General features: G+C 57.1%; 56 protein-coding genes, 1 other RNA gene and 1 riboswitch (1 of these 58 running past the window's edge). Of the genes, 29 read left to right on the plus strand and 28 right to left on the minus strand.

Features of this window, described 5'->3' with window-relative positions; translation table 11 throughout:
* From ABLU96_RS18430 to pnuC, 3 genes are all read left to right on the plus strand, one after another.
* Positions 1-150: non-coding RNA, RtT sRNA (locus ABLU96_RS18430), on the plus strand; the annotation flags it as partial.
* A gap of 446 nt (positions 151-596) precedes the next feature.
* Positions 597-1,640 (plus strand): quinolinate synthase NadA, encoded by a 1,044-nt coding sequence (gene nadA / locus ABLU96_RS18435; protein WP_064377839.1) that lies wholly within the window; start codon positions 597-599, stop codon positions 1,638-1,640.
* Positions 1,641-1,675: 35 nt separating this feature from the next.
* The gene (gene pnuC, locus ABLU96_RS18440) at positions 1,676-2,395 is read left to right on the plus strand and encodes a nicotinamide riboside transporter PnuC (RefSeq protein ID WP_049082690.1); all 720 of its coding nucleotides are present in this window, start codon (positions 1,676-1,678) and stop codon (positions 2,393-2,395) included.
* Here the strand turns inward: pnuC and zitB are convergent.
* Together zitB and ABLU96_RS18450 are read right to left on the minus strand one after the other, a co-directional pair.
* Entirely contained in the window at positions 2,392-3,336 is a 945-nt protein-coding gene (gene zitB, locus ABLU96_RS18445; protein ID WP_014228460.1) for a CDF family zinc transporter ZitB, read from the minus strand. The two genes, pnuC and zitB, sit on opposite strands and share 4 nt — an antisense overlap.
* 116 nt (positions 3,337-3,452) lie before the next feature.
* Positions 3,453-3,824 (minus strand): YbgS-like family protein, encoded by a 372-nt coding sequence (locus ABLU96_RS18450; RefSeq protein WP_025108131.1) that lies wholly within the window; start codon positions 3,822-3,824, stop codon positions 3,453-3,455.
* Between the two features lie 314 nt (positions 3,825-4,138).
* Here ABLU96_RS18450 and aroG point away from each other — a divergent pair, with 314 nt between their 5' ends.
* Entirely contained in the window at positions 4,139-5,191 is a 1,053-nt protein-coding gene (gene aroG, locus ABLU96_RS18455; RefSeq protein ID WP_014228462.1) for a 3-deoxy-7-phosphoheptulonate synthase AroG, read from the plus strand.
* 67 nt (positions 5,192-5,258) lie between these two features.
* Here the strand turns inward: aroG and gpmA are convergent, their stop codons facing one another.
* The 7 genes from gpmA to modE all read right to left on the minus strand — a co-directional run bounded on the left by gpmA (position 5,259) and on the right by modE (position 13,065).
* The gene (gpmA, locus tag ABLU96_RS18460; RefSeq protein WP_004100351.1) at positions 5,259-6,011 is read right to left on the minus strand and encodes a 2,3-diphosphoglycerate-dependent phosphoglycerate mutase; all 753 of its coding nucleotides are present in this window, start codon (positions 6,009-6,011) and stop codon (positions 5,259-5,261) included.
* A gap of 256 nt (positions 6,012-6,267) precedes the next feature.
* Positions 6,268-7,311 (minus strand): galactose-1-epimerase, encoded by a 1,044-nt coding sequence (gene galM / locus ABLU96_RS18465; protein ID WP_048261183.1) that lies wholly within the window; start codon positions 7,309-7,311, stop codon positions 6,268-6,270.
* Positions 7,305-8,453, minus strand: coding sequence for a galactokinase (galK, locus tag ABLU96_RS18470; protein WP_004848984.1), 1,149 nt, complete (start codon positions 8,451-8,453; stop codon positions 7,305-7,307). Before galK ends, galM begins: the two co-directional genes overlap by 7 nt.
* A 2-nt stretch (positions 8,454-8,455) precedes the next feature.
* Positions 8,456-9,502 carry a galactose-1-phosphate uridylyltransferase gene (galT, locus tag ABLU96_RS18475; protein WP_064404725.1) on the minus strand — a complete coding sequence of 349 codons (1,047 nt, stop codon included), beginning with the start codon at positions 9,500-9,502 and terminating at the stop codon, positions 8,456-8,458.
* Positions 9,503-9,511: 9 nt separating this feature from the next.
* Positions 9,512-10,528 carry a UDP-glucose 4-epimerase GalE gene (gene galE, locus ABLU96_RS18480; RefSeq protein WP_004130603.1) on the minus strand — a complete coding sequence of 339 codons (1,017 nt, stop codon included), beginning with the start codon at positions 10,526-10,528 and terminating at the stop codon, positions 9,512-9,514.
* A 211-nt stretch (positions 10,529-10,739) separates the two neighbouring features.
* Entirely contained in the window at positions 10,740-12,209 is a 1,470-nt protein-coding gene (modF, locus tag ABLU96_RS18485; RefSeq protein ID WP_014228466.1) for a molybdate ABC transporter ATP-binding protein ModF, read from the minus strand.
* 67 nt (positions 12,210-12,276) lie between these two features.
* On the minus strand, positions 12,277-13,065 hold the full coding sequence (modE, locus tag ABLU96_RS18490; RefSeq protein WP_004848991.1) for a molybdenum-dependent transcriptional regulator: 789 nt from the start codon (positions 13,063-13,065) through the stop codon (positions 12,277-12,279).
* Positions 13,066-13,218: 153 nt separating this feature from the next.
* Here modE and ABLU96_RS18495 point away from each other — a divergent pair, with 153 nt between their 5' ends.
* From ABLU96_RS18495 to modC, 4 genes are all read left to right on the plus strand, one after another.
* A complete protein-coding gene (locus ABLU96_RS18495) occupies positions 13,219-13,368 on the plus strand; it encodes an AcrZ family multidrug efflux pump-associated protein (protein WP_004848993.1) in 150 nt (49 codons plus the stop codon).
* A gap of 145 nt (positions 13,369-13,513) precedes the next feature.
* Positions 13,514-14,287, plus strand: a complete 774-nt coding sequence (gene modA, locus ABLU96_RS18500; protein ID WP_025108128.1) for a molybdate ABC transporter substrate-binding protein — start codon at positions 13,514-13,516, stop codon at positions 14,285-14,287.
* The gene (modB, locus tag ABLU96_RS18505) at positions 14,287-14,976 is read left to right on the plus strand and encodes a molybdate ABC transporter permease subunit (protein ID WP_004848997.1); all 690 of its coding nucleotides are present in this window, start codon (positions 14,287-14,289) and stop codon (positions 14,974-14,976) included. The genes modA and modB overlap by 1 nt, the downstream gene beginning before the upstream one ends.
* Before the next feature lie 2 nt (positions 14,977-14,978).
* Complete coding sequence (modC, locus tag ABLU96_RS18510) at positions 14,979-16,037, plus strand: molybdenum ABC transporter ATP-binding protein ModC (RefSeq protein ID WP_014228468.1); 1,059 nt, start codon at positions 14,979-14,981, stop codon at positions 16,035-16,037.
* Here the strand turns inward: modC and ABLU96_RS18515 are convergent, their stop codons facing one another.
* Entirely contained in the window at positions 16,038-16,856 is an 819-nt protein-coding gene (locus ABLU96_RS18515; protein ID WP_025108127.1) for a pyridoxal phosphatase, read from the minus strand.
* Between the two features lie 221 nt (positions 16,857-17,077).
* Between ABLU96_RS18515 and pgl the strand changes: the two genes are divergently transcribed.
* A complete protein-coding gene (pgl, locus tag ABLU96_RS18520) occupies positions 17,078-18,073 on the plus strand; it encodes a 6-phosphogluconolactonase (protein WP_014228470.1) in 996 nt (331 codons plus the stop codon).
* 58 nt (positions 18,074-18,131) lie between these two features.
* On the opposite strand, the gene ABLU96_RS18525 is transcribed toward pgl, so the two are convergent.
* Positions 18,132-18,608, minus strand: coding sequence for a GNAT family N-acetyltransferase (locus ABLU96_RS18525; protein WP_038424232.1), 477 nt, complete (start codon positions 18,606-18,608; stop codon positions 18,132-18,134).
* Between the two features lie 133 nt (positions 18,609-18,741).
* Between ABLU96_RS18525 and ABLU96_RS18530 the strand changes: the two genes are divergently transcribed.
* The gene (locus ABLU96_RS18530) at positions 18,742-20,211 is read left to right on the plus strand and encodes a PLP-dependent aminotransferase family protein (protein WP_049069251.1); all 1,470 of its coding nucleotides are present in this window, start codon (positions 18,742-18,744) and stop codon (positions 20,209-20,211) included.
* Positions 20,212-20,454: 243 nt separating this feature from the next.
* On the opposite strand, the gene ABLU96_RS18535 is transcribed toward ABLU96_RS18530, so the two are convergent.
* The 3 genes from ABLU96_RS18535 to ycgZ form a co-directional block, all read right to left on the minus strand.
* Positions 20,455-20,721: a biofilm development regulator YmgB/AriR family protein gene (locus tag ABLU96_RS18535; protein WP_004849010.1), complete on the minus strand. Its 267-nt coding sequence runs from the start codon at positions 20,719-20,721 to the stop codon at positions 20,455-20,457.
* A 54-nt stretch (positions 20,722-20,775) separates the two neighbouring features.
* The gene (locus tag ABLU96_RS18540) at positions 20,776-21,099 is read right to left on the minus strand and encodes a hypothetical protein (protein WP_025108124.1); all 324 of its coding nucleotides are present in this window, start codon (positions 21,097-21,099) and stop codon (positions 20,776-20,778) included.
* Between the two features lie 121 nt (positions 21,100-21,220).
* Complete coding sequence (ycgZ, locus tag ABLU96_RS18545) at positions 21,221-21,463, minus strand: regulatory protein YcgZ (protein ID WP_004849015.1); 243 nt, start codon at positions 21,461-21,463, stop codon at positions 21,221-21,223.
* 335 nt (positions 21,464-21,798) lie between these two features.
* On the opposite strand from ycgZ, the gene ABLU96_RS18550 reads away from it, so the two are divergent.
* Together ABLU96_RS18550 and ABLU96_RS18555 are read left to right on the plus strand one after the other, a co-directional pair.
* A complete protein-coding gene (locus tag ABLU96_RS18550; RefSeq protein ID WP_048261173.1) occupies positions 21,799-23,022 on the plus strand; it encodes a diguanylate phosphodiesterase in 1,224 nt (407 codons plus the stop codon).
* 189 nt (positions 23,023-23,211) lie between these two features.
* A complete protein-coding gene (locus ABLU96_RS18555; RefSeq protein ID WP_064404724.1) occupies positions 23,212-23,943 on the plus strand; it encodes a MerR family transcriptional regulator in 732 nt (243 codons plus the stop codon).
* A 94-nt stretch (positions 23,944-24,037) separates the two neighbouring features.
* Here the strand turns inward: ABLU96_RS18555 and ABLU96_RS18560 are convergent, their stop codons facing one another.
* From ABLU96_RS18560 to ABLU96_RS18570, 3 genes are all read right to left on the minus strand, one after another.
* A complete protein-coding gene (locus ABLU96_RS18560; RefSeq protein ID WP_004849021.1) occupies positions 24,038-24,592 on the minus strand; it encodes a LuxR C-terminal-related transcriptional regulator in 555 nt (184 codons plus the stop codon).
* A 58-nt stretch (positions 24,593-24,650) separates the two neighbouring features.
* Entirely contained in the window at positions 24,651-24,869 is a 219-nt protein-coding gene (locus ABLU96_RS18565) for a hypothetical protein (RefSeq protein ID WP_014228477.1), read from the minus strand.
* 413 nt (positions 24,870-25,282) lie between these two features.
* Positions 25,283-26,566: a putative acyl-CoA thioester hydrolase gene (locus ABLU96_RS18570; RefSeq protein WP_048252225.1), complete on the minus strand. Its 1,284-nt coding sequence runs from the start codon at positions 26,564-26,566 to the stop codon at positions 25,283-25,285.
* Between the two features lie 301 nt (positions 26,567-26,867).
* Here ABLU96_RS18570 and hutI point away from each other — a divergent pair, with 301 nt between their 5' ends.
* The 5 genes from hutI to ABLU96_RS18595 all read left to right on the plus strand — a co-directional run bounded on the left by hutI (position 26,868) and on the right by ABLU96_RS18595 (position 33,852).
* Positions 26,868-28,139, plus strand: a complete 1,272-nt coding sequence (gene hutI, locus ABLU96_RS18575) for an imidazolonepropionase (protein ID WP_224243698.1) — start codon at positions 26,868-26,870, stop codon at positions 28,137-28,139.
* 140 nt (positions 28,140-28,279) lie between these two features.
* Positions 28,280-29,005, plus strand: a complete 726-nt coding sequence (locus tag ABLU96_RS18580) for a histidine utilization repressor (protein ID WP_025108120.1) — start codon at positions 28,280-28,282, stop codon at positions 29,003-29,005.
* A 143-nt stretch (positions 29,006-29,148) separates the two neighbouring features.
* On the plus strand, positions 29,149-30,837 hold the full coding sequence (hutU, locus tag ABLU96_RS18585) for a urocanate hydratase (RefSeq protein ID WP_064358405.1): 1,689 nt from the start codon (positions 29,149-29,151) through the stop codon (positions 30,835-30,837).
* Entirely contained in the window at positions 30,834-32,357 is a 1,524-nt protein-coding gene (hutH, locus tag ABLU96_RS18590; RefSeq protein ID WP_025108118.1) for a histidine ammonia-lyase, read from the plus strand. The genes hutU and hutH overlap by 4 nt, the downstream gene beginning before the upstream one ends.
* Before the next feature lie 112 nt (positions 32,358-32,469).
* Positions 32,470-33,852, plus strand: coding sequence for an amino acid permease (locus ABLU96_RS18595; protein ID WP_004849033.1), 1,383 nt, complete (start codon positions 32,470-32,472; stop codon positions 33,850-33,852).
* A 99-nt stretch (positions 33,853-33,951) separates the two neighbouring features.
* On the opposite strand, the gene ABLU96_RS18600 is transcribed toward ABLU96_RS18595, so the two are convergent.
* Positions 33,952-34,428 (minus strand): kinase inhibitor, encoded by a 477-nt coding sequence (locus tag ABLU96_RS18600; protein ID WP_009653774.1) that lies wholly within the window; start codon positions 34,426-34,428, stop codon positions 33,952-33,954.
* A gap of 69 nt (positions 34,429-34,497) precedes the next feature.
* A complete protein-coding gene (gene bioA, locus ABLU96_RS18605; RefSeq protein ID WP_064404791.1) occupies positions 34,498-35,787 on the minus strand; it encodes an adenosylmethionine--8-amino-7-oxononanoate transaminase in 1,290 nt (429 codons plus the stop codon).
* An 85-nt stretch (positions 35,788-35,872) separates the two neighbouring features.
* Between bioA and bioB the strand changes: the two genes are divergently transcribed.
* The 4 genes from bioB to bioD are packed head-to-tail and all read left to right on the plus strand — an operon-like array spanning position 35,873 to position 39,521.
* Positions 35,873-36,913 carry a biotin synthase BioB gene (gene bioB / locus ABLU96_RS18610; protein WP_014228484.1) on the plus strand — a complete coding sequence of 347 codons (1,041 nt, stop codon included), beginning with the start codon at positions 35,873-35,875 and terminating at the stop codon, positions 36,911-36,913.
* Positions 36,910-38,067 (plus strand): 8-amino-7-oxononanoate synthase, encoded by a 1,158-nt coding sequence (bioF, locus tag ABLU96_RS18615; RefSeq protein ID WP_025108115.1) that lies wholly within the window; start codon positions 36,910-36,912, stop codon positions 38,065-38,067. Before bioB ends, bioF begins: the two co-directional genes overlap by 4 nt.
* Positions 38,051-38,806, plus strand: a complete 756-nt coding sequence (gene bioC, locus ABLU96_RS18620; protein WP_048261161.1) for a malonyl-ACP O-methyltransferase BioC — start codon at positions 38,051-38,053, stop codon at positions 38,804-38,806. Before bioF ends, bioC begins: the two co-directional genes overlap by 17 nt.
* Positions 38,799-39,521, plus strand: a complete 723-nt coding sequence (bioD, locus tag ABLU96_RS18625) for a dethiobiotin synthase (RefSeq protein WP_048261159.1) — start codon at positions 38,799-38,801, stop codon at positions 39,519-39,521. The genes bioC and bioD overlap by 8 nt, the downstream gene beginning before the upstream one ends.
* Here bioD and ABLU96_RS18630 read toward each other — a convergent pair.
* The gene (locus tag ABLU96_RS18630; protein ID WP_014228488.1) at positions 39,463-40,185 is read right to left on the minus strand and encodes an ATP-binding cassette domain-containing protein; all 723 of its coding nucleotides are present in this window, start codon (positions 40,183-40,185) and stop codon (positions 39,463-39,465) included. The genes bioD and ABLU96_RS18630 overlap by 59 nt on opposite strands.
* A 711-nt stretch (positions 40,186-40,896) precedes the next feature.
* Here ABLU96_RS18630 and uvrB point away from each other — a divergent pair.
* The gene (uvrB, locus tag ABLU96_RS18635) at positions 40,897-42,912 is read left to right on the plus strand and encodes an excinuclease ABC subunit UvrB (RefSeq protein WP_004849041.1); all 2,016 of its coding nucleotides are present in this window, start codon (positions 40,897-40,899) and stop codon (positions 42,910-42,912) included.
* A gap of 300 nt (positions 42,913-43,212) precedes the next feature.
* On the opposite strand, the gene pmrB is transcribed toward uvrB, so the two are convergent.
* The 4 genes from pmrB to yvcK form a co-directional block, all read right to left on the minus strand.
* The gene (gene pmrB, locus ABLU96_RS18640; protein WP_014228490.1) at positions 43,213-44,310 is read right to left on the minus strand and encodes a two-component system sensor histidine kinase PmrB; all 1,098 of its coding nucleotides are present in this window, start codon (positions 44,308-44,310) and stop codon (positions 43,213-43,215) included.
* Positions 44,311-44,314: 4 nt separating this feature from the next.
* Positions 44,315-44,986, minus strand: a complete 672-nt coding sequence (gene pmrA / locus ABLU96_RS18645; RefSeq protein WP_004849045.1) for a two-component system response regulator PmrA — start codon at positions 44,984-44,986, stop codon at positions 44,315-44,317.
* A complete protein-coding gene (gene eptA / locus ABLU96_RS18650) occupies positions 44,983-46,626 on the minus strand; it encodes a phosphoethanolamine transferase EptA (protein WP_048261157.1) in 1,644 nt (547 codons plus the stop codon). The genes pmrA and eptA overlap by 4 nt, the downstream gene beginning before the upstream one ends.
* 110 nt (positions 46,627-46,736) lie before the next feature.
* Positions 46,737-47,642, minus strand: coding sequence for a uridine diphosphate-N-acetylglucosamine-binding protein YvcK (gene yvcK / locus ABLU96_RS18655; protein WP_004849048.1), 906 nt, complete (start codon positions 47,640-47,642; stop codon positions 46,737-46,739).
* Between the two features lie 209 nt (positions 47,643-47,851).
* Positions 47,852-47,990, plus strand: a riboswitch (molybdenum cofactor riboswitch).
* On the opposite strand from yvcK, the gene moaA reads away from it, so the two are divergent.
* The 6 genes from moaA (at position 47,978) to ABLU96_RS18685 (ending at position 51,437) form a co-directional block, all read left to right on the plus strand.
* Positions 47,978-48,967 carry a GTP 3',8-cyclase MoaA gene (moaA, locus tag ABLU96_RS18660; RefSeq protein WP_064377843.1) on the plus strand — a complete coding sequence of 330 codons (990 nt, stop codon included), beginning with the start codon at positions 47,978-47,980 and terminating at the stop codon, positions 48,965-48,967. It overlaps the preceding riboswitch by 13 nt.
* 21 nt (positions 48,968-48,988) lie before the next feature.
* The gene (gene moaB, locus ABLU96_RS18665; RefSeq protein ID WP_009653795.1) at positions 48,989-49,501 is read left to right on the plus strand and encodes a molybdenum cofactor biosynthesis protein B; all 513 of its coding nucleotides are present in this window, start codon (positions 48,989-48,991) and stop codon (positions 49,499-49,501) included.
* A 3-nt stretch (positions 49,502-49,504) separates the two neighbouring features.
* Complete coding sequence (moaC, locus tag ABLU96_RS18670; protein WP_014228494.1) at positions 49,505-49,993, plus strand: cyclic pyranopterin monophosphate synthase MoaC; 489 nt, start codon at positions 49,505-49,507, stop codon at positions 49,991-49,993.
* On the plus strand, positions 49,986-50,234 hold the full coding sequence (gene moaD / locus ABLU96_RS18675) for a molybdopterin synthase sulfur carrier subunit (protein ID WP_004849056.1): 249 nt from the start codon (positions 49,986-49,988) through the stop codon (positions 50,232-50,234). Before moaC ends, moaD begins: the two co-directional genes overlap by 8 nt.
* 1 nt (position 50,235) lies before the next feature.
* A complete protein-coding gene (moaE, locus tag ABLU96_RS18680; protein WP_004849058.1) occupies positions 50,236-50,688 on the plus strand; it encodes a molybdopterin synthase catalytic subunit MoaE in 453 nt (150 codons plus the stop codon).
* Between the two features lie 44 nt (positions 50,689-50,732).
* Entirely contained in the window at positions 50,733-51,437 is a 705-nt protein-coding gene (locus tag ABLU96_RS18685; protein ID WP_025108111.1) for a Bax inhibitor-1/YccA family protein, read from the plus strand.
* 104 nt (positions 51,438-51,541) lie between these two features.
* On the opposite strand, the gene ABLU96_RS18690 is transcribed toward ABLU96_RS18685, so the two are convergent.
* The 3 genes from ABLU96_RS18690 to ABLU96_RS18700 are packed head-to-tail and all read right to left on the minus strand — an operon-like array spanning position 51,542 to position 54,497.
* A complete protein-coding gene (locus ABLU96_RS18690; protein WP_025108110.1) occupies positions 51,542-52,507 on the minus strand; it encodes a YbhN family protein in 966 nt (321 codons plus the stop codon).
* Positions 52,507-53,751, minus strand: coding sequence for a cardiolipin synthase ClsB (clsB, locus tag ABLU96_RS18695; RefSeq protein WP_014837867.1), 1,245 nt, complete (start codon positions 53,749-53,751; stop codon positions 52,507-52,509). Before clsB ends, ABLU96_RS18690 begins: the two co-directional genes overlap by 1 nt.
* Complete coding sequence (locus ABLU96_RS18700; RefSeq protein WP_077267780.1) at positions 53,748-54,497, minus strand: endonuclease/exonuclease/phosphatase family protein; 750 nt, start codon at positions 54,495-54,497, stop codon at positions 53,748-53,750. The genes clsB and ABLU96_RS18700 overlap by 4 nt, the downstream gene beginning before the upstream one ends.
* A gap of 143 nt (positions 54,498-54,640) precedes the next feature.
* On the opposite strand from ABLU96_RS18700, the gene ABLU96_RS18705 reads away from it, so the two are divergent.
* Positions 54,641-55,078: a YbhQ family protein gene (locus ABLU96_RS18705; protein ID WP_004130686.1), complete on the plus strand. Its 438-nt coding sequence runs from the start codon at positions 54,641-54,643 to the stop codon at positions 55,076-55,078.
* A gap of 60 nt (positions 55,079-55,138) precedes the next feature.
* Here the strand turns inward: ABLU96_RS18705 and ABLU96_RS18710 are convergent, their stop codons facing one another.
* Positions 55,139-56,087 carry the 3' portion of an ABC transporter permease gene (locus tag ABLU96_RS18710; protein WP_004849064.1) on the minus strand. It continues 158 nt past the right edge of the window, so 949 of the gene's 1,107 nt are visible here — the last part of the coding sequence; its start codon lies beyond the right edge, outside the window; it ends in the stop codon at positions 55,139-55,141.

Below are 56,087 nucleotides of genomic sequence, written 5' to 3' on the forward strand. Positions count from 1 at the left end.
GCAGTTGACTTTTAATCAATTGGTCGCAGGTTCGAATCCTGCACGACCCACCAATTTAACATCAAACTCAGATGTTAAGCGTGAAGGATAACGTTGCGTCAGCAACGGCCCGTAGGGCGAGCGAAGCGAGTCATCCTGCACGACCCACCAATGTAAAAAAGCGCCCTAAAGGCGCTTTTTTGCTATCTGCCATTTCCTCGAAAATCACAACAATCCGCAATACTTTAATGCTGCGTTATTCTACCGTCGCGCTGTGTTTACCGTGGCTACAATTGGCACAGGCCAGTAGCCCGGACAGATGCGCAGCATCGCCTCCGGGAAATGTGCCGGGCCTGATGCTTTTGCGTGGCTTCATCCCGGGGGCGGCGCTTGACGCGCCTTGCCCGGGCTACAGATTCGTGCGTTCTGCAGGTTTGGCAGCCTGGACAGATGCGCGGCATCGCCTCCGGGAAATGCTTCCTGAGGGAAAAATTCCTCACGACATTTTCTGCACAATCGGCTATCTTGTTTAGCATATAAAACACCATGACCGGTTAATACCTTTCTTCAGGCATTATTACGGTCTGAAAGTTAAGCCAGTGAAACGAGACTGCAAGATGAGCGTAATGTTTGACCCGGAAGCGGCGATTTATCCTTTTCCTCCGAAGCCCATGCCGTTAAACCGCGATGAGAAGCACTTTTATCGCGAAAAAATTAAACGCCTGCTGCGCGAGCGCGATGCGGTGATGGTGGCCCATTACTATACCGACCCCGAAATCCAGCAGTTGGCCGAAGAGACCGGCGGCTGTATCTCCGATTCTCTGGAGATGGCGCGCTTCGGCGCCCGACATTCTGCTTCGACGCTGTTGGTCGCCGGCGTGCGCTTTATGGGAGAAACGGCGAAAATCCTCAGCCCGGAAAAAAACATCCTGATGCCCACGCTCCACGCGGAGTGCTCGCTCGATTTGGGCTGCCCGATCGAGGAGTTTAGCGCTTTCTGCGATGCGCATCCGGATCGTACGGTCGTGGTCTACGCCAATACTTCAGCGGCGGTAAAGGCGCGCGCCGACTGGGTTGTGACGTCGAGCATCGCCGTGGAACTCATTGAGCATCTTGATAGCATGGGTGAAAAAATCATCTGGGCGCCGGACCGCCATTTAGGTAGCTATGTGCAGAAACAGACCGGCGCCGACGTACTGTGCTGGCAGGGTGCCTGCATCGTTCATGATGAATTCAAAACCCAAGCGCTGGCGAGAATGCGGGCGCTTTATCCGCAGGCCGCGGTGCTGGTTCACCCGGAATCACCGCAGGCGATTGTCGATATGGCTGACGCGGTGGGGTCAACCAGCCAGTTGATCAATGCCGCTAAGACGCTGCCGCACAAGCAGCTCATCGTCGCCACCGACCGCGGCATTTTCTACAAAATGCAGCAGGCGGTACCGGAAAAAGAGCTGCTGGAAGCGCCTACGGCAGGCGAAGGGGCAACCTGTCGCAGCTGCGCCCACTGTCCGTGGATGGCGATGAACGGCCTGCAGGCGATTGCGGAAGGGCTGGAAAAGGGAGGCGTTGAACATGAAATTCACGTTGATGAACAGCTGCGAACCGGGGCGCTGGTTCCGCTAAACAGAATGCTCGATTTTGCGGCTACACTTCGGGGATAGCTCATTACTGCGTCACAGAACGCTCTGGGGATAAGATGGATTTTTTTAGTACGCAGAACATATTAGTGCATATACCCATTGGCGCCGGAGGATATGACCTGTCGTGGATTGAAGCGGTAGGCACCGTCGCAGGATTGCTGTGCATCTGGCTGGCGAGCCTGGAGAAGATTGCCAATTATGTCTTTGGGCTGATCAACGTCACGCTGTTTGCCATTATCTTCTTTCAGATCCAGCTCTACGCCAGCCTTCTGCTGCAGATCTTTTTCTTCGCGGCCAACGTCTACGGCTGGTACGCCTGGTCACGACAAACCAGCGATAACCAGGCGGAACTGCAAATCCGCTGGCTGCCGCTGCCGAAAGCGTTAGGCTGGCTGGCGGCCTGCGTGGTGGCGATTGGCCTGATGACGGTATTTATCGATCCGGTTTTTGCGTTTCTGACCAGGATTGCCGTCGCGCTGATGCACACCCTGGGCCTGCAGGTTGCTATGCCGGCGCTGCAGCCAGACGCGTTCCCGTTCTGGGACTCCTGCATGATGGTTCTCTCGGTTGCGGCGATGATCCTGATGACGCGCAAATACGTCGAAAACTGGCTGCTGTGGGTGATTATCAACGTCATCAGCGTGGTTATTTTCGCCCTGCAGGGCGTTTATGCGATGTCGCTCGAATATCTGCTGCTGACCTTCATCGCCCTCAACGGCAGCCGTATGTGGATTAACAGCGCGCGTGAGCGCGGCTCTCACGCGTTTTCCCGCTAATGGTGATGATGATGTCCATGCCCGGCGTGCGTCATGTTCAGACGGCACTCCGGGCCGCTGCAGGGCTGATACTCCATCTGAACCGTAATGTGTTCAATTTCATACTTATGCTGTAAGAAGCCCTGGATTCGTTCAAGCAGGCCGTCGTGATCGTGCGGCGGTACCACCTGCACGTGCAGCGTCATCACCGTTTTTTCTCCAACCAGCCACGCATGAACGTGGTGTACGTCGCGAACTTCAGGTATCGAGCGGCGCAAATCGCGCTTTAAGGCGTCGACGTCAAGCGAACGCGGCGCGCCCTCCAGCAGCTCATTAACGCTCTCCTGCAGCAAACGCCATGCGCTGCGCAGAACCAGGCACGATACCAGCACGGACAGAATAGGATCGATAGGCGTCCAGCCGGTGGTGATGATCACGATTGCGGCAATAATGGCCCCAACCGAACCGAGTAGATCCCCCAGCACATGCAGAGCGGCGGCCCGCACGTTGAGGTTACGCTCTTCACTGCCGCGATGGAGGATCCAGAAGGCCAGAATATTGGCCAGCAGGCCGGCAACGGCGATGATCATCATGGTTTTACCGGCTACCGGTTGCGGATGATGAAAACGCTGAATGGCCTCCCAGACGATTAATATCGTAATGACCACTAAGGCGATAGCATTGAGAAAGGCCGCCAGCGTGGTCAGCCGCAGCCAGCCAAAGGTGTGTTGAGCATTAGGCGGGCGACTGGCGAAACGCACGGCCAGAAAGGCGAACAGCAGCGCTGCGGCGTCCGTCAGCATATGCCCGGCATCGGCCAGCAGCGCCAGCGAACCTGAAATGAGTCCGCCTGCAACCTCAACCAACATGAATCCGGCCGTGACGCAGAACGCCAGCAGCAGCCGACGGGCATTATTATCTTCGGTGGATTGCGGAGAATTATGCGAGTGTGATTGCCCCATGGTGCCATCCCTACATTATTATTTTGATGATTACTTTATGACATGATTCACCTCTTGGGGTGAAAAAATGAAAAAAGGAGAGCCTTAGCTCTCCTTCCGGGCGGATACCGCGCAGATTATTGGGTGGTACCGTCGGTTTTCGTCGCCTCGTCCTGGCCGACCTTTTTATCGGTATCCGGGCAGCGGCCATCTTTGCACATTGAGTTCTTGTGGACTTCATCGCTCGACATCCCGTCGTGGTTCATGGTGGAGCCGTTGGGGTGGAGCATGGTGCCGCCGGTATCGGTGGAACCGGCGTTAATTTTACCGTTGTCCACGTTGTTTGGCGCCACGTTTTCACGCGCGTCGGGGGCAACCTGACCCGCGTCGGCTGCCGAATTGGCCTGCCCGTTGTTCGACTGCGCGCCGGTATCGGCGGCCAGCGCCGCGCCGCTGGCCAGGCCCAGGGTTGCTGCGAGGAGAAGACTGGTTAGCTTGTTCATTTTCATTGGATGCTCCTGTTATATCGATTTACCGAATTACCTCTTCCAACAGTGCATTGCCGGAGGTTCTACTCGTTGTGGTTAAAGCTTCGCTGTTAGCGAGCGGCATTAATATATAATGCTGAATGCTAAAGAAAATTAAGTTCTAACAGTTAAAAATTATAGCTTGTGGCCACTATTCCGCGACTTTATGGCGTTTTTTAGCCTATTTCCAGGAATATTCTGCCGCTAGTGTAAAATCACGTTTACACTTTTTGAGTGAAGAGATAGATTGGAGGGATTGCATTTAACTAGATAAGTATGGCAACGCTGGAAATAAGATGAATTATCAGAACGACGATTTACGCATTAAAGAGATCAACGAATTATTACCTCCCGTTGCGCTCCTGGAAAAATTCCCCGCTACCGAAAACGCCGCCAACACCGTTGCGCATGCGCGCAAAGCGATCCACCAGATCCTTAAAGGTCATGACGATCGGCTGCTGGTCGTGATCGGTCCATGCTCCATTCACGATCCGGCGGCGGCAAAAGAGTATGCCGAGCGTCTGCTCGCGCTTCGCGAAGAGCTTAAAGGCGAGCTGGAAATCGTGATGCGCGTGTATTTTGAAAAACCGCGCACCACCGTGGGCTGGAAAGGGCTGATCAACGATCCGCATATGGATAACAGCTTCCGCATCAACGATGGTCTGCGGATTGCGCGCAAGCTGCTGCTTGATATTAACGACAGCGGACTGCCAGCGGCCGGGGAGTTCCTCGATATGATCACCCCGCAGTATCTTGCCGACCTGATGAGCTGGGGCGCGATTGGCGCGCGTACCACCGAGTCACAGGTGCACCGCGAACTCTCTTCCGGCCTCTCCTGCCCGGTAGGCTTTAAAAACGGCACAGATGGCACCATTAAAGTCGCTATCGACGCCATCAATGCCGCCGGCGCGCCGCACTGTTTCCTGTCGGTGACCAAATGGGGACATTCGGCGATTGTGAACACCAGCGGCAATAGCGATTGCCATATTATCCTGCGCGGCGGTAAAGAGCCGAACTACAGCGCGCAGCACGTGGCAGAAGTGAAGGTGGGTCTGGCGAAAGCAGGCCTGCCCGCTCAGATCATGATCGATTTCAGCCATGCCAACTCCAGCAAACAGTTTAAAAAGCAGATGGATGTCGGCACAGACGTATGCCAGCAGGTTGCCGGCGGCGAGCGGGCGATTATGGGCGTGATGATCGAAAGCCATCTGGTGGAAGGCAATCAGAGCCTCGACAGCGGTGAGCCGCTGGCCTACGGTAAAAGCATTACTGATGCCTGTATCGGATGGGAAGATACCGATACGCTGCTTCGTCAGCTGGCGAATGCGGTAAAAGCGCGCCGCGGTTAGGTTTTACGGCGAGTCTCAAAATAAAAAAGCGTGGAGTGCTCCACGCTTTTTTTACATCCCGCGAAAATTACTTCGCTTTACCCTGGTTCGCTACGGCAGCGGCTTTCGCGGCGATCTCGTCGGCGTTACCCAGATAGTAATGTTTAATAGGCTTGAAGTTCTCGTCGAACTCATACACCAGCGGTACGCCGGTCGGGATGTTCAGTTCGAGGATCTCTGCTTCGCCCATATTGTCGAGGTATTTCACCAGCGCGCGCAGGGAGTTACCGTGAGCGGCGATAATCACGCGCTCACCGCTTTTCAGACGCGGCAGAATGGTTTCATTCCAGTACGGTACGACGCGGTCGATGGTCAGCGCCAGGCTCTCGGTGGTAGGCAGCTCAGCGTCGGTCAGTTTTGCATAGCGCGGATCGTGACCCGGGTAGCGCTCGTCGTCTTTGGTCAGCTCCGGCGGCGTTACCGCAAAGCCGCGACGCCACTGCTTAACCTGCTCGTCACCGTATTTTTCAGCGGTTTCCGCTTTATTGAGGCCCTGCAGCGCACCGTAGTGACGCTCGTTCAGTTTCCAGGACTTTTCTACCGGCAGCCAGGCCTGATCCAGTTCGTCCAGCACGTTCCACAGGGTGTGGATGGCACGTTTCAGCACAGAGGTATAAGCAAAGTCGAAGCTGAAGCCTTCTTCTTTCAGCAGCTTACCGGCCGCTTTTGCTTCACCCACGCCTTTTTCAGACAGGTCAACGTCATACCAACCGGTGAAACGGTTTTCGTTGTTCCATTGGCTTTCGCCGTGACGAACGAGTACCAGCTTAGTTACAGCCATACACTTACTCCTCAATACACGTCATCTTTCGCGCCGCCTTGATGCGACCCGAAATCTGTAGTGTGTATATTTATTGATTGATAACTATTCTCATTATATTGCCGCGACTTACCTCACGGCAATGCTTATCCCTAACCATAGCGAAAATAGTCGCTCAGTGTAAGGTGCTTGTAAAACAGAGGTTATGTTTTTGTCTGTAAGTGGCGTATTTTTCAGCGAAAGGATAAAAAAAGCCCTCCATCAGGAGGGCTGGGTATTATTTCGCAATAAACTGATATTCCGTCAGGCTGACGTACTCTTCGCCGGGGCGCAGTACGCAGTCCGGCTGCGGCCATTCCGGATGGTTCGGTGAATCCGGCAGGAACTCGCTCTCCAGAGCCAGACCTTGCCAGTCAGCGTAAGGCTGCGCCGTGCGCGACGGCGTGCCGGCCAAATAGTTGCCGGAGTAGAACTGCAGCGCCGGAGCGGAGGTATAGACCGTCATCTGCAGCTTTTCGTCCTGCGACCAGACGTGAGCCGCAGGGCTTTTGGCATTGCCCAGCGCCTGGAGCAGAAAGGCGTGGTCGTAACCTTTGACCTTTTGCTGGTCTTCATCGCGCAGGAAATCGTCCGCCAGCATCTTCGGCGTGCGGAAATCGAAGCTGGTCAGGGTGACGTTTTGCAAATCGCCTCCCGGAATACCGTCGCTCTCAACGGGCAGATACGCATCGGCAAAGATTTGCAGCTTATGGCTACGCACGTCGCTCTGCACGCCATCAAGGTTGAAATAGACGTGGTTGGTCAGGTTTACCGGGCAGGGCTGATCAACGGTGGCGCGATACTCGATGGCGATACGATTATCGTCGGTCAGGCGGTAGTGCGCCGTAGCCGTCAGATTGCCGGGGAACCCCTGATCGCCATCGTGGGAGGAGAGTGAAAACAGCGCGTGACGATCGTCGGCGCTGACAATCTGCCAGCGGCGCTTATCAAAACCTTCAGGACCGCCGTGCAGCTGATGGCCGGCCTCGTTGGAGGGCGTCAGATTAACGCTACGGCCATCAAGGGAAAAGCGGCTGTTGGCGATACGGTTCGCGTAACGGCCTACGGAAGCGCCGAGATAGGCGGCCTGGCGCGTATAGTCGCCAGGGGTCGCGCAGCCGAGCAGCGCTTCGCGTACGCTGCCGTCGGCCAGCGTCACGCGCGCGGAGAGCAGCGTCGCGCCCCAGTCCATTACGGTGACCGTCATGCCTGCGTCGTTACGCAGGGTGAGGAGATTCCACGGCTGGCCGTCCGGCGCCAGCTCCGTTGTTGGGTTTAGCATTGTCCAGCTCCCTGCGACGGTTTGCAGACGTAAAAGGTCTCTTTGATACCAGTTTTCGCTTCATACTCTTTGGCAACGGCCTGCTGTACGGTCTCGACCAGATCTTCCGGCACCAGGGCGACGATACAGCCGCCGAAACCGCCGCCGGTCATGCGAACGCCGCCTTTATCGCCGATGGTCGCCTTGACGATGTCCACCAGGGTATCAATCTGCGGGACGGTGATTTCAAAATCATCGCGCATGGAGGCGTGGGATTCCGCCATCAGCTCGCCCATCCGCAGCAGGTCGCCTTTTTCCAGCGCCGCTGCGGCTTCTACGGTGCGGGCGTTTTCAGTCAGCACGTGGCGAACGCGTTTGGCGACCACCGGGTCAAGCTCGTGGGCGACGGCGTTGAACTCTTGCAACGTGACGTCGCGCAGGGCCGGCTGCTGGAAGAAACGTGCGCCGGTTTCACACTGTTCGCGGCGAGTGTTGTATTCGCTGCCGACCAGAGTGCGCTTAAAGTTACTGTTAATAATCACCACCGCGACGCCTTTCGGCATCGAGACCGCTTTGGTCCCCAAGGAGCGGCAGTCGATCAGCAGCGCGTGATCTTTTTTACCGAGCGCGGAGATCAGCTGGTCCATAATGCCGCAGTTGCAGCCGACGAACTGGTTTTCCGCTTCCTGGCCGTTCAGCGCGATTTGCGCGCCGTCTAGCGGCAGATGGTACAGCTGCTGGAACACGGTGCCGACGGCGACTTCCAGCGAAGCCGAAGAGCTTAACCCCGCGCCCTGCGGCACGTTGCCGCTGATGACCAGATCCGCGCCGCCGAAAGCGTTATTCCGCTGCTGGAGATGCTTCACCACGCCGCGGACATAGTTTGACCACTGCTGGGTATCGTGGCTGGTAATCGGCGAGTCGAGAGAGAATTCATCGGTCTGATTGTCGTAATCGGCGGCAATCACCCGCACGGTACGATCGTCGCGCGGCGCACAGGCGATGACCGTCTGGTAATCAATAGCGCAGGGCAGCACGAACCCATCGTTATAGTCGGTATGCTCGCCGATCAGGTTAACGCGGCCAGGGGCCTGGATAACATGGCTGGCCGGATAGCCAAATTTCTCAGCAAACAGGGCTTGGGTTTTCTCTTTCAGACTCATGGTTATACTCCGGATTCGCGAAAATGGACGTCGCTCACAGCGCGCAGACGTTCGGCGGCCTGCTCGGCCGTCAGGTCACGCTGGGTTTCAGCCAGCATTTCATAGCCGACCATAAATTTACGCACCGTCGCGGAGCGCAGCAGCGGCGGATAAAAATGCGCGTGCAGCTGCCAGTGATTATTCTCTTCATCGTTAAACGGCGCGCCGTGCCAGCCCATAGAGTAGGGGAATGAGCACTGGAACAGGTTGTCGTAACGGCTGGTCAGCTTTTTCAGCGCCAGCGCGAGGTCGCTGCGCTGGTCATCGGTTAAATCAGTCAGGCGCTGTACGTGCGCTTTCGGCAACAGCAGCGTCTCGAAGGGCCACGCTGCCCAGTAAGGGACCACCGCGAGCCAGTGTTCGGTCTCGACGACGGTGCGGCTACCGTCGGCTAATTCTCGCTGCGCGTAATCCACCAGCATCGGCGCGCCGTGCCCGGTGAAGTACGCTTTTTGCAGACGATCTTCGCGTTCCGCCTCGTTAGGCAGAAAGCTGTTTGCCCACACCTGGCCATGCGGATGTGGGTTGGAGCAGCCCATTGCCGAGCCTTTATTTTCAAAGACCTGCACCCACGGGTAGGTTTTTCCGAGGTCGGCGGTCTGCTCCTGCCACGTTTTAACCACGCCTTCCAGCGCCTCCACGCTCAGTTCCGGCAGCGTTTTGCTGTGGTCTGGCGAGAAGCAGATGACCCGGCTGGTACCGCGGGCGCTCTGACAGCGCATAAGCGTGTCGTCGCTTTCCGGGGCGTCAGGGGTATCGGTCATCAAAGCCGCAAAGTCATTGGTAAAAACAAACGTACCGGTGTAGTTCGGGTTTTTGTCGCCGGTGACGCGGGTATTACCCGGGCACAGGAAACAGTCCGGGTCGTGCGCGGGCAAGGTCTGTTTTGCCGGCGTTTCCTGCGCCCCCTGCCAGGGGCGCTTGGCGCGATGCGGAGAAACCAGAATCCACTGCCCGGTTAACGGGTTATAACGACGATGTGGATGGTCGACGGGGTTAAATACGCTCATGAAGGTTCCTTAGTCGGGATAACCCTGCGGATGACGGGACTGCCAGTGCCAGGTGTCCTGCGCCATTTCGTCAAGGTTGCGCGTCACGCGCCAGTTCAGCTCGCGATCGGCCTTTTCAGCGTCCGCCCAGTAGGCCGGGAGGTCGCCTTCGCGGCGCGGTGCGAAGTGGTAGTTAATCGGTTTGCCGCAGGCTTTGCTAAATGCGTTGACCACGTCGAGCACGCTGCTGCCGACGCCTGCGCCAAGGTTATAGATATGCACGCCGGCTTTATCGGCCAGTTTTTCCATCGCCGCGACGTGGCCGTCTGCCAGGTCCATCACGTGAATGTAGTCGCGTACGCCGGTGCCATCTTCGGTTGGGTAGTCGTTGCCGAATACCGCCAGCGATTCACGGCGGCCAACCGCGACCTGCGCGATATACGGCATCAGGTTGTTCGGAATACCCTGCGGATCTTCCCCCATATCGCCCGACGGATGCGCGCCGACCGGATTGAAGTAGCGCAGCAGCGCGATGCTCCAGTCCGGCTGCGCTTTTTGCAGGTCGGTCAGGATCTGCTCAACCATCAGCTTGCTTTTACCGTAAGGGCTCTGAGGCGTACCGGTCGGGAAGCTTTCGACGTAAGGGATTTTGGGCTGGTCGCCGTAGACGGTCGCGGAGGAGCTGAAAATAAAGTTTTTCACGCCCGCGGCGCGCATGGCGGAAACGAGTTTCAGTGTGCCGGTTACGTTGTTGTCGTAGTACTCCAGCGGCTTAGCGACGGATTCCCCGACGGCTTTCAGGCCGGCGAAATGGATCACCGCTTCAATGGCGTGATCGTGGAGAATTTCCGTCATCAGCGCTTCGTTACGAATGTCGCCTTCGACAAAGGTGGCGCTTTTCCCGCCGAGACGTTCAATGATTGGCAATACGCTGCGCTTACTGTTGCAGAGATTATCGAGAATAATCACTTCGTGTCCCTGCAGTAGCAGTTGAACGCAGGTGTGACTTCCAATGTAACCGCTACCACCTGTAACCAGTACTTTCATGATTCGCTCCAATAGGCTTATCGTGTGAGAAGAAGATAGCATACCAAAGAAGCCAAAAGTGTGACACAGGCCAAATTGGTGGAATCGTTTACACTAAAGTTTTTAAACAGCCCATTTGAGTTTTTTTGTTTTAAAAACAGGGTGATGTTATGTCTGGTAGCTATTATTCTGAAAAAAACAGGGATCAGCAGACCCCTGTACAGGCTTAATTTTACAGCGGATCCAACTGGTAAGTGTAACCGTCTCCACTACTCACAAAGGCCAGTCGGTGGGTGATACAGTCCGGGGCGTCTTCGGCGTGATGAGAGACAAACAGCAGCTGCGTCGCCCCTTCGCCAATCAGCACATCAACGAAGCGGCGCACCAGCTGGCGGTTGAGCGGGTCCAGCCCCTGCAGCGGTTCGTCAAGGATCAGCAGAGTGGGATGTTTGACCAGGGCGCGGACGATCAGCGCCAGCCGCTGCTGCCCCCAGGAGAGGCTATGGAACGGCGCATCGGCGGTGCGTTTGTCGATACCCAGAATATCCAGCCAGTTCTGCACCAGCTTATGCTGCTTGTCAGATACGGCCTGATAGATGCCGATTGAGTCGAAGTAGCCGGAGAGAATCACGTTACGCACGTTGGTGCTGACGCGGTATTCAAGGTGCAGGCTGCTGCTGACGTAGCCAATATGTTTTTTGATATCCCAGATGGTTTCACCGCTGCCGCGGCGGCGGCCAAACAGGGTCAGGTCGTTGCTGTATCCCTGAGGATGGTCGCCGGCGATCAGGCTGAGCAGCGTGGATTTACCGGCGCCATTGGGGCCGACTATCTGCCAGTGTTCGCCAGGGTTCACCGTCCAGCTCAGGCGGTTAATAATCGGACGATCGTTGTACGAAACTATGCCGTCGTTCAGCACGATGAGCGGCGCTTCGGCGTCCAGCGCAAGACGCGCTGCTGGTGCGTCCGGCTCCGGCAGCGTCATGCCGTCAAGCTTTTCGCTATGCGCGAGCTGGGCAATAAGCGCCTGCTGCAGCAGGGCCTGCTTTTCGCCGGTTTCGCTCAGCACGCAGTCCGCCAGCACCCCGGCATACTGAACGAACGCCGGGATCTCGTCAAAACGATTGAGGACCAGCACCAGGGTGATACCTTCGCCGTTCAGCGCGGCCAACATCCCGGCGAGCTGCTGGCGCGAGGCGACATCAAGACCGTCGAACGGCTCATCAAGAATAAGCAGGTCGGGATCGCCCATCAGCGCCTGGCACAGCAGGGTCTTGCGCGTTTCGCCGGTTGAGAGATATTTAAAACGGCGTTCGAGCAGGTGGCTAATTGCAAACTGTTCAGCAAGGCGAGCGCAGCGGGAGGGGTCTTTAAACTCATCCTGGATAATTTCCGCCGTCGTGCGGCCGGTGTCTTCTTCTCCCGGGCTGAGCAAATCGGTGTTATTGCGCTGCCACTCATCGCTGACCAGCTTTTGCAGCTGCTCAAAAGAGAGACGGGTGATGCGCGAGAAGGTGCACTCACGCTGCCCGCTTAGCAGGGTCAGCTCGCCGGAGAGCGCCCGCGCAAGCGCCGATTTCCCGCTGCCGTTGCTGCCGACGAAAGCCCAGCTCTCGCCAGCCTGCACGCGGAGGTGTTCAATATTTAACGTTTTTGTATCGCTAAGACGAAACGTGCCTTGCGAAATTTGCAACAATGACATTGTGTATCCCACTTTTTGCAGCGATTTGCTTCAGGGATACGTCTTCGCGAGCGCAATGTCAATGCCGTTAGCACAACGTGGCAAGAATGATGCGATCGGCATTAAAATATGCTATCACCTCCGCCCCTTCCGCCAGATCGCGCGTCTGTTCCACCGGCAGGGTGGCGCAAAGGCTCTGCCCATCCGGGAGCGCCATCAGCACTTCACACTGTTCCGGCCCGCGTTCGATGTGGTTGATACGTCCGGCCAGCTGGTTGTCGGCCCGTTCCGCCTGTGCGGCATCCTGAGTAATGCCAACCCACGGCGCTTTCAGCAGCACCAGTACCTCCTGGCCTTCCTCAAGGCCCAGACGATCGGCGCTTTGGGCGGTAATCGCGACCTTAAAGCGGGTTTGGCCGTCGGCCAGCAGAACGTCAACGTGCTGCTGGACCTGCTGATGGTCGCGGCCGGTAATGGTGCCAAACCACTGGTTGCGCGCGCTGGTCTGCAGAGAGAATCGCGAAATGGCAGCCAGCAGGCTGTCGAGGGGAAGGGCGTCATCATCGCTCAGGACATCGAATGCTTTCTGCTGAATCTGCGCCAGCAGGTCGTAGAGCTGAATCAGCCGCTGCCCGTAGCGGGTGAGGACCGCGCCGCCGCCGCCTTTGCCACCGGTCGCCCGGTCAACCAGGGTCTGCTCGCTGAGCTGATTCATTTCATTAATCGCATCCCAGGCGCTTTTATAGCTAATGCCCGCGTTTTTTGCCCCCTGGCTAATCGAGCCGGTCTGTTCAATCTGTTTCAGCAGGGCGATACGGCGAGGATCGGCGAACAGGCGCTGCTGTAATTTGAGGGTAAGAAGAATTTCAGCCTGCATAATCATATCCTGATGAAAAAGGATATTGTGACCGATAGCGGTCATCTTGCAAGATGCATCTCTCACGGTGGCCTGCGGGGCACCGCACAAATGGGGCGTGTTTTTCCGGCTGAATTGGTTACAATAAACTATTCGTACTTTCTGGAGCCAACCATGTTAGAGCTATTGAAAAGTCTGGTTTTTGCCGTAGTCATGGTCCCTGTGGTGATGGCGGTCATTCTGGGCCTGATTTACGGGCTGGGCGAAGTGTTTAACCTCTTCTCCGGAGCCGGTCATAAAGACAGCAGACCGCAAAATCACTGATTTCCCCCGCGCCCGGTTCTGCCGGGCGTCCTTATTTCTTCCCCCCCTCCATTTTTCGAACGCTGATTACCCCTAATTTTCGCTGGGAAAAACCTGGCGCTATCGTTATATTGTCTATTACATAACGAACCGACGGGAGATTCAGATGACAGGTCAATGGTTACGCTTTTTTGCCGGAGCAACATTAACGCTCTCCGTTGCGGGCCACGCGCTGGCGGAAGAGGGCAAAGTGACGGTTTTTGCCGCGGCATCGCTCACCAACGCCATGCAGGATATCGCCAAAGAGTATAAAAAAGAGAAGGGCGTGGAGGTGGTTTCTTCATTTGCCTCTTCATCGACCCTGGCACGGCAGATTGAAGCGGGGGCGCCGGCGGATCTGTTTATCTCCGCCGATCAAAAATGGATGGATTACGCGGTCGAGAAAAAGAGCATTGATACCGCCTCGCGCGCGACCCTTCTCGGTAACAGCCTGGTTGTCGTGGCGCCAAAAGCCAGCGCGCAGGGCGAGATAAACATCAGTGATAAAACCGACTGGACCAGCCTGCTGAAAGGCGGCCGCCTGGCCGTAGGTGACCCGGAACACGTGCCTGCTGGCATCTATGCGAAAGAGGCGCTGCAAAAGCTGGGAGCCTGGGAAACCCTGTCGCCGAAGCTGGCGCCGGCAGAAGACGTGCGCGGCGCGCTGGCCCTGGTTGAACGCAGCGAAGCGCCGCTGGGGATCGTTTACGGCTCCGATGCGGTCGCCAGCAAGGGGGTAAAAGTTGTCGGTACCTTCCCGGAAGATTCGCATAAGAAAGTGGAATATCCGCTGGCAATCGTCGACGGCCATAAAAATGCCACGGTCAGCGCGTTTTATGACTATTTAAAAGGGCCGGAAGCGTCCGCCATCTTTACACGTTACGGATTTACTACCCACTAATGTTCTTAAGCGATCCTGAATGGCAGGCGGTACTGCTGAGCCTGAAAGTCTCCTCCCTGGCGGTGGTACTGAGCTTGCCTTTTGGCATCTTTTTCTCCTGGCTGCTGGTGCGACGAGATTTTCCCGGTAAAGCGCTGCTCGATAGCATTCTCCACCTGCCGCTGGTATTGCCACCGGTGGTGGTAGGGTATCTCTTGCTGATCGCGATGGGGCGACGCGGTTTTATCGGCAGCTGGCTGTATGACTGGTTTGGTCTGAGCTTTGCGTTTAGCTGGCGCGGCGCGGTACTGGCGGCGGCGGTGATGTCCTTTCCGCTGATGGTGCGGGCTATTCGCCTCGCGCTGGAAGGGGTGGACATCAAGCTCGAGCAGGCGGCGCGTACCCTCGGCGCTGGCCGCTGGCGGGTGTTTTTCACTATTACGTTACCGTTGACGCTACCCGGCATTATCGTTGGCACCGTGCTGGCTTTCGCCCGCTCGCTGGGCGAGTTCGGCGCCACCATCACGTTTGTTTCCAATATTCCCGGCGAAACGCGCACCATCCCTTCGGCCATGTATACCCTGATCCAGACCCCCGGGGGAGAAGGCGCGGCCGCGCGTTTATGCTTGATTTCGATTGCGCTGGCGCTGGTATCGCTGCTGATTTCCGAATGGCTGGCCCGCCTCAGCCGTCAGCGGATGGGGAAATAAACATGCTTGAGCTCGATTTTACCCAGACGCTGGGTACCCACTGTCTGCAAATTTGCGAGACGCTTCCCGCCAGCGGCATTACGGCAGTGTTCGGCGTCTCCGGCGCGGGTAAAACCTCGCTGATTAACGCCATTAGCGGCCTGACGCGCCCGCAGCAGGGGCGCATCGTCCTCAACGGCAGAGTGCTGAACGACGTTGATAAAGGTATTTGCCTGGCGCCGGAAAAGCGCCGCATTGGCTACGTTTTTCAGGACGCGCGCCTGTTTCCGCACTATAAAGTGCGCGGCAATTTGCAATATGGCATGGCGAAGTCTATGGCGGCGCAGTTTGACAAGCTGGTGGCGCTGCTCGGCATTGCGCCGCTGCTTGACCGCCTGCCGGGCGGCCTCTCCGGTGGGGAGAAGCAGCGGGTGGCGATTGGCCGGGCGCTGCTTACCGCGCCGGAGCTGCTGCTGCTGGATGAGCCGCTGGCATCGCTGGATATTCCGCGCAAGCGCGAGCTGTTGCCCTATCTGCAGCGTCTGGCGCGCGAAATCAAGATCCCGATGCTGTACGTCAGCCACTCTCTGGATGAAATCCAGCATCTGGCGGATAACGTGCTGGTGCTGGAAGAGGGGAAAGTGAAAGCCTTTGGCTGTCTGGAAGAGGTGTGGAGCAGCAGCGTGATGCACCCCTGGCTTCCCCAGGAGCAGCAAAGCACGATCCTGAACGTGACCGTTGCCGCTCAGCATCCGCAGTATGCCATGACCGCGCTGGCGCTGGGGGATCGGCAGATATGGGTTAACCGTCTTGACAGGCCGCAGGGCGAAAGCGCGCGGATCCGCATTCAGGCCTCGGACGTTTCTCTGGTACTGCAGCCCGCTCAGCAAACCAGCATCCGCAATATTTTACCCGCGCAGGTCATGCAGTGTATTGAAAGTCATGGGCAGGTTGAGGTCAGGCTGGAGATAAGCGGCCGTACCCTGTGGGCGCGCATCAGCCCCTGGGCTCGCGATGAGCTGGGGGTGACCCCGGGCCAGCGGCTGTATGCGCAGATAAAAAGCGTGTCGATAGCCGCCTGATTACAGCAGGTGGCGATAGATGTAGTCGGCGATGCTGGTGGTTTCGTTTTCACCGATCACCACGTTGGCGCGCGCTTTGACCTCTTCCACCGCGTTGCCCATCGCCACGCCGGTACCGGCGGCTTCCAGCATGCTGAGGTCGTTATAGTTGTCGCCGAAGGCGATAACATCCTGCATCGACAGGCCCTGCGACGCGACCCACTGCGCCAGGCGTTTGCCTTTGCTGTTGCCTTCCCGGGCAATGTCCACCTGATCGTGCCACGACCATTCGCACTCCAGACCCAGCGTCTGGCCAACGTGTTGGGCAAAGCGCTGCAGTTTGGCGGTATCTTCATCGGTCAGGGCGAATTTCCACACGGCGTTAACTTTGCGGGCCGCCTGCGCCAGAGAATCGACCTGAGTGAATACCGGACGCTGCTCGACGGGGAGCGATTGCGCCCAGCTGGCGGTGCGGATAACGTGCCCGGTCGGCTGCTCGTACAGCATGGCGTCATCGACGTACATCAGGCCGTGAATATCATGCTCGTTCAGCATTTCCGTCAGGCTCAGGGCTTTATCTACCGGCATCGGGTCGGATTCAAGCACCTTTTTTGCATGATAATCATACAAATAAGTGCCATTGCAGCAAATTGCAGGTGTATCCAGCGCCAGCGCCTGATAAAAAGGATGGATAGCGACGTGATGTCGGCCGGTGACGACGATGATCTGATATCCCGCGTCTTTGGCGCGAGCCAGCGCATCGAGCGAGGCGGGGAGGATGGTCTTTTTGCCGGTTAAGAGCGTGCCGTCTAAATCGAGGGCAATCACGCGTGAGGTCATGGGTTGTTTCCGGTTAATGATGAAAAGTTAGCAGGCTATGATGGTACACCGCTGTGCCATTCCGGCAAACTTTTCAGCATCTACCGCTAAAGAGCCGATACACTTGATCTTTCAGGCTGCCAGGAGGCAACCTGAAGAGCGTTGTGTATGCATATTGTGTTTTTCAGGGTGTCGTTAGTCTGAAAAATGAAATTTCCACGTGCAGTGAGGAAGGAGTATTCATGAAACAAACCGTTTATACCGCCAGCCCGGAAAGCCAGCAGATTCACGTCTGGGATCTGGATCTTGAGGGGAAACTGACCCTGGTGCAGGTTGTTGATGCCCCGGGCCAGGTGCAGCCGATGGTGGTGAGCCCGAACAAAGAGTTTCTCTACGTCGGCGTGCGTCCGGAGTTTCGCGTACTGGCCTACCGCATTGCGCCCGATAATGGCGCCCTGACTTTCGCCGGCGAAGCCGCGCTGCCGGGTAGCCCAACGCATATTTCTACCGATCGTCAGGGGCGCTTTGTGTTCAGCGCTTCCTATAACGCGGGCTGCGTGAGCGTTACGCCGCTGGTGGACGGCCTGCCGCGAGAAGCGGTGGCGGTGGTTGAAGGTCTGGAAGGCTGCCACTCGGCAAATATCTCTCCCGATAATCGCACCCTGTGGGTACCGGCGCTGAAGCAGGATCGTATCTGCCTGTTTACCCTGAGCGACGACGGTTTCCTCGCAGAGCAGGAGCCGGCTGAAGTGACCACCGTTGAAGGCGCGGGCCCGCGTCACATGGTGTTCCATCCGAATCAGCAATACGGCTACTGCGTCAACGAACTGAACAGCTCCGTTGACGTCTGGGAGCTGAAAGATCCGTACGGAAAAATTGAATGCGTGCAGACGCTGGACATGATGCCGCCTGATTTTGCCGGCGTGCGCTGGGCGGCGGATATCCATCTGACCCCGGATGGCCGTCATCTCTACGCCTGCGATCGTACCGCCAGCATTATCACTATCTTCAGCGTCTCGGAAGACGGCAGCGTGCTGTCCATCGAAGGCTATCAGAATACCGAGACCCAGCCGCGCGGCTTTAACCTCGATCATAGCGGCAAATATCTGATCGCCGCCGGTCAGAAATCGCATCATATCGCGGTGTATGAAATCAAAGGCGAGCAGGGGCTGCTCCAGGAAAAAGGGCGCTATGCCGTAGGCCAGGGCCCGATGTGGGTCGTGGTCAACGCTCGCTAAGTTCTCTGTCAGTGACGAAACCTCGCCGCGGCGAGGTTTTTTTACGCCTGCGCAGGGGCTACTTCACCCGCATACGATACTCAATCATGCCGCTTTTCTCCGCGACCCAGTTATACAGACGCTGGCCCCGAAGGTTGGTCTCATGCGTGTGCCAGTACAGGCTGGCTGCGTGACGTTTGCGCGCCTGCAGCTGAACATACTCAATCAGCTGCTTGCCGATATGCTGACCGCGAACGGCCGGGTCAACGAAGAGGTCCTCCAGATAGCAGTAGTCGCTTTCGGCCCAGGTGGAGCGGTGGAAGAGATAATGTACGAAACCCACTATCCTGCCTTCCTGTTTTGCCACTGCGCAGAACATCGGCTCGGTGGGATGAAAAAAGCGCTTCCAGGTGAGCTGCGTGATGCTTTCCGGGATGTCGACGCGATAAAACGTCTGGTAGCTTTTCCACAGCGGCAGCCACTGGGCAAAGTCGCTTTCAGCCGCGGGGTGGAGGGTTACCTGCGCGAGGTTAACGTCGGTTTTGTTGCTATTCATGGCTGTTCCTTATTTTTATCAACCGGGTGATTTGACCTGGCGCTATGGTAGGTGCTGTTCTGGTTCCTAAAAAGTGACACTTTCTGTATATTTATAGGATCCACTTTTATGCCGTCGATGCCCGCTGCCGCTCATGCCAAAACCCATTGCCCCTCTGTTTCAGGAACTGTTATTAGCCCGCGGCGTGATTAAAGATCAGGTCTACCACGCCCTGCGTCAGGCGATTCTGGATGGCCGATTGTCGGCGGGTTCAAAAATCCCCTCCAGCCGGGCGCTGGCTGAGATGATGGCGATCTCGCGAAACTCGGTTATTGCCGGTTTTGACCGCCTGATGGATGAGGGGTACCTGGTCACGCGCAAGGGGGCTGGCACCTTTGTCTGCGAGCATATCCCGGATAACCTCATTAGCGAGTATGACGCGTCGACGCCGCCCGAAACGGCAATAGCCGCCGCAGGGCCGCTTAATCCTGATGTCGCCGCTCTGGTGTCATCATGGTCAGAAAGAGAGGACAGCGGCGAAATGCGTCAGGTTTTTGCCGTCGGTATCGGCTGTACCGATCTCTTCCCTCATGCTTTATGGGGGCGGCTGCTGGGGCGCGTCTGGCGGCAATCGCGTCGTGAGCTGGGAGCGCACGCCACGCCCTATGGATATCAACCTCTACGCCAGGCGATTAGTCGCTATATTCAGGCGACGCGCGGCGTCAATTGCCACGAAGATCGGGTGATCATTGTCAACGGTATTCAGCAAGCGCTTTCCATCACCGCTCAGGCTTTACTGGAAAAGGGCGATGAAGTCTGGCTCGACGATCCCGGATACAACGGCGCCCGCGGCGCATTCGCCGCCAGGGGAGCGGTGGTCCGGCCCGTTCGGGTTGACGAGGAGGGCATGGATATTCAGGATGGCATTCGCCATTACCCGCAAGCTAAGCTGGTCTATACCGCGCCGTCGCACCAGTTCCCGCTCAGTGGAACGCTTAGCCTGCCCAGAAGGCTCGCCTTACTGGAATGGGCGGAAGCCCATCGGGCGTGGATATTTGAAGACGATTACAATAGCGAATTCCGCTATGCCGCCCGCTCTCTGCAGGCGTTGCAGGGGTTAGATAATCATCAGCGGGTCATCTACGCGGGCACATTTTCTAAGATGATGTATCCGGAGTTCCGGCTGGGCTTTTTAGTGGTCCCCGAGCATTTGCGTGAACAGTTTGCCATGACGAAATATTACACCGATCTCTGTAGTGGGTATCTCGAACAGGCCGTCCTGGCCCGTTTCATCAGCGAGGGGCACTATGCCAGCCACGTCCGTCGTATTCGCAAAGCCTGTTTTGAGCGAAAAAGCGCGCTGGAGGCGGCTATTGCACGCTACTTTGCCGGGCGCATGGTCGTACATCCAACGGATTCGGGTATTCACATAGTCTGCTGGCTATCAGCGGGTTTAAAGGCAGAAGAGGTCGTCGCTAAGGCGCGCCAGCAAGGTTTCGGCGTGCAGACGTTTGAGCGCTATTGTCAGCGGCCGATGTCGCGCGAGGGCGTTTTATTCGGTTTTGCAAACCATACCCCAGCGGTGTTGACCGAGGGAATTCGCCGCCTGGCTGCGATGTTTTAGCTCAGCAATACGGGAAATATTTTGCAGGGGATTAATGGCATTCATTGCCGGATTATATTGCAGACAATGATTATCTTTTTGGAAAACCTGCCCCGTCCTGATTATTCATCTGACAACAGGGGCAGAGTTTTAAAAAGAGAGATACCGCGCCTGGATTTAACGTATATCCACGGCTTCTGTAATAATATAACCATTCGCTTAGCGATATGTGACTTCCCTGTTTAATTACAGCCGGTTAATAAATCAGATATCATCCATGGTGTAGCTGACGACGATTTCCAGGGTTTTGCGGATAACGTCTGCAGTTACGACATCGCTGGTGGTTTCCAGCGCCGTAATTAACCACAAAATAATCGCCTTGTTGCTGAGGTGACCCTCAGACTCAAGGATGCTGCTGATAGCCAGCGACATCACCGCTGATTCATCGATCAGTCTGTCGCCTGCGTTGCGGAAATATTCAGAGAGTGCGGTATCGTTCAGGCCTGCGTAAATATCCGGTTGCTGATGCATAGTCTGTCTCATCATATTCTCTACTTTGTAAGTTAAACATTAGACCAGTAGTGGTCAGTGTATTTTATTCGTACCTGGCTGCTGAGGAGAGCCTAATAACGAATTCGGCTCATCCCAATTATGCTTAGCGCCTGAAGTACCCACGGTATTGTTTTTTCCACGGCGAGCTACCATATTACTGATTTCATCGATAATACGCCCAAGTGCATTCCGCCGTTTTTTATCCTGTTCCCCAGCCTGCATGGCCTGGAGTTTCCCGATCAGTGCTTGTTTACTAATAGGCCCCTTATTTTTGAGTAGAGAGAGGACAGCCTCTCCAATCAATAAATCGGTTAGTGGATCATAATCATTGCGATTCATAACGGTATCTCTGATCATTGTCATCTCCTTGACTGGGAATTTAGTAGCAAGCCGGTAATCCGTGTCAGATACTGGCCCATCCCTTATATTTCCTCATTCAGTAACGACTTAAATCACCAGATAGCTGAAGCCACTTTTATCACTGATGCTCAAACAAGAGACCAATCAACGTTTGATAATGGTTTTCTTCTTCAGGTTCTGAAGCCACTTCAAGGCGACCCAGCAGTTTCGTACACAGGGATTTGCGATTCAGGTTGCGTCCTTCATTCAGGATATCCATTACAATCTGCCCTAACGTCTCCTGCTGCGAAGGTAACGACGCTTTATTGAAGTAGTGGGCAATAGCGTTAGCCGTGTCAGGAATGTAACCGTTCTGCTGCATATGTGCTCCTGTAAGTTCAATTATCAGTGAAGTTGCGATTAAAGTTATACAATGTTTATCAACTTGTACATAGGAAATGGAAAAAATATGTTAATTTTCTTAATGTTTTTTATAACGTGTTGATTTATATGGTTTTAAAATTGTACAAATCTTAAGGTAAACATCGAGTGGAGATGTACGAATTGTACAGGTATACAGGAAGGCAAGAACGCCAGCGAAAAGAGGGTGTTAATGTGATTTATTTGTTAATGACTCGGGCGCTTTTACAGGACTTATGCGGGTAGACCTGCTACTGTAATATCTTATTAGCTTTCATCTCTTCTGTCGGAAACTTCATGCTCACTACCATTATTTATCGCAGCCATATCTGCGACAACGTGTCAATTAAATCGCTCGAAAGCATGGTTGCTGAAGCAAATGTCAAAAATAGTCAGGAAAACGTGTCGGGTATTCTGCTTTTTAACGGCACCCACTTTTTTCAGCTATTAGAAGGACCTGAAGAGAAGGTTGAGGAAATTTACCGCCTTATCTGCGCAGACCCGCGGCACCATAACCTCGTGGAGCTGCTCAGGGATCATGGACCGATGCGGCGCTTTGGTAAAATTGGCATGGAACTCTTTGATTTACGAGAGTTTGACCGCGATGAAGTGCTGCAGGCTGTGCTGGATAAAGGGACCACAAAATATCAGCTCACCTATGACGACAGAGCGCTCCATTTTTTCCGTACCTTCGTCGAAGCCACGGAAAAGGAAAACTATTACGAAATTCCTGCGGCTGAAAGCTGGGAGTTTGTGATAGAAGAGGCTGCCTGCTACCCTGAAACTCCGCTGCAAGAGGCCGAATGCAGCTTTGCTTTTCAGCCGGTCATCGATCCGTTTGCCAAAGAGGTCGTCTCCTACGAAGCGCTGCTGCGCACGACTTCCGGTGATTCGCCAGCGGTCTATTTTGACGGACTTTCGCGAGAGGAAATCTACTGGACGGATCTCCACAGCAAGCGCATTGCCTTCGCCATGGCGGGACTTTTGCACCTCCGTGGACGCACGTTGTCGATTAATCTGCTGCCCATGACGCTGGTGAATGTTCCCAACGCTGTCGAATTTCTGTTAGCGGAAATTGAAGCCAGCGGTTTGATCCCTGAGCAAATTATTGTGGAATTTACCGAAAGCGAAGCCATTTCCCGTCTTGATGAATTCACCGATTCCGTACGTAAGCTCAAGTCTGCGGGAATTCGCGTGGCTATCGATCATTTTGGCGCCGGGTTTGCCGGGCTACTGCTGCTGGCTCAGTTTCAGCCGGACCGCATCAAGATTAATCGCCAGCTGGTCAAAGATATCCATAAGCACGGCCCAAAACAGGCAATCGTTCAGGCGATTATTAAATGCTGTCATTCCCTGGAAATCGCCATTTCTGCGGTGGGTATCGAGCAGGCGGAGGAGTGGATGTGGCTGGAGTCAGCGGGGATTACGCATTTCCAGGGAAATTTATTTGCCAGTCCGTGTCTGGGAGGCATTCCGCCGGTAGCATGGCCAGAGAAAAAAGTAGCGTGTGAGCTTCTTTAAATTTTGACCCCGGCTCAGCGCAGCGTGTCGGTTAAAAAGCGATGTATAACGGTAAAATAAGCCCTGTTTTTTTGCCCAGTATATCGGCGCCCGACCTGTTTATTTTAGCTGTACAAGAAAAGTTAATTGTACAACCCGGCTAAATTCGTTAATTTAGTCGGTAAAGTATTATCAGGTTAGAGGGCGCTAATGGCATATTACAGCATCGGTGAAGTTGCCGAACGTTGCGGAATCAACCCCGTGACTTTGCGTGCATGGCAGCGAAGATATGGTTTGCTAAAGCCGCAGAGAAGCGAGGGAGGACACCGCCAGTTTGACGAGGAGGACGTTCAGCGCATTGAGGAAATCAAACGCTGGATCGATCGCGGGGTCTCCGTGGGCAAGGTTAAGGCGCTTCTGGAAGGCCATCAGCCTGAAACGCAAGACGCTGCCGTCCTGCTCCAGGAAGAGATGATGACGCTTCTGCGAGGCGTCCAGCCCTCAAAATTACGCACCCGCATCATGTCCCTCAGCCATGAATATCCCGTAGATAAACTGATTGACCGGCTCTTTGTCCCCGTCCGCAGTAAGCTCAATCTCGATCCGAACACCTCCATGGCGATTATCAGTATGCTGGACGGTATCCTGATTGATTGCGTAGCGTCCATTCTTGCGGAATCGCGCAAAAAGGTGGGGAAAGAGACGCTGTTGGTGGGGTGGGGTAATGAAGACCGTACCCGTCTGTGGCTGGAAGCGTGGCGTTTATCGCAGCGCGCCTGGCACGTCAACGTGCTGGCGGAGCCGCTGGATTCTCCTCGCCCGGAACTGTTTCCTGGTCAGCACATTTTTGTCTGGACCGGCCGCGCGCTGACCTCCTTGCAGGCAGAATTACTTAGCCACTGGCAAAGCCAGGGCTTCACCATTGAGTTTCACGGAGAGTAAGCGTCTTAGAGGGTTAGCAGCGGAACATTTTTAGAGATGTTATTCCGCCGCTTGTCTTCCTGAAGCATGGCAACATGCGCTGGCAGGTAAATTATCAGAAATTGAGCTGGGTCCAGGCTTTAAACGTTTCGCTGCGGCTAATATTAAAAAAATCTGTCCGACCCGAGCAGCCGAGCTTTTTGATTAAGGTCAGGCGAATTTGATAAATTGTTTTAATATGTAAATTCAGCGACTTCCCTATATTTGCCATCGCTTCACCATCGTTCATCAGGCGAATCACTTCTTTTTCGCGATTGGTAAAAACGATACTTTCAGATTCCCGGTCAGGCTTCTTACCGAACAAGGTGGGGCGGAGAATAAACGATTTTATCTCAGCGGGCGTTGAGCGCGCCGGGATTCTGTACATTGGTATTTCGCTCAGGAAGTTCAAATCATTACCGTCGGTGAGCAGGACAAAACGAACTCTTTTGCGATCGTAATGATGATTAAGCACCGCATAATAGTTATCGCTGGTGAAAAAGACATATTTTCCATGAAAACAGCCTGGTGATAATGAATCGAGTACAAGCTGTAATCCTTGACGAAGAAGGTTATTGTTAATCCAAAGATCGTAATGATTAAAAAAGTGACCTTGCTTGTCGTTATTCATTTGTCCTCCGAGGTAGAAGTGTTAATAATGGCTTAATTTAACAAATCACATATCATGCTTAGTGATGGTTTTTACCACGTAGCACATGCAGCGTTTGGATATATAAATCGGCGAGTATTTCATTTTTCTCGAGATTCAGGCGCCGCTGAACCTCAACGATTAAACGCTCATGGCTAACGGCTTCGCTCTCCGTCTGGGTCTGCACCATGTGTTCGATATTTTTCAGCAAAGCAGAGTTAGAAATAAACTCTGCAGGAATAGTATTTTTAATCTGCATGGTATATCTCGGGTTATGTTAGACAATAAATCAACAAACAAAGATGCGGGATAAAAATCATCTTTGCTCTACGGTTCTTCACCATTTCAAAGGAAATGGTGTGCATTTTTTTAAATCATAAGAATGCTGTAATGCAGAATTTAAAACTTACGTAATAACTATAGTCACGATCTTCAGGATGTACAATTTTTCCGAATTAATTTTGTACATTTAGTTGGTTTTTTTAACATTGACTCATAAGTTATTGTTTTGTAGAGTTATTTTTTGTAAAGATAATGTGAAAAACTTGTACATAACGGCGTCTGTACAGGGATAACCTACAGGATGAGGGGATAGCGGTGAAGAAGCGGGAAGGGCACAGCGGGAAGAGAAAGAGACAAAGGGGGAATAGCTTCCCCCTTTTGGCGTAAGCGTTACTGCTTCGGTTCAGCGACGACAAAGCTTCCCACGCCGCGGTTGTTGTATTCCCACATGCGGTTGAAGTTAGCGTCATTCAGGTTACGCTGCGGGTTGCCTTTGGCATCCGCAGTACCGGTGTTGCCGCTAAACGGACGGTTTGAACCGACGGCATCAGCCCACGGTTTGGCAATATTAAAGCCTTCATTAATGACGCTATCGCGAATAACGACTTGGCCATTGGTGTTGCCGTCAACGTCCAGAGAGCGGCCCAGCTGCGCGACGTTATCGCCGGAAGCGGTAAAGCGGCTGTTAATCGCCAGGAAGCCGTAGGTCACGCTTTTCAGGGTTGCGGGGGCGAAAACGTAAGCCTCTTTCTGGGTGCGCGAGTTGACTACGCGGAAGTCGGTATTGTCGAACACGACCGCCCCACGACCGGAAACGATATCCACGTCGCCTTCAATATAGCTGTTGCTGACCAGGGTTCGGGTCTGACGGTTATCCTGCAGGCGGTTTTGTACGCCGCTGTTGGTCACGAAAAAGGTGTTCTGGCGACCGAGGATATTCACCTTGTTAATCTGCACCCGATCGCCATCGCTACGCAGCGCCACGGCCTGATGGGTGCCCGCGTCTACGCTGTCGCCGAGGTTGTTGGCGATAGTCAGGTTCTGTAGCTGGAGATCGTTATTCTGCGACCAGAATACCGCTGAGCACATCACGCCAACGGTGGCGGCACGTCTGCTCTGGCAGCTGTCGTACATATACCAGGCCGGTTTGCCCGGCATATATTTGCCGCCCGGATTAACCTGGTGACGCCAGGAGACCGGATCCATTTCTGAATCAATCGCTGCGCTGATTTTTACATCAATCGGCTTCTCACCGGTGCCGTACAGGGTCAGCGCGCCAGGCGCCGCCGGAACGTATACGGTGCCCGCATATTCACCCGGCATGATGGCGATAAACTGACGACGATTGGAGTGGCGGGTAATCGCTGCATCCACCGCGGCCTGAATCGTGGTGTGGGTTACCCCCTGGGTACCCGCAGGACCCACGACAAAATCCGGCTGCGCCGGGAGGCTGATGGCGGACGGGCTCCACGCCGCGGCGTTAGGATCGAGAGACTGGAAATAGCTCGCCGGTAAGAAGTTTTTCGCCTCATCGGCGGTTAAAACTGGACGAGAGGCCGTGCCCGGCGCTGTTTGCGTTGAGGGCTGTTGATCGGCAGGCGTCGAACTACAGGCGGACAACGTCACGCCAAAGGCCAGCGCCAGCGCCAGGTGGGAAACGGAATATGTGTTCATGTTGCTCCGGGCAAGAATAAATTAAGGGTATATACACTTCATCCTTCAAGCTGCCTCGGCGTTGGCTGCGTTCGCTCACCCCAGTCACGTATTTATATACGCTCCTGGGGACTCGTTCTCTTGCCGCCTTGATGCAACTCGAATGATTTTGTGTATAGGTCCTTTAAAGCCTGCTGTTTTATACCAACTTAAGCGAAACGGGAAGACGTAGCGCAAAAAAGTTGTTTCTTTACATAATAAGAGCCGGAAACGAGCCGCTTTTGTTCACAAATAAATAACATTTTCCGGGGGCTGAGTTGACATCTCTCGCGGAATCAAAATAAATGTCTATACAACCCATGACAAGTTGACCGCTATGACACACACACCTTCCGAACGCCTAATCTGGCGCAACGTCCGTCTGGCCACGCTCGATCCACGTTTCTCTCAGCCGTATGGACTCGTGGAGCATCATGCGCTGCTGGTGCGCGATGGACGCATTGAAGCCATTGTGCCCGAAAGCGAGGCGCCCGCAGGGCAGAGTATTGACCTCGGCGGTAGGCTGCTCACGCCGGGGCTGATTGATTGCCACACGCACCTGGTCTTCGGCGGCAGCCGGGCGCAGGAGTGGGAGCAGCGCCTCAACGGCGTCTCCTACCAGACCATTAGCGCCAACGGCGGCGGCATTAACGCGACCGTGCGCGCCACCCGGGAAAGCAGCGAGACGGAGCTGCTGGCGCTGGCCCGGCAGCGGCTGGCTCGTCTGCTGCGCGAAGGGGTCACCACCCTGGAGATCAAGTCCGGCTACGGGCTGGATCTCGCAAACGAACGTAAAATGCTGCGGGTTGTACAACAGCTTGCCGCAACGCATACCGTTGAGATTTCCCCCACGCTACTCTCCGCCCACGCCACGCCGCCGGAATATAAAGGCGACCCGGACGGCTATATCAATCTGGTATGCGAAATCATTCTGCCCACGCTGTGGGAAGAGGGGCTATTTGAAAGCGTCGATGCCTTCTGCGAAAACGTCGGCTTTACCCCCGCGCAGACTGAACGGGTTTACAGTACGGCCCAGGCATTAGGTATCCCGGTAAAAGGTCACGTTGAGCAGCTCTCTTCGCTGGGCGGCGCCGAATTAGTGAGCCGCTATAAAGGCCTGTCCGCCGACCATATTGAATACCTGACCCCAGAGGGCGTGGCGGCGATGAGCCGCAACGGCACCGTGGCGGTGCTCCTGCCCGGCGCGTTCTATTTCCTTAACGAAACCCGCAGGCCGCCGGTTGAACTGCTGCGCGAATATCAGGTTCCGATGGCGGTGGCGACGGACTACAACCCCGGCACCAGCCCCTTCGCCAGCCTGCATCTGGCGATGAATATGGCCTGCGTGAAATTTGGCTTAACGCCGGAGGAGGCGTGGGCAGGCGTAACCCGTCATGCGGCTCAGGCGTTGGGCCGCCAGGCGAGCCACGGCCGGCTGGCGCCGGGCTTCGTTGCTGATTTTGCTATCTGGGACGCGGAGCATCCGGTTGAGATGGTTTACGAGCCGGGGCGCAGCCCGCTCTGGCAGCGCGTGGTGCGAGGAGAAATCGCGTGAAGCTATGACAACCGACGACCGCCGGGATTTGTCAGGGGCGCGACCACAGCGCGGAGGCGCGGCAAATCGCCCATTGGTGGCAGTAGCGATTCAGTATATTCTGGACGTTTCGCCGCCCATTCGCACAAGGAAGCCCGGCCATGTTCTCATCGCAACCTCGTTCCGCGCCTGCGCCTTTCTATGAAAAGGTGAAACAGGCTATTAGCGAAAAGATCCACAGCGGCGTCTGGCGTCCGCACGATCGCATTCCTTCGGAGGCGGAGCTGGTGGCGCAGTTTGGCTTTAGCCGGATGACCATCAATCGGGCGCTGCGCGAGCTGACCGATGAAGGCCGGCTGGTGCGATTACAGGGGGTGGGGACGTTTGTCGCGGAGCCGAAAGGGCAGTCGGCGCTGTTTGAAGTGCGCAGCATCGCGGAGGAAATTACCTCTCGTCATCATCAGCACCGCTGCGAGGTGGTGCTGCTGGAGGAAACGCAGGCGGATCTGATTCAGGCCGCGGCGCTCAACGTGGCCGCCGGTACGCGGATTTTCCATTCGCTGATGGTGCATTTTGAAAATGAGGTCCCGGTACAGATTGAGGACCGCTGCGTCAACGCCTCCGTGGTGCCGGACTATCTGCGTCAGGACTATACCGCGACCACGCCCCACGACTATCTGTCGCTGATCGCCCCTCTGACCGAAGGGGAGCACATTGTTGAGGCGGTGCAGGCAACGGCGGAGGAGTGCGCGCTGCTGCATATTCACGCGCACGACCCGTGTCTGCTGATCCGCCGCCGCACCTGGTCCACCACCCATATCGTTTCCCACGCGCGCCTGATTTTCCCCGGCAGCCGCTACCGTCTGCAGGGCCATTTTGGTTCCTGATCTTCCTGCGCGTCGGCAAAACGTGATTGCTGACGCAATATAACAAAAATGTATCTTTTGTGTTAAATCCTGGCTTGCGTATGCTTGTATAGACAAGTATATGTATCTACGTACACAACGTTAATTGTCAGGAGAAACCCCCGATGTCGCAAAGCAAATACCGCCAGCAGGACGTACGTGCACCGCGTGGCACAACGTTAAATGCGAAGAGCTGGCTGACCGAAGCTCCGCTGCGTATGCTCATGAATAACCTCGACCCGGATGTCGCCGAAAACCCGCATGAGCTGGTGGTGTATGGCGGCATCGGACGCGCGGCGCGCAACTGGGAATGCTATGACGCTATCGTGAAGGCGCTGAAAAACCTGGAGAGCGACGAAACGCTGCTGGTGCAGTCCGGTAAGCCGGTGGGTGTATTCAAAACCCATGAAAACTCGCCGCGGGTGCTGATCGCCAACTCCAACCTGGTGCCGCACTGGGCAACCTGGGAACACTTTAACGAGCTGGATGCCAAAGGGCTGGCGATGTACGGCCAGATGACCGCCGGCAGCTGGATCTACATTGGCAGCCAGGGCATCGTGCAGGGCACCTATGAAACCTTCGTTGAGGCAGGCCGCCAGCACTACCAGGGCAGCCTGAAGGGGCGCTGGGTGTTGACCGCCGGTCTGGGCGGCATGGGCGGCGCGCAGCCGCTGGCCGCGACCTTAGCGGGCGCCTGCTCGTTGAATATCGAATGCCAGCAGAGCCGCATCGATTTCCGCCTGCGTACCCGCTACGTTGACGAACAGGCGACGTCGCTGGATGATGCGCTGGCGCGCATCAAAAAATATACTGCCGAGGGCCGGGCGATCTCTATCGCACTGTGCGGCAACGCGGCAGAGATCGTGCCGGAAATGGTCAAACGCGGCGTGCGCCCGGATATGGTGACCGATCAGACCAGCGCCCACGACCCGCTGCACGGCTATCTGCCGAAAGGCTGGAACTGGGAAGAGTACCAGGCTAAGGCCGAGTCGGACCCGCAGGGCACTATCCTGGCGGCGAAACGCGCAATGGCCGACCACGTGCAGGCGATGCTGGCATTCCACGAAATGGGCGTGCCGACGTTTGACTACGGCAACAACATTCGCCAGATGGCCCAGGAGATGGGCGTTGGCAACGCGTTTGCTTTCCCAGGCTTCGTTCCCGCCTATATCCGCCCGCTATTCTGCCGCGGCATCGGCCCGTTCCGCTGGGTTGCCCTGTCCGGCGACCCGCAGGACATCTATAAAACCGACGCGAAAGTGAAAGAGATCGTTAAAGACGATAAGCACCTGCATCACTGGCTGGATATGGCCCGCGAGCGTATCAGTTTCCAGGGGCTACCGGCGCGTATCTGCTGGGTAGGCCTCGAATGGCGGCAGAAGCTGGGGCTGGCGTTTAACGAAATGGTCCGCAGCGGCGAAGTCTCCGCGCCGATCGTCATTGGCCGCGACCATCTGGACTCCGGCTCCGTCGCCAGCCCGAACCGCGAGACGGAAGCGATGCGTGATGGTTCCGACGCCGTCTCCGACTGGCCGCTGCTCAACGCCTTACTGAATACCGCCAGCGGGGCGACCTGGGTGTCGCTGCATCACGGCGGCGGCGTCGGGATGGGCTTTTCGCAGCACTCCGGCATGGTTATCGTCTGCGACGGTACCGATGAAGCGGCGGCGCGCATTGCCCGCGTCCTGCACAACGACCCGGCGACCGGCGTGATGCGTCATGCCGACGCGGGCTACGATATCGCGATTGAGTGCGCGACAGAACAAGGTTTGAATCTTCCGATGGTGGCAGCAACGCAGGGGCACGCTAAATGAACGCTTTAACACTGATTCCGGGTCAACTCAGCCTGTCGCAGCTGCGCGACGTCTACAGCCAGCCGCTGAACATTACGCTAGACGAAAGCGCGTTCGCGGCGATTGATGACAGCGTTGCCTGCGTCAACGCGATTCTGGCGGAAGGCCGCACCGCCTACGGTATCAACACCGGTTTTGGCCTGCTGGCGCAGACGCGCATCTCAACCGAAGATCTGGAAAACCTTCAGCGATCGCTGGTGCTGTCGCACGCGGCGGGGATTGGCGAACCGCTGGATGATGACCTCGCGCGTCTGATTATGGTGCTGAAAATTAACAGCCTGTCGCGCGGCTTTTCCGGCATTCGCCTGAGCGTGATTCAGGCGCTGATTGGCCTGGTCAACGCGGGCGTGACGCCGTGGATCCCGGCGAAGGGATCGGTCGGCGCCTCCGGCGACCTCGCGCCGCTGGCGCATATGTCTTTGACCCTGCTTGGCGAAGGGAAAGCGCGCGTGCGCGGCGGGGAGTGGCTGCCGGCGACGGAAGCGCTGCGTCAGGCGGGGCTTGAGCCGATTACTCTGGCGGCGAAAGAGGGGCTGGCGCTGCTCAACGGCACGCAGGCGTCGACGGCGTTTGCCCTGCGCGGCCTGTTCGAAGCCGAAGACCTGTTCGCTTCCGCGGTAGTTTGCGGGTCGTTAACCACCGAAGCGGCGCTCGGTTCGCGTCGTCCGTTTGATCCGCGCATTCACGAAGCGCGCGGTCAGCGCGGGCAGATTGACGCCGCGGCGCTCTATCGCCATCTGCTGACCGACGACAGCGCGATTTCCCAGTCGCACCATAACTGCACCAAGGTGCAGGACCCGTACTCTCTGCGCTGCCAGCCGCAGGTGATGGGTGCCTGCCTGACCCAGCTTCGCCAGGCGGCGGAAGTGCTGCTGGTTGAAGCCAACGCGGTATCCGATAACCCGCTGGTGTTCGCCAGCGAGAACGACGTGATTTCCGGCGGTAACTTCCACGCCGAACCGGTGGCGATGGCGGCGGATAATATCGCGCTGGCGATTGCCGAAATCGGATCGCTGTCGGAGCGCCGTATCGCGCTGATGATGGACAGCCATATGTCGCAGCTGCCCCCTTTCCTGGTCAAAAACGGCGGCGTCAACTCCGGGTTTATGATTGCCCAGGTGACGGCGGCGGCGCTGGCCAGCGAGAACAAAGCGCTGTCGCACCCGCACAGCGTGGACAGTCTGCCAACCTCCGCTAACCAGGAAGACCACGTCTCGATGGCCCCGGCCGCCGGCCGCCGCCTGTGGGCGATGGCGGAAAATACCCGCGGCGTACTGGCCGTTGAGTGGCTGGCCGCCGTGCAGGGTCTGGATATGCGCGAAGGCCTGAGCAGCAGCCCGCTGCTGGAAGAGGCGCGCCACCTGCTGCGCGAACGGGTGACCCATTACACCGAGGACCGCTTCTTCGCCCCGGACATCGAAAACGCCATTGCGCTCCTGGCGGCGCGTCATCTGACGCGGCTGCTGCCTGCCGTGCTCTGAGACCAACGCTAAACCATCGCTGTTCTCTGTACCTGCGCCGGGAGGATCTCTTCCTCCCGGCCACCCTACACGCATATTTGTCGTCGTATAAAAACTATCAGGACACTTGCATATGCAACAACAAAACAAGCCACACCTGCTGCGCGGGCTGAATGCCCGGCACATTCGTTTTATCGCCCTCGGCTCCGCCATCGGTACCGGGCTGTTCTACGGCTCGGCATCGGCGATCAAGGCCGCGGGCCCGGCGGTACTGCTGGCCTATCTGATCGGCGGCGCGGCGGTGTTTATCGTGATGCGGGCGCTGGGGGAAATGGCGGTACGCAACCCCGTTTCCGGCTCCTTCAGCAGCTACGCGCGCCAGTATCTTGGCCCGCTGGCGGGTTTTATTACCGGCTGGACCTACACCTTTGAGATGGTGATCGTCGCCCTCGCGGACGTTACCGCGTTCGGCATCTATATGGGGCTGTGGTATCCCGATGTTCCCCGCTGGATCTGGGTGCTGAGCATTATCTTTTTTATCGGCGCCATGAACCTGTGCAGCGTGCGCGTTTTCGGCGAGATGGAGTTCTGGCTGTCGCTGATCAAAGTGGTGGCGATTATTGCCATGATTGTGGCGGGCGGCAGCATCATTTTCTTTGGATTCGGTAACGCCTTTCCGGCAACCGGGCTGGAGAATTTGTGGAGCCACGGCGGCTTTGCCCCTAACGGCTGGGAGGGCATTATAGCCTCGCTCGGTATCGTGATGTTTGCCTTTGGCGGCGTCGAGATTATCGGCGTGACCGCGGCGGAAGCGAAGAATCCGCAGAAGGTGATCCCGCAGGCGATCAATACTATCCCGCTGCGAATCGTGCTGTTCTATGTCTGCACCCTGGCGATTCTGATGGCGATTTTCCCGTGGAACAGCTTCGGCGAGCGGGGCAGTCCGTTCGTGCTGATTTTTGATGGTCTGGGGATTCCGGCGGCGGCCACCATCCTGAATATCATCGTGATCAGCGCCAGTATTTCGGCGATTAACAGCGATATTTTTGGCGCGGGGCGCATGATGTACGGCATGGCGAAAGAGGGGCTGGCGCCGAAGAGCTTCCAGCGCATCGCCAGCAACGGGGTGCCGTGGATGACGGTGGTGGTGATGGGCGTGGCGCTGCTGGCGGCGGTGGTGCTGAACTACCTGATGCCGGAGCAGGTGTTTGTGCTGATTGCCTCGCTGGCGGCCTTCGCGACGGTGTGGGTCTGGCTGATGATCCTGCTGGCCCACTTTGCGATGCGTCGCGGCCTGTCCGCTGAAGAGCGCGGCAATATCGCGTTCCCGGTACCGTTCTGGCCGGTGGCGCCGCTGCTGACGCTGCTGTTTATGGGACTGGTCATCGCGGTGCTGGGGATGGTGGAGGAGACGCGGATTGCGCTTATCGCCGGTCTGGTATGGCTCGGGCTGCTGACGGCGGTGTGGTTTGCGCGGGTGCGCAAAAACGCCGTGCAGGCGGTGACGGAGTCGTGATTGTTTTGGTTTACCCGGGTTGCGGCTGACGCCTTACCCGGGCTACCCAATCGCACTCACCTGTAGCCCGGATAAGGCGTTTACGCCGCCATCCGGGGATTAGCTAAACAGGGCGGTAATCGACGCGCTGCCGAGGCTGTGGAAATGGACGTTAAAGCCGACCATCGCGCCGCTCGCGCCCTCATCGACCGCAATTTTTTCGACGTCCAGCGCGTGGACGGTAAAGATATAGCGATGGGTCTCGCCTTTTGGCGGCGCCGCGCCGCCGTATCCGGCCTGGCCAAAATCGGTACGGGTCTGAATCGCTTCTTCGGGCAGTTCCGCCTGTCCGGAGCCGGCTCCCTGCGGTAACACGCGGGTATCGGCCGGAAGATTGGCCACCAGCCAGTGCCACCAGCCGGAGCCGGTGGGCGCATCGGGATCGAAGCAGGTCACCACAAAGCTTTTGGTTCCGGCCGGCACATCGTCCCACGCCAGATGCGGCGAGATATTATCGCCATCGTAGCCCATGCCGTTAAAGACATGACGATTGGGCAGCTTCTCACCATCCTGTAAATCATGACTGATTAATTTCATCGTCTCTCCTCGTAGTCATCCGCTGATTAGCCAGAAAGTGTAGCGCGAGAGAGGCGCCATTACCGTCGCTTATTCGCTAAAAAATGTTTCTTCCTGAACCGCGGCGTTTACCGCCCGCGTCAGGCGGCTCAGCTGCTCCGGCGTAATGATGTACGGCGGCATCAGGTAAATCAGGCGACCGAACGGGCGGATCCACACGCCTTGTTCGACGAAAAAGCGCTGCAGGGCGGCCATATTCACCGGCCGATGCGTCTCGATAACGCCAATCGCTCCCAGCACCCGCACATCGGCAACCTGCGCGGATTCGTGCGCCGGCGCCAGCTCGGCGCTGAGCTGCGCTTCAATGGCTGCCACCTGCTGCTGCCATTCGCCGCTTTCCAGCAGGCGCAGACTCTCGGTCGCCGCCGCGCAGGCCAGCGGATTGCCCATAAAGGTCGGGCCGTGCATAAAGCAGCCGGCTTCCCCGTCGCTGATAGTTTCTGCCACCTGACGGGTGGTGAGGGTGGCGGAGAGGGTCATGGTGCCGCCGGTCAGCGCTTTGCCGAGGCACAGAATATCCGCCGCAATCCCCGCGTGCTCGCAGGCGAACAGCTTACCGGTTCGACCAAAGCCGGTGGCGATCTCATCGGCGATCAGCAGGATGCCCTCGCGATCGCACATCCTGCGGATCCGCCTGAGCCACTCGGGGTGGTACATCCGCATTCCGCCCGCGCCCTGAACAATCGGCTCGAGGATCACCGCGGCGATTTCATGGCGGTGGGCGGCCATCAGCCGGGCGAACGGCACCATATCCCGTTCATCCCAGTCGCCGTCGAAGCGGCTCTGCGGCGCCGGGGCGAAGAGGTTATCCGGCAGATAGCCCTGCCACAGGCTGTGCATTGAGTTCGTCGGATCGCAGACCGACATCGCGCCGAAGGTATCGCCGTGATAGCCGTTGCGGAAGGTGAGAAAGCGCTGGCGCGGGTCACCTTTCGCCTGCCAGTACTGCAGCGCCATTTTCATCGCCACTTCGACGGCGACGGAGCCGGAATCGGCGAGGAACACGCATTCGAGGCTTTCCGGGGTCATCGCCACCAGCTGGCGGCACAGGGCGACCGCGGAAGGGTGGGTAATCCCACCGAACATGACGTGCGACATCTGGTCAATTTGCGCTTTCATCGCCGCGTTCAGGCGCGGGTGATTGTAGCCATGAATGGCCGCCCACCAGGACGACATGCCGTCAACCAGCTGCCCGCCGTCGGCGAGGGTCAGCTCACAGCCGTGGGCGGCCACGACCGGATAGACCGGCAGCGGCGAAGTCATTGAAGTGTAAGGGTGCCAGATGTGGCGCCGATCGAAAGCGAGATCGTCCGTTGTCATAATCGACTTGTAAACCATTTTGAAAACATTTAGGTTTACGAGTATAAACCGAACCAACAATTAACAAAACCCTTTGGAGAGGCTAATGGCTCACCACCCCCGCTGGACAATGTCGCAAGTTACTGAGTTATTTAATAAACCCTTTCTGGATCTGCTGTTTGAAGCGCAACAGATCCATCGCCAGCACTTCGACCCGCGCCAGGTTCAGGTCAGCACGCTGCTGTCGATTAAGACCGGCGCCTGCCCGGAAGACTGCAAATACTGCCCGCAAAGCGCGCGCTATAAAACCGGTCTGGAATCCGAACGCCTGATGGAGGTTGAACAGGTGCTTGAGTCGGCGCGACAGGCGAAACAAGCCGGTTCAACCCGCTTCTGTATGGGGGCGGCGTGGAAGAATCCGAACGATCGCGATATGCCGTATCTTGAGCAGATGGTGAAAGGGGTAAAAGCGCTGGGGCTGGAAGCGTGCATGACCCTTGGCACGCTCAACGATAGCCAGGCCCAGCGTCTGGCCGGCGCCGGTCTGGATTACTACAACCACAACCTCGATACCTCGCCGGAATTCTACGGCAATATCATCACCACCCGCACCTATCAGGAGCGCCTCGATACCCTCGATAAAGTGCGCGATGCCGGAATTAAAGTGTGCTCCGGCGGTATTGTCGGGCTGGGGGAAACGGTCAAAGACCGCGCCGGGCTGCTGCTACAGCTGGCCAATCTGCCGACGCCGCCGGAAAGCGTGCCGATTAACATGCTGGTGAAGGTCAAAGGCACGCCGCTGGCGGATAACGACGACGTGGACGCCTTTGATTTTATTCGTACTATCGCCATCGCGCGCATCATGATGCCGACCTCGCACGTGCGCCTCTCCGCCGGTCGTGAACAGATGAACGAACAGACCCAGGCAATGTGCTTTATGGCCGGGGCGAACTCGATTTTCTACGGCTGCAAGCTGCTGACCACGCCAAACCCGGAAGAGGACAAAGACCTGCAGCTGTTCCGCAAGCTGGGGATTAATCCGCAGCAGACCGAGGTACTGGAAGGCGATAACGCCCAGCAGCAGCGGCTGGAGCAGGCGTTGATGAACCCGGATACCGAGGAATATTACAACGCGGCGGCGCTATGAGCTGGCAGCACCGCATCGAGCTGGCGCTGGCGGAACGGCAGGCGGCGGATGCCTTGCGCAGTCGCCTGCCGGTGACGCTGGGCGCAGGACGCTGGCTCAGCCGCGAAGGGCGGCGCTGGCTCAATTTTTCCAGCAACGATTATCTTGGCCTCAGCCAGCATCCGGCTATCGTCAAGGCCTGGCAGCAGGGCGCGGATCGCTATGGCGTCGGCAGCGGCGGCTCCGGCCACGTCAGCGGCTATAGCGAGGCGCACCGCGCGCTGGAGGAGCAGCTGGCCGACTGGCTGGGCTATCCGCGCGCGCTGCTGTTTATTTCCGGCTTTGCCGCGAATCAGGCGGTGATTGCCGCGCTGGCGGGCAAAGAGGATCGGATTGTCGCCGACCGTCTCAGCCACGCTTCGCTGCTGGAAGCCGCCAGCCTGAGCCCGGCGCAGCTGCGGCGTTTTCAGCACAACGACAGCCGCCATCTTGACGATTTGCTGGCGAAACCGCTATCCGGCCAGCAGCTGGTGGTGACCGAAGGCATTTTTAGCATGGACGGCGATAGCGCGCCGCTGGCTGAGGTTTCTCAGGCGGCGCGGGCGGCCGGCGCGCTTCTGCTGGTTGACGACGCGCACGGTATCGGCGCGCTCGGCGAAGAGGGGCGCGGCAGCTGCTACGCGCAGCAGGTACGCCCGGATCTGCTTATCGTCACCTTCGGTAAAGCGTTTGGCGTCAGCGGCGCGGCGGTGCTGTGCAGCGAGGCGCTGGCGGATTATCTGCTGCAGTTTGCCCGCCATCTGATTTACAGCACCGCCATGCCGCCGGCGCAGGCGGTGGCGCTGAGCGCCGCGCTGGCCGTGATTCGCAGCGACGAGGGTCAACAGCGGCGGGAAACGCTGGCCGGCCATATCGCCGACTTTCGCCGGGGAATGTCCCACTATCCCGGCGAGCTCACTGATTCCGGCAGCGCGATCCAACCGCTGATCGTCGGCGACAATGCCCGCGCGCTGCGGCTGGCGGCGCGTCTGCGTGAGGAAGGCTGCTGGGCGACGGCCATTCGCCCGCCGACGGTTCCCGTCGGCAGCGCGCGGCTGCGCCTGACGCTGACCGCCGCGCACGAGTCTGCCGATATCGCCCGCCTGCTGGAGGTGCTGCATGACGGCGGTGAATAAGCGCGCCGTCGCGGCGGCGTTTGGCCGCGCGGCGGGACATTACGCTCAGCACGACGAATTACAGCGCCTTAGCGCCTCTCTGCTGCTGGAACAGCTCGATATCAAGACCTTTCCTGAGGTGCTGGACGCGGGCTGCGGTCCCGGCAGCATAAGCCGCTTCTGGCGCGATGCAGGGAGCCGGGTGACGGCGCTGGATCTTTCCGTCGACATGCTGGCGGAGGCCCGCCGCGGAACCTGCGCGCACCGCTACGTCGAGGGCGACATCGAAGCGCTGCCGCTGGCGGACGGCTGCGTTGATCTGGCATGGAGCAACCTTGCGGTTCAGTGGTGCGACAATCTCGCGACCGCCATTGATGAGCTGTCCCGGGTAGTGCGGCCCGGCGGCCGCGTGGCGTTTAGTACGCTGCTGTCAGGTTCGTTACCTGAGCTCAATCAGGCCTGGCGAGCCATCGATGAGCGGCCGCACGCCAACCGTTTTCTCAGCGAGCAGGCGGTGCGTCAGGCGCTGGCCGAACGCCGCGCCAGCGGCCACGTCCACGCCATCACGCTGCCGTTTCCCGACGCGCTCAGCGCGATGCGCTCGCTTAAAGGCATTGGCGCGACCCATCTGCACCACGGACGCAGCCCTGCGCCGCTCAGCCGCGGCAAGCTGCGGCAGCTCCAGCTCGCCTGGCCGCAGCAGCAGGGCCAGTGCCCGCTGACGTATCATCTTTTTACAGGAGTTATCGAACGTGACTAAACGTTTCTTCGTTACCGGCACCGACACCGAGGTGGGGAAAACCGTCGCCAGCTGCGCGCTGCTGCAGGCGGCCAATCGCGAGGGATTTAAAAGCGCTGGCTACAAACCGGTGGCTTCCGGCAGCGACTATACGGCCCAGGGATTACGTAATGAGGATGCGCTGGCTTTACAGCGCAATAGCCGCGTGGCGCTGCGCTACGAGCAGGTCAATCCGTTCACCTTTGCTGAACCGACGTCACCGCATATTATCAGCGCCGATGAAGGGAGACCGATTGACGCCGCCGCGATTTCTGCTGGACTGCGCGAGCTGGAAGCGCTGTCCGACTGGCTACTGGTGGAAGGGGCGGGGGGCTGGTTTACGCCGCTGTCAGAAACGCTGACCTTTGCCGATTGGGTAGAGGAAGAGCGGCTGCCGGTGATTTTAGTGGTCGGCGTTAAGCTGGGGTGCATCAACCATGCCATGCTCACCGCTCAGGCGGTGCTGCAGGCCGGACTGCCGCTGGCGGGCTGGATAGCCAACGATATCCAGCCGCCCGCCAGGCGCCACCCTGAATATCTGGCAACGCTGAAACGCGTGCTGCCCGCGCCGTTTCTTGGCGAGATCCCGTGGCTGGCGGAGGCGGCTCAGCGCGAGGATCTCGGTCAGTATCTCGACCTCAGCGCGCTGGATCGGGCGTCATCCACTTCGCCAGCAGCGGGGCATCCAGCTGGATAACGTCTCCCTGGGCTACGCTGCGTCCACAGTGCAGCAGACAGAAACGATCCGCCACCCGACGAATAAACGGCAGGTGCTGTTCGGCGATCAGCACCGTCAGGCCAATATCGCGGTTCAGGCGCATCAGTAAATCCCCGAGCTTGTGCAGGAAGCGCTGGCCGCCGCCGCGCGAAGGTTCGTCGAGGATCAGCAGGCGCGGACGGGTTATCAGCGCCCTGGCCAGCGCCAGCTGGTACTGATCGTCGGCGCTCAGGGTAATCCCTTTACTTTGGCGCAGAGCGTACAGCTCGGGGAACAGATCGTAAATCTCTCCGGCGACCGCTGACGCCGGTTCGCCGCCCGCCGCAAGGGCAATGTGCAAATTTTCCTCCACGCTCAGCTGCGAAAAAATCCGTTTATCCTGCGGTACATAGCCAATGCCGATGGCGCTGCGCGACTGCGCGGAGAGCGGCATCAGGTCATAGGGCGCCGATCCTCCGTCCTGCCAGGTGATAGTGCCGCTGGCCACCGGCAGATGACCGGTAATACAGTTGACGAGCGTGGTTTTCCCCATTCCCTGGCGCCCCATGACGCAAGTGCATTTACCGGGTTTGAGCTCAAGGTCAACATTCCACAGCGTGTGCTGGCTTCCGTAATAGTGGTTCACGGCGCGTAGACTCAACATAGACGTTTTCTCCTTTCCTGGGATAGCAGGCGACGAGAAGATTCTGCAAATCTCTTGCCAGGAAAAAGAACTCTCGGTATTTGCTGGTCAATACAGGTGCGACCGGGCACAAGCGGACCGACCTTGCACTTTCCCGGTGCCCGCGCGCTGAAATGTGGTGCAAAAAATAACAAAAAATCTAGCCACTCTTCGCCAATAAACAGCAAAAAAAATTCAATTAATTTTTTTCGCGGCGGGTTTGGTCGGGGCGACGGGTTTTGTTCGGGTGGCTCGGGTCATGGGCTGCAGACAGTTATCCACTATTCCTGTGGATAACCTTGTGTATTAGAGTTAGAAAACTTGCGGTAAGCTAGAGAGTACGCGGCCTGCGGCCGAATTGGCGCGAAACCCGTCTTTTATTAAATTCTATTAAATATCAATTATTTAAATAAAATCAATGCCTGTAAGAAAAGTGTCACCGACTGCCATAAAACATTCATCCCCTCGCTTGACAAATGTTAAATGGTCATACTTTTTGGGGATAACCCTGAGGCGTGGTCGATTATCCCGTAAAGCGGTTTTTATTCGTCCATGTTGGCGGTAAAAAGCGCTAATTAGTCCGACTACGATAATACGGCACTGTTTTTATATCCAGTATTTTTTATTGGCAAAAGCTGAGCCGGCGAGTAGAATTAAACACCTGCCGTTCAACCCTTCTTCAGGTTCTGATTGATGAGTAAACCGTTCAAGCTGCATTCTGCTTTCCGTCCCTCCGGCGATCAGCCGGAAGCCATTCGTCGCCTGGAAGAGGGGCTGGAAGATGGCCTGGCGCATCAAACCCTGCTCGGGGTCACCGGCTCAGGTAAAACGTTTACTATCGCCAACGTCATTGCTGACCTGCAGCGTCCGACGATGGTGCTGGCGCCAAACAAAACCCTGGCGGCGCAGCTATACGGCGAAATGAAAGAGTTCTTCCCGGAGAACGCGGTGGAGTATTTCGTCTCGTACTACGACTACTACCAGCCGGAAGCCTACGTGCCAAGCTCGGACACCTTCATCGAGAAAGATGCGTCGGTGAACGAACATATTGAACAGATGCGTCTGTCGGCGACCAAAGCGCTGCTGGAGCGTCGCGACGTGGTGGTGGTGGCCTCGGTCTCCGCTATCTACGGTCTGGGCGATCCGGATCTGTATCTGAAAATGATGCTGCATCTGACGGTCGGCATGATTATCGACCAGCGCGCTATTTTGCGCCGCCTGGCCGAGCTGCAGTATACCCGCAACGATCAGGCCTTCCAGCGCGGTACCTTCCGCGTGCGCGGCGAGGTGATTGATATCTTCCCGGCGGAGTCTGACGATATCGCGCTGCGCGTTGAGCTGTTCGATGAGGAAGTTGAGCGCCTGTCGCTGTTCGATCCGCTGACCGGTCATATTGAGTCGACGATCCCGCGCTTCACTGTTTATCCCAAAACCCACTACGTCACCCCGCGCGAGCGCATCGTCCAGGCGATGGAAGAGATCAAAGTTGAACTGTCGGAGCGGCGTAAGGGACTGCTGGAGAACAACAAGCTGCTGGAAGAGCAGCGTCTGAGCCAGCGTACGCAGTTCGACCTCGAAATGATGAACGAGCTGGGCTACTGCTCGGGGATTGAAAACTACTCGCGCTATCTGTCGGGCCGCGGGCCGGGCGAACCGCCGCCGACGCTGTTTGACTACCTGCCGGCCGATGGTCTGCTGGTCATCGATGAGTCCCACGTCACGATCCCGCAGATCGGCGGTATGTACCGCGGGGACCGGGCGCGCAAAGAGACGCTGGTGGAGTACGGTTTCCGCCTGCCGTCGGCGCTCGATAACCGTCCGCTCAAGTTTGAAGAGTTTGAGGCCCTGGCGCCGCAAACCATCTATGTTTCGGCGACGCCGGGAGCCTATGAGCTGGATAAATCCGGCGACGAGGTGGTGGACCAGGTCGTCCGTCCTACGGGGCTGCTGGATCCGGTCATCGAAGTGCGTCCGGTAGGCACCCAGGTCGACGATCTGCTCTCGGAAATTCGCATCCGCACCGCGATCAACGAGCGCGTGCTGGTCACGACGCTGACCAAACGCATGGCGGAAGATTTAACCGAATATCTGGAAGAGCACGGCGAGCGGGTGCGCTACCTGCACTCGGACATCGACACCGTGGAGCGCATGGAGATTATCCGCGACCTGCGCCTCGGCGAGTTTGACGTGCTGGTGGGCATCAACCTGCTGCGTGAAGGTTTGGATATGCCGGAAGTTTCGCTGGTGGCGATCCTGGATGCCGATAAAGAAGGCTTCCTGCGCTCTGAACGCTCGTTGATTCAGACCATTGGCCGCGCGGCGCGAAATATCAACGGCAAAGCGATTCTCTACGGCGATAAAATCACTCCGTCGATGGCGAAAGCGATCGGGGAAACCGAGCGCCGTCGCGAGAAGCAGCAGGCGTACAACGAAGAGCACGGTATCGTTCCGCAGGGTCTGAATAAGAAAGTGGTCGATATTCTGGCCCTCGGCCAGAATATCGCGAAAACCAAAACCAAGGGGCGCGGCAAGTCTCGCTCACCGGTTGAGGCGGATGTCGTCGCGCTAACGCCGAAGGCGCTCCAGCAGAAGATTCACGAGCTGGAAGGGCAGATGATGCAGCACGCGCAGAATCTGGAGTTCGAAGAGGCGGCGCAAATTCGCGACCAGCTTCACCAGCTGCGCGAGCTGTTTATCGCCGCTTCGTAGCGGCGTTGCCAGCTAAATATCGCCCGGGCCTTACCGGGTCTTCGGGCGATGGACGGAATGTGTTTTTCGTAGGCCGGGTAAGGCGCCAGCCGCCACCCGACAGAAAAGCGGGCACATGAGCCGAAACGCTTTGGTTATTTGTTGCCCCTCTGTCGCGATTTTCCGTGATGCTTAATGTTGGCTTAATCTTGTTTGGCGAAACTATCCTCACTTTACTGAGGATAGCGCCATGCAAAAATTAACCTTCCGCGAATACCTGGCAGTCACCTGCGCGTTTGTTATCGTCGTTGCCTTTTTCCATCAGTGGGTGCTGACGTTCTGACGCGAAGCTTTAGGGAAGAGTACCCAGGCGCGAACGCCGGGCCCGGGCTGTCGGTTATGTAAAAAGAACTGCGCGTCGTGCAGCTGGGCGATGCGGGTGACGATGCTTAACCCGAGACCAATACCGCCATAGCGGCTGTCCATGCGGACGAACGCTTTGCTTAACTCACCGCTTTTAGCCTCATCAATTCCCGGGCCTTCATCCTCAACGGCCAGAATGGGCGTTGGGCCAGGCGCTATCGACACTTTAATCGTCGACCCCGTCGGGCTATAACGATGCGCGTTTTCGACCAGGTTACGTAAAATAACCTGCACCAGCGTGGCGTCGCCCGACACGATTGCCTCTCCATCCTTAACGTTGATCGCCAGCGTCTGCTGGCGCTGCTGCAGCATTGTCTCAAGCTCGCTCTGCAGCGGTTCGATTACATCCTCTTTCAGCGCAACCTGCTGATAGCTTCCGGCGGAGAATGACTGGCCAACGCGCGCCAGCTGAAGCAGCTGGGTAATGCTATTGGTCATTTGATCGAGACGCTGAATTAGCGGGTCCACGCTAACGCCATGCACTTTCGCCAGAAGCTCCAGGTGCAGACGCAGCCCGGCCAGCGGCGTGCGCAGCTCATGGGCGACATCGGCGGTAAACAGACGCTCGCGATCGAGGGTTAAATTCAGGCGGGACACCAGCTGATTAATCGCGGTGGTCACCGCGGTGACTTCAGGAACCGATTCCTTCAGCGTGATAGGCTGCAGGTTGTCCGGGGTGCGGCTTTCCAGCTCGAGCTGCAGTCTGGAAAGCGGCTTTGTGATTTTTTTCACCGCCAGCAGGGAGATATACAGCGCCAGGCCGATAATCAGCAGGCTTGGGATCAGCAGGCTGGCTACCGCTTCGCGAACCTCATGCTCTATATGCTTCTGATTGTTATGCCCTTCAATGGCGCTGGCGACCAGCAGCTGAATCTGCTCCTGACTTTCATGCCACAGCCAGAACACGCTGATGAGCTGACAAACGGCCAGAATAGCGCCAATTGTCAGCAGCAGCCGATGACGCATAGTCCAGTTTTCACTGACAAAAAAAGCCATAGCGTTATTCGGTCTCCGCGTTATCAACCAGCATATAGCCAAAGCCCCGGACGGTGCGGATGCGTGATTTGCCGACTTTATCGCGCAGATTATGGATATGCACCTCCAGCGTGTTGGTAGCCGGTTCGTTGTCCCAGCTGTAAATGTCGTTGTAGAGAATTTCGCGATGCACCGGGCTGCCCGCTTTCATCATCAGGCGTGAAAGCAGAGCGTACTCTTTGGGCGTTAAATCCAGGGACTGCTCGCCGAGCCAGACCAGCCGCCGGGTGACGTTCAGGCGCAGATTGCCGACGGACAGTTCGTTATCGCCCTGATTATTGTGACGACGCAGTAGGGCGCGAATGCGCGCGTTCAGCTCTTCCAGCGCAAACGGCTTAACCAGGTAGTCATCCGCGCCGGTATCCAGGCCGCTGATGCGGTCATCCACGGTATCGCGGGCGGTGAGGATCAGCACCGGCTGGCTGAACTTCTCCCGTCGCATGCGCGCCAGGAAGTGCAGACCGTCTTCATCCGGCAGGCCGAGGTCGAGAACCACCAGGCTGTAGTGGTTGCTGGCCAGAGAGAGGGCGGCTTCGTGGGCGGTTGATACGCCGTCGCAAACGTAGCCCTCGCTTTGCATCGCCAGAATTAACCCTTGTAACAGGAGCGCATCGTCTTCAATGACTAAAATTTTCATCGGCCTGCCTCTCTACATGGCGTTAAAATATCGTCTGTTGCCTGGTACTCGCGGGTGCTGACCCCGAGCAGACCGAGCAGGGTGGAGAAAAGATTATCCTGCGAATACGCTTGCGTTTTCGCTTTTTGCTGCAAACACGGGCTGGACACGCCATAGCGCTGTTGATAATCCGCTGACAGCCACAGCAGCATCGGGACGTGTTTTTGCGTCTCCGGGGCGATGGACCACGGTAGCCCGTGTAAATACACCCCATCCTCGCCAAGCGACTCGCCGTGATCCGAGAGATACACCAGGCTGGTGGTAAATTTATCCTGCTTTGACTGCAGTAATTTTATCGCTTTGTCGACCACATAATCGACATACAAAATCGTATTATCGTAGGTATTGGTGAGCTGCTGCTGGGTGCAACTCTGAATCTCGTTGGTGTCGCAGGTGGGCGTAAACTGTTTAAACTGCGCCGGATAACGATTGTAGTAGGTTGGGCCGTGGCTGCCGATAGTGTGCAGAACGATAATCCCGTCCTGCTGCAGATTATCGATATAGTTCTCCAGGTTATGGAACAGCACCTCATCGTAGCATTCTCCGTCGATGCACTGGCCGCTAAGCTTGAGATCGGTGACGTTCTGGTGCGGTACCCGGTCGCAGGCTCCTTTACAGCCGCCGTCGTTATCATTCCACTGAACCTGAATTCCCGCGCGCTGCAGGATATCCAGCACGCCTTCCTGATGGTGCGCCAGCTCTTCATCATAGTGGGCGCGCGGCATATTAGAGAACATGCACGGTACAGAAACCGCGGTCGCAGTGCCGCAGGACGTGGTGTCGGGGAAATAGATAACATTATCCTGTTTCAGGCGCGGGTTGGTCTCGCGGGCGTAGCCGTTCAGGGAAAAGTTTGCCGCCCTTGAGGTTTCGCCTAACACCACGATAGTCAGGTTTTTCCGCGGTCCGCTGCGCATCTCCGGCTTCTGAACCGCGTCTTCGCCAATTTTGACCAGCGGAAGATTATCCATCCTGTTATGCGCATACCAGGAGTTCACGGCCACAATGCTGTTTGACGGGCTCAGGGACTTAACCAGCTCTTTGTTATTGCGAAACAGCGAGGCGTAATCTTTATAGAAAAATGCCGCGACCAGAATAATCAGCAGCGCTGAAACCACGATGCTCAACAGCCTTACCGCCACGCTGCGCCACAGGGTTGCCGGTTTGCGGATTTTAACCCACCAGGCCACGACCACCGCCAGAATGCCGGAGAGTCCCAGGATCAGGACCATTTTTCCGGAGAGTAGCGCAAAGCTTTCGGCGGGAGTGGTATCGAGAATATTGGTGATCATCGCCCGATCGATAACCACGCCAAAGGTCCAGATAAAATACTGGGCCGAGGCGCTAAGCAGAATAAACAGGCTGATAACGAGGCGGTCAAGCTTAAGAAATGACGCTAGCGTGGTGATGATATTCATCACGCTGATAGCCACTATCGGCATACTGAGGAACACCAGCCAGTTATGCAGGCCGTTGACCGGCAGCAGGGTAAACGCCTGGCGATAGAAAGCGATGTTCAGCGCCAGGCCAATATAGCAGGCGAACAGAATCAAATAGACCGTACGGTTAAGCATTGGCCGACGTAAAGAAAATAACGACATAGCGAAGTCCACATAAAGAGATGTTCGCTATGCTGCCCGTTTTTTTTTAAGACAACCTTAAGATTTTAAGCCTGCCTGTTTTTGTCGCAAGAATAAGGCCGCGTTGAGGATTAGCCTAAGGCCTGAATCGCTTTATCCAGCGCGCGGCGCAACAGCTGGCGATCGTGACGATAGGGCACATCGCTGGCGTCCAGCGGCGTCTGAATGACGACCCGATCCTTAATCCCTGCGATATCGGCTTTCGGGCCGACAACCAGCGCGTCAATCACCCGTTTACCAATTTGCTGCTCCATAATGGCGACCCTGTCCGCCAGCGTCAGGCTGGCTGCCGGGCTATGCTCTTTGCCGAGGTTATCGATAAAGACCATTGGCGCGGGCGTGCGGCGCAGCGCCTTCGCCATCTCATCAAGCAGCAGAATCGGCATCAGGCTGGTATAGAAGCTGCCGGGGCCAATCAGGATTAAATCGGCTTCGGCGATGGCTTCTATCGCTTCACGGGTGGTGGGCACCGGCGGGGAGAGCATAAGCTCGCGCGGCACGCTGGCAAGCTGATCGATATTCACTTCACCGTAAACTTCGTGCCCTTCATGGTCGATGGCCATAAGATCGACCGGTTGTTCCGACATCGGGATCAGAAACGCGTCGACCTTAAGAAGATTCCTTATCAAATTGATCGCTTCAAGCGGGCGCACGCTCAGGTGATCCAGCGCCTTAAGCATCAAATTGCCGAGGTTATGCCCGGAAAGCTCACCGTTGCCGCTAAAACGGTACTCAAACATCGCTGAGGCCACGCTGGGTTCGGCGATGAGCTGATTAATACAGTTGCGCATATCGCCCCAGGCGATGCCGCCTTCCGCGCGACGAATGCGCCCCGTAGAGCCGCCGTTATCGGTCGTGGTGACGATGCCGGTGAGGCGTGAACCGAGCGAAGAGAGGGATGACATTACCCGGCCCAGCCCGTGCCCGCCGCCGAGTGCCACCACGCGATCCAGATCGGCGAAAGTGCGATTGCGCATAAAAATCCCTTATAGCTATTTATCGGGCTCACAGTAACCGATCTACCCCTAAAAGACGATGGGCTGAATCTGACAAACTGACCGACATCAATGCAAAAGCGTGGTTTTTAGCTATTCTGTAGCGAAAATACGCGATCGTATCGATATGTACATGATTATATAACGAAACTGGAAATGGCATAACCGTTATTAAAGCGCTACTATTCGGCGTAACCCACTAACACTCTAGCCTCTGTGCCTGTGTCGAAAGATATGGTGCTTTGGCCGTGACAACCTCGGTTGCCACCAGGGCGCGAAAAGAAATGACCGCGTCTCCCGTATTTGGAAAGGTGTCTATGGCTTCACAGCTTACCGATGCATTTGCGCGGAAGTTTTACTATCTGCGTTTATCAATTACCGACGTATGCAACTTTCGTTGCACCTACTGTCTCCCCGATGGCTATAAGCCCGGCGCCGTCACCAATAAAGGCTTTCTCAGCGTTGATGAAGTTCGCCGCGTGACGCGCGCGTTCTCCGCCCTGGGGACGGAAAAGGTGCGCCTGACCGGCGGCGAACCCTCGCTGCGTCGCGATTTTACCGACATCATCGCCGCGGTGCGGGAAAACCCTTCTATTCGCCAGATTGCGGTCACCACCAACGGCTACCGGCTGGCGCGCGACGTTGAAAGCTGGCGCGATGCCGGGCTGACGGCGATTAACGTCAGCGTGGATAGCCTCGATGCGCGTCAGTTTCACGCCATCACCGGCCAGGACAAGTTTCATCAGGTGATGGACGGCATCGATGCCGCATTTGCCGCTGGCTTCGAAAAAGTGAAGGTCAATACCGTGTTGATGCGCGACGTTAACCATCACCAGCTCGACACTTTTCTGGCGTGGATCCAGCCGCGCCGCATTCAGCTGCGTTTTATTGAATTGATGGAAACCGGCGAAGGCAGCGATCTGTTCCGCCGCCATCATATCTCGGGCATGGTGCTGCGCGATGAGCTGCTGCGTCGCGGCTGGATCCATCAGATCCGCCAGCGTAGCGACGGCCCGGCGCAGGTGTTTTGCCATCCGGATTATGCCGGGGAAATCGGTCTGATTATGCCTTATGAAAAAGACTTCTGCGCTACCTGTAACCGTCTGCGCGTCTCTTCCGTGGGTAAATTGCACCTGTGCCTGTTCGGCGAAGGCGGCGTCGATCTGCGCGATCTGCTCGCCGATGAGCAGCAGCAGCCGGAGCTGGAGGCGCGCATATCCGAGGCGTTAACGCACAAAAAACAGACCCACTTCCTGCATCAGGGCAACACCGGTATTACCCAGAACCTGTCCTATATTGGCGGATAATTCATTTTAAGGAGCGATCAGATGAGCCAGGCCAGCGCTGAGTTTATCCCGACCCGTATTGCTATTCTCACCGTCTCCAGCCGACGTGGCGAAGAAGACGACACCTCCGGACACTGGCTGCGCGACGCGGCTGAGGAGGCGGGGCACGTCATCGTCGATAAGGCGATTGTGAAAGAGAACCGCTACGCCATTCGCGCTCAGGTGTCGGCGTGGATTGCCGGCGATGAGGTGCAGGTGGTGCTGATTACCGGCGGCACCGGTTTTACCGACGGCGACCAGGCGCCGGAAGCGCTGCTGCCGCTGTTTGACCGCGAAGTGGAAGGTTTCGGCGAGGTGTTCCGCATGCTCTCCTTCGAAGAGATCGGTACCTCGACCCTGCAGTCCCGCGCCGTTGCCGGGGTGGCGAACCGCACGCTGATTTTTGCGATGCCCGGCTCAACCAAAGCCTGTCGTACCGCATGGGACAATATTATTGCGCCGCAGCTCGATGCGCGCACGCGCCCGTGCAACTTTATCTCTCATCTTAAGAAGTAATTTATGACGCAGCTGACCCATATTAACGCCGCCGGCGAAGCGCACATGGTCGATGTCTCAGGGAAAGCGGAGACGGTTCGCGAAGCGCGCGCCGAGGCCTATGTTGAAATGCAGGCCACGACGCTGGCGATGATTATCGACGGTAGCCATCACAAAGGCGATGTCTTTGCCACCGCGCGCATTGCCGGGATCCAGGCGGCAAAACGCACCTGGGAGCTGATTCCGCTTTGCCATCCGCTGATGCTGAGCAAAGTCGAAGTCAATCTGCAGGCGCAGCCCGAGCATAACCGGGTGCGTATCGAATCCCTGTGCCGTCTGACCGGGAAAACCGGCGTTGAGATGGAAGCCCTGACCGCCGCTTCCGTCGCCGCGCTGACGATTTACGATATGTGCAAAGCGGTGCAGAAAGATATGGTGATAGGTCCGGTGCGCCTGCTGGCGAAAAGCGGCGGCAAGTCCGGCGATTTCAGAGTGGAAGATAGCCATGATTAAGGTTCTTTTTTTTGCCCAGGTGCGCGAACTGCTCGGCACCGACTCCCTGACGCTCGATCCGCAAGGCCTGACCACGGTTGAAGCCGTTCGCCAGCAGCTGATCGCCCGCGGCGACCGCTGGGCGCTGGCGCTGGAGGAGGGCAAGCTGCTGGCGGCGGTAAACCAGACGCTGACGACGTTTGATCACCCGCTGGCGGCCGGTGATGAAGTGGCGTTTTTCCCGCCGGTTACCGGGGGATAACATGACGCAGACGCGTATTATCGTCAGCCATGACCGCTTTAAGGTCGGCGACGAATACCCCTGGCTGGCCGAGCGCGATGAAGACGGCGCGGTAGTGACGTTTACCGGCAAGGTCCGCAACCACAACCTTGGCGACAGCGTCAAAGCGCTGACCCTCGAACACTATCCGGGGATGACGGAAAAGTCGCTGGCGGAGATTGTGGAACAGGCGCGCGAGCGCTGGCCGCTGGGCCGGGTGACGGTGATTCACCGTATCGGCGAGATGTGGCCCGGGGAGGAGATTGTCTTTGTCGGCGTCACCAGCGCCCACCGCGGTAGCGCGTTTGCGGCGGGGGAGTTTATTATGGATTACCTGAAGACCCGCGCGCCGTTCTGGAAGCGGGAGGCGACGCCGGAAGGCGAGCGCTGGGTCGATGCGCGAGATAGCGACCGTGAAGCGGCAGAACGCTGGTAGTGTGGTACGCTTAGAAGATAAATTTCGTTAATCAGGAGACAGTCATGGATAGATATCCTCGTTCCGGGTCGATCGTACAGGGTCGCAGCGGACTTCAAACTTATATGGCGCAGGTGTACGGCTGGATGACGGTCGGGCTGCTGCTCACGGCGTTTATCGCGTGGTTTGCGGCCAACACCCCTGCGGTGATGATGTTTGTCTTTTCCAGCAAAATAACCTTTTTCGGCCTGATCATCGCCCAGCTGGGGCTGGTATTTGTGCTCTCCGGCATGGTGCAGCGGCTGAGCGCGGGAATGGCGACCACTCTGTTTATGCTCTATTCGGCGCTAACCGGGCTCACCTTATCCAGTATATTCCTCGTCTATACCTACTCATCGATCGCCAGTACCTTCGTGGTGGCAGGCGGGATGTTTGGCGTGATGAGCCTTTACGGCTATACCACTAAACGCGACCTGAGCGGCTTCGGCAATATGCTGTTTATGGCGCTTATCGGTATCCTGCTGGCGTCGCTGGTTAACTTCTGGCTGAAGAGCGAAGCGCTGATGTGGGCGGTGACCTACATCGGGGTGATCGTCTTCGTCGGCCTGACCGCCTATGACACCCAGAAGCTGAAAAACATCGGCGAGCAGATTGACGTTCGCGATGCGTCAACGCTGCGCAAATACTCGATTCTTGGGGCGCTGACGCTGTATCTGGACTTTATCAACCTGTTCCTGATGCTGCTGCGCATTTTCGGCAACCGTCGTTAACTCGTTCCCGGATGGCGGCGCGATGCGCCTTATCCGGGCTACCAGACCGCAGAAAACGATGAACCTGTAGCCCCGGTCAGCATCCGCGACCGGGGCTTTTTTGACTACTCGCCCGCCAGCTTGCGCTGGTTTTTCTCCCGCAGATGCTTCGCCCGGCTCTCCAGAATCAGGTAGCCGATGGTCGCCAGCAGCAGCGGCAGGAAGTAGTACAGGGCGCGATAGGCAAGCAGGGCGGCAATAATCGCGCCGCGCGAAATCTCTTCCCCGGAAAGCATGGCGATAAATACCGCCTCAAGCACGCCAATGCCTGCCGGAATATGCACGATAACCCCCGCAATGCTGCTGACCAGCAGCACGCCGAGCACGAGAAAATAGTCCACCTGCGGGCCCAGCAGCAGCCAGATAATCGCCCCCATCGCCATCCAGTTCAGGCTGGAAACCGCCATCTGCAATAACGCGAAGCGCCAGGACGGCAGAACCAGCCGCTGGCCTTTTATCGTCAGATGGCGCTTTTTAGCAAAGGCGCAGGCCCACAGGTAAAACGCGGAAATCAGCAGTAAAACGACGCCCAGAATTTGCAGCGACGACTGGCTGATATACCAGCGCTCGGGCACCTTCACCATGCCGGAGCTAAAAATAATGCCGCCGAGCAGAATATAGCCCAGCCAGTTGGTGGTAATGCTCAGGGAGAAGATACGGGTAATGGTTGCGCCGCTCAGGCCGAGGCGCGAGTAGAGCCGATAGCGCATACCAATCCCACCCACCCAGGTGCTGAGCGTCAGGTTAAAGGCGTAGCAGATAAACGACACCAGCATCACCTGGCGTTTAGCCAGCTTGTGGCCGCAGTAAGCGCGCCCCAGCAGGTCGTAGCAGCCATAGATCAGGTAGCTGGCGATAACCAACCCGATGGCGCTGAGCAGCGCCGTACGGTTGTAATCGCGAATGACCTTCCACACGTCCTGCCAGTCGATTTTTTGCGCGTAGACCACCAGCAGAACGACGACGGCGATAAAAAAGAGCACCGTCAGGATTTTTTTCGCCATCCGCCAGCGAGGGTGAGATTTCGCCATCAGGATTTCACCTCCTGGTTTTCCGGGTCCACGCGGTCCTGGGTTTCTATTTCTGGCTGTACCGGGGGCTGAACCCGCGACAGCAGCGGCGTATGGGCCGGTAGCCATCCGACCCAGGCAGGGAAGTGGCGCAGGAAGTGGAACGCCAGCACGCTAATGCCGAGCCGCCACCAGGTTCGTTTCGACAAAATGCGCTTATCGACCTCGCGGCAGTCGTTAAGGATTAAGCCATTGAGATTATCGCGCAGCGTCTGGTTAAACTCGCGGTCGTGAATCACCAGGTTGGCTTCCAGATTCAGCGACAGGCTCAGGGGGTCGAGGTTGCTGGAGCCCACAGTGGCCCAGTGATCGTCCGCCAGCGCCACTTTGCCGTGTAGCGGACGGCGGCGATATTCGAAAATCTGCACGCCGCCTTTTACCAGATAGTGGTAGAGCAGGCGCGCGCCGAATTTGACAATCGGAATATCCGGCTCACCCTGAACGATGAGCTTAACGCGCACGCCGCGGCGGGCAGCGTTGCGCATAGCGTGCAGCAGCCGATAGCCGGGGAAAAAGTAGGCGTTAGCGATAATCACTTCCCGGCGGGCGCTGGTCAGCATCTTCAGATAGTGACGCTCAATATCATCGCGATGATCCTGATTATCCCGCCAGATAAACAGCGCCTGCGCTTCGCCGGGGTTGCGGTTGATTTCAGGCTTATGCCGACGCCGCTGCCACCAGCGTCGGGTCGCTTCGCTGGTGGGGAGGTTTTCGAGTTCAAATTGCAGAATATCGAGCACTACCGGCCCTTCGACCTGTACGGCGTAATCCTGTTTGGCCTCCGGACCGTAATCGGTCATGTGCTCGGCGGAGTAGTTAATGCCGCCGACAAAGGCGGTAACGTCGTCAATCACCACGATTTTGCGATGCATACGGCGAAATAAATTGGTGCGCATGCCGAGCAGGCGCGGGCGCGGATCGTAATAGCGAAAAATCACGCCAGCCGACGTCAGCTCGCCCACAAAGCTTTCGCTTAAATCCGGCGAGCCGTAGCCGTCCAGTAAGACCTCGACGCGCACGCCGCGCTGGGCCGCTTTTAACAGAACGGCATGGAGCTGTTTGCCGACGTCATCTTCAAACCAGATAAAAGACTCAAGGATCACCCGCTGCTGCGCGCGGCCGATGGCGGCAAACAGGGCCGGATAATAGTTATCGCCATTTTCTAATAGCCGAATGCGGTTTCCTTCCTGCCAGCTGCATTTCACAGATGTATCTCCACGCTAAGCGGTGCATGATCGGACAGATGACGCCACTGTTTTAACGCCAGCGCTCTGGGCTGGCTGGCGTGGGCGTTTTTTACGTAGATGCGGTCAAGTCGCAGCAGCGGAAAGCTGACCGGGAAAGTGCGCGCCGGGCGCCCTCTGGCGTGGGTAAAAATCTCCTCCAGCCCGGCCTGGGCTTTAAGCTGGCGGTTCGCCTGCTGCCGCCAGTCGTTAAAATCACCGGCTACCACCACCGGTTCGCCCGCGGGTAAACCGTTCACCCAGTCTGCCAGCATTGTCAGCTGGGCCTGACGTTGATGAGCGCGCAGTCCCAGGTGCACGCAGAATAAATGGATAGCGATGCCGCTTTCCGGCGGGACGATGCGGCAGTAGAGCAGGCCGCGCTTTTCGCTGTTGCCGACCGAAACATCGAGATTTTGATAATGTTCGATGGGGAAGCGGGAGAGGACCGCGTTGCCGTGATGCCCTTCCGGGTAAACGGCGTTACGACCGTAGGCATAATCGCTCCACATGGTATCGGCCAGAAACTCATAGTGGGTGGTATCCGGCCAGTTTTCGATATGCAGCGGATGAATTTCGTGCGCCCCCATCACCTCCTGCAGGCAAACAATGTCGGCGCTGACGCTGCGCACCGCTTCGCGTAATTCGGGCAAAATAAAGCGGCGATTGAACGCAGTAAACCCTTTATGAGTGTTAATTGTCAGCACGTTTAACGAAAATCGCGGCATTTGTTTGTCCTTATTTCTCTGGGCAATGTCACTTTCCTGTAGGAAATAGTGTAGTAGAGGTCACAAAAAGATGCGGTGATACGGAATTTTCCGTAAAGTGCGGTACTCTGAGTAGCAGAGAAAAATCCTTCAGGAGAGAAGCCATGAAGTGGCAACAACGTGTACGCGTCGCAACGGGTCTTAGTTGCTGGCAGATTATGTTGCATCTACTGGTCGTGGCAGTACTGGTGATGGGTTGGATGAGCGGCGCGCTGGTGCGCGTCGGATTAGGTTTGTGCGTGCTGTACGGCGTCACGTTAGTGTCGATGCTGTTTTTGCAGCGCCATCACGATGAGCGCTGGCGCGACGTCGGTGATTTCCTTGAGGAACTCACCACCACCTGGTACTTCGGTACCGCGGTGATCGTGCTGTGGCTGCTGTCGCGCGTGCTGCACAATAACCTGCTGCTGGCCCTCGCCGGGCTGGCAATACTGGCCGGTCCGGCGGTGGTTTCACTGCTGGCAAAAGATAAAAACAGATACGCTAAATCGTTCGGGCTACAACAAGGCGGCAACGCAGCGAATCCCCAGAAGCATAGATAACTATGTGACTGGGGGGAGCAAGGCGAGCCAGCACAGTTGTGGCTTGAACGATGACGAGTATTACGCGATCTTTCTTCGGAACATCGCATACGCCGCCGAGCCGGTGGTGGCCGCTATGACCAGTAGCGGCCACAAACTTCCCCACACGATTTCCAGACTCGCATCCTTCAAATAGATCTGCTTGGTGATATCGGTGAAATGACGAATCGGGTTCACCCACGTCAGGTTTTGTAGCCATACCGGCATATTTTCCACCGGCGAAACGTAGCCGGAGAGTAAAATCGCCGGCATCATAAAGACGAATACGCCGATAAACGCCTGCTGCTGCGTGGAGCACAGCGACGAAATCAGCAGTCCGAATCCTACCAGCGACAGACCGTAAACGATCATCGTGAAGTAAAACAGCAGCAGTGAGCCAGCGAAGGGAATCTGATAGGCCCAGATACCGATCCCCAGCACGATGGTCGCCTGCAGGGTGGCGACAATCAGCGCCGGGACCGCTTTACCGATAAAGATCTGCCAGGTTGCCAGCGGCGAGACCAGCAGCTGGTCGAGCGTCCCCTGTTCGCGCTCGCGGGCAACGGAGAGCGAGGTGACGATCATTACGCCGATGGTGGTGATCATGGCGATCAGCGACGGCACCACGAACCATTTGTAATCGAGATTCGGGTTATACCAGTTGCGTACCACCAGCTCGCTATTGTTCGGTTTGGCTTTGCCTTCCAGCAGGTCCTGCTGATAGCTTTTGACGATCTGCTGGAGGTAGTTGGCGGCAATTTGCGCGCTGTTGGAGTTGCGCCCGTCCAGCAGCAGCTGGAGCGGGGCGGTCTGGTTGGTGTCGAGGTTGCGCGAAAAATCCGCCGGGAAACGCACGACCAATAGCGCTTTTTGTTCATCGATGGTCGGTCTTATTTCCTGAGGGCTTTTCAGTAACAGCACGTGGGTGAAGGCTTTGGCGCGGGCAAAGCGCTGGGTCAGCTCCACGGCGTGCTTGCCGTTGTCTTCGTTA

Source organism: Klebsiella sp. CN_Kp106 (assembly GCF_040064575.1).
Taxonomy (GTDB): Bacteria; Pseudomonadota; Gammaproteobacteria; order Enterobacterales; family Enterobacteriaceae; genus Klebsiella; species Klebsiella michiganensis.

Coding starts and splice junctions, on each gene's coding strand:
- nadA (WP_064377839.1), top strand. CDS start 597: ATGAGCGTAATGTTTGACCCGGAAGCGGCGATTTATCCTTTTCCTCCG.
- pnuC (WP_049082690.1), top strand. CDS start 1,676: ATGGATTTTTTTAGTACGCAGAACATATTAGTGCATATACCCATTGGC.
- zitB (WP_014228460.1), bottom strand. CDS start 3,336: ATGGGGCAATCACACTCGCATAATTCTCCGCAATCCACCGAAGATAAT.
- ABLU96_RS18450 (WP_025108131.1), bottom strand. CDS start 3,824: ATGAAAATGAACAAGCTAACCAGTCTTCTCCTCGCAGCAACCCTGGGC.
- aroG (WP_014228462.1), top strand. CDS start 4,139: ATGAATTATCAGAACGACGATTTACGCATTAAAGAGATCAACGAATTA.
- gpmA (WP_004100351.1), bottom strand. CDS start 6,011: ATGGCTGTAACTAAGCTGGTACTCGTTCGTCACGGCGAAAGCCAATGG.
- galM (WP_048261183.1), bottom strand. CDS start 7,311: ATGCTAAACCCAACAACGGAGCTGGCGCCGGACGGCCAGCCGTGGAAT.
- galK (WP_004848984.1), bottom strand. CDS start 8,453: ATGAGTCTGAAAGAGAAAACCCAAGCCCTGTTTGCTGAGAAATTTGGC.
- galT (WP_064404725.1), bottom strand. CDS start 9,502: ATGAGCGTATTTAACCCCGTCGACCATCCACATCGTCGTTATAACCCG.
- galE (WP_004130603.1), bottom strand. CDS start 10,528: ATGAAAGTACTGGTTACAGGTGGTAGCGGTTACATTGGAAGTCACACC.
- modF (WP_014228466.1), bottom strand. CDS start 12,209: ATGTCATTGTTGCAAATTTCGCAAGGCACGTTTCGTCTTAGCGATACA.
- modE (WP_004848991.1), bottom strand. CDS start 13,065: ATGCAGGCTGAAATTCTTCTTACCCTCAAATTACAGCAGCGCCTGTTC.
- ABLU96_RS18495 (WP_004848993.1), top strand. CDS start 13,219: ATGTTAGAGCTATTGAAAAGTCTGGTTTTTGCCGTAGTCATGGTCCCT.
- modA (WP_025108128.1), top strand. CDS start 13,514: ATGACAGGTCAATGGTTACGCTTTTTTGCCGGAGCAACATTAACGCTC.
- modB (WP_004848997.1), top strand. CDS start 14,287: ATGTTCTTAAGCGATCCTGAATGGCAGGCGGTACTGCTGAGCCTGAAA.
- modC (WP_014228468.1), top strand. CDS start 14,979: ATGCTTGAGCTCGATTTTACCCAGACGCTGGGTACCCACTGTCTGCAA.
- ABLU96_RS18515 (WP_025108127.1), bottom strand. CDS start 16,856: ATGACCTCACGCGTGATTGCCCTCGATTTAGACGGCACGCTCTTAACC.
- pgl (WP_014228470.1), top strand. CDS start 17,078: ATGAAACAAACCGTTTATACCGCCAGCCCGGAAAGCCAGCAGATTCAC.
- ABLU96_RS18525 (WP_038424232.1), bottom strand. CDS start 18,608: ATGAATAGCAACAAAACCGACGTTAACCTCGCGCAGGTAACCCTCCAC.
- ABLU96_RS18530 (WP_049069251.1), top strand. CDS start 18,742: ATGCCAAAACCCATTGCCCCTCTGTTTCAGGAACTGTTATTAGCCCGC.
- ABLU96_RS18535 (WP_004849010.1), bottom strand. CDS start 20,721: ATGCATCAGCAACCGGATATTTACGCAGGCCTGAACGATACCGCACTC.
- ABLU96_RS18540 (WP_025108124.1), bottom strand. CDS start 21,099: ATGATCAGAGATACCGTTATGAATCGCAATGATTATGATCCACTAACC.
- ycgZ (WP_004849015.1), bottom strand. CDS start 21,463: ATGCAGCAGAACGGTTACATTCCTGACACGGCTAACGCTATTGCCCAC.
- ABLU96_RS18550 (WP_048261173.1), top strand. CDS start 21,799: ATGCTCACTACCATTATTTATCGCAGCCATATCTGCGACAACGTGTCA.
- ABLU96_RS18555 (WP_064404724.1), top strand. CDS start 23,212: ATGGCATATTACAGCATCGGTGAAGTTGCCGAACGTTGCGGAATCAAC.
- ABLU96_RS18560 (WP_004849021.1), bottom strand. CDS start 24,592: ATGAATAACGACAAGCAAGGTCACTTTTTTAATCATTACGATCTTTGG.
- ABLU96_RS18565 (WP_014228477.1), bottom strand. CDS start 24,869: ATGCAGATTAAAAATACTATTCCTGCAGAGTTTATTTCTAACTCTGCT.
- ABLU96_RS18570 (WP_048252225.1), bottom strand. CDS start 26,566: ATGAACACATATTCCGTTTCCCACCTGGCGCTGGCGCTGGCCTTTGGC.
- ABLU96_RS18580 (WP_025108120.1), top strand. CDS start 28,280: ATGTTCTCATCGCAACCTCGTTCCGCGCCTGCGCCTTTCTATGAAAAG.
- hutU (WP_064358405.1), top strand. CDS start 29,149: ATGTCGCAAAGCAAATACCGCCAGCAGGACGTACGTGCACCGCGTGGC.
- hutH (WP_025108118.1), top strand. CDS start 30,834: ATGAACGCTTTAACACTGATTCCGGGTCAACTCAGCCTGTCGCAGCTG.
- ABLU96_RS18595 (WP_004849033.1), top strand. CDS start 32,470: ATGCAACAACAAAACAAGCCACACCTGCTGCGCGGGCTGAATGCCCGG.
- ABLU96_RS18600 (WP_009653774.1), bottom strand. CDS start 34,428: ATGAAATTAATCAGTCATGATTTACAGGATGGTGAGAAGCTGCCCAAT.
- bioA (WP_064404791.1), bottom strand. CDS start 35,787: ATGACAACGGACGATCTCGCTTTCGATCGGCGCCACATCTGGCACCCT.
- bioB (WP_014228484.1), top strand. CDS start 35,873: ATGGCTCACCACCCCCGCTGGACAATGTCGCAAGTTACTGAGTTATTT.
- bioF (WP_025108115.1), top strand. CDS start 36,910: ATGAGCTGGCAGCACCGCATCGAGCTGGCGCTGGCGGAACGGCAGGCG.
- bioC (WP_048261161.1), top strand. CDS start 38,051: ATGACGGCGGTGAATAAGCGCGCCGTCGCGGCGGCGTTTGGCCGCGCG.
- ABLU96_RS18630 (WP_014228488.1), bottom strand. CDS start 40,185: ATGTTGAGTCTACGCGCCGTGAACCACTATTACGGAAGCCAGCACACG.
- uvrB (WP_004849041.1), top strand. CDS start 40,897: ATGAGTAAACCGTTCAAGCTGCATTCTGCTTTCCGTCCCTCCGGCGAT.
- pmrB (WP_014228490.1), bottom strand. CDS start 44,310: ATGGCTTTTTTTGTCAGTGAAAACTGGACTATGCGTCATCGGCTGCTG.
- pmrA (WP_004849045.1), bottom strand. CDS start 44,986: ATGAAAATTTTAGTCATTGAAGACGATGCGCTCCTGTTACAAGGGTTA.
- eptA (WP_048261157.1), bottom strand. CDS start 46,626: ATGTCGTTATTTTCTTTACGTCGGCCAATGCTTAACCGTACGGTCTAT.
- yvcK (WP_004849048.1), bottom strand. CDS start 47,642: ATGCGCAATCGCACTTTCGCCGATCTGGATCGCGTGGTGGCACTCGGC.
- moaA (WP_064377843.1), top strand. CDS start 47,978: ATGGCTTCACAGCTTACCGATGCATTTGCGCGGAAGTTTTACTATCTG.
- moaB (WP_009653795.1), top strand. CDS start 48,989: ATGAGCCAGGCCAGCGCTGAGTTTATCCCGACCCGTATTGCTATTCTC.
- moaC (WP_014228494.1), top strand. CDS start 49,505: ATGACGCAGCTGACCCATATTAACGCCGCCGGCGAAGCGCACATGGTC.
- moaD (WP_004849056.1), top strand. CDS start 49,986: ATGATTAAGGTTCTTTTTTTTGCCCAGGTGCGCGAACTGCTCGGCACC.
- moaE (WP_004849058.1), top strand. CDS start 50,236: ATGACGCAGACGCGTATTATCGTCAGCCATGACCGCTTTAAGGTCGGC.
- ABLU96_RS18685 (WP_025108111.1), top strand. CDS start 50,733: ATGGATAGATATCCTCGTTCCGGGTCGATCGTACAGGGTCGCAGCGGA.
- ABLU96_RS18690 (WP_025108110.1), bottom strand. CDS start 52,507: ATGGCGAAATCTCACCCTCGCTGGCGGATGGCGAAAAAAATCCTGACG.
- ABLU96_RS18700 (WP_077267780.1), bottom strand. CDS start 54,497: ATGCCGCGATTTTCGTTAAACGTGCTGACAATTAACACTCATAAAGGG.
- ABLU96_RS18705 (WP_004130686.1), top strand. CDS start 54,641: ATGAAGTGGCAACAACGTGTACGCGTCGCAACGGGTCTTAGTTGCTGG.